Raw genomic sequence first — 53,977 nt, 5'->3', positions numbered from 1 at the left:
CGTCGCATTCGTCAAAGAGCCCGAGGGTGGGGAAGCGTTCGAGAATCTGCCGGACCGGCCGATCTCGCCGCACACGAACTTCGTCACGCCGGAGGGGCTCGCGCAGATCGAGGCCGAGGTCGCGCGTCTCGAGAAGGAGGTCGCCTCGCTGGACCCCGCCGACAAGGCGGAGGATTCCCGCATCGGGCGCGACCTGCGCTACTGGGCGGCCCGGAAGAACACCGCGCAGCTCGTGGAGCCCAAGGGCGGCGACACCGTGCAGTTCGGTTCCACCGTCACGGTGGTCCGCGAGGACGAGTCCGGCAAGGAGACCCGGCAGACCTTCCGGATCGTCGGCGAGGACGAAGCCGACCCGCACAAGGGCTCGATCTCGTACGTGGCACCGCTCGCCCGCGCCATCACGGGCAAGACGATCGGCGACGTGGTCGAGGTGAACGGCCACGAGGTCGAGGTCGTCGAGATTCGCTGAGGCGGGTCAACGGCCCTCGAACCGGGCCCGCAGCGGCAGCAGCGCCTCGGCGACGTGCTCCATGAAGGCCCGGACCCGCGCCGCGTGGCGCAGGTCCGGATGCGTCAGGATCCAGAGGTCCGCCCCGAGTTCCGGGTGCGGCCCTGACAGCCGTCGCAGCGCCGGATTGAGGTCGGCCGTGAAGCAGGGAAGCGGGCCGACGCCGAGGCCGGCCTCGACCGCCGCTTCGAGACCGATCACCGCGTTGACCCGCAGGCGGACGCGGTCGGAGGGCGCCCGCGCCTCCACGAACCGCGTGAGCGAGCCACCCGCCACCAGCGGCCCCGGACTGATCCACGCCTCGCGGGCCAGATCACCGTAGGCGCGGTCGGCGCGGCCGTAGACTCCCCAAGCCGTGAGGGCGAGGCGGCGGCCGACCAGCGTCTCGCTCGGCTCGCGGCTGATCCGGATCGCCACGTCGGCGTCCCGGCGCGAGAGGTTGAGCGTCGCCTCCGCGAGGATGAGGTCGATCCGAATCTCCGGATAGCGCTCGGCGAAGCTCGCCAGCATCGGCATCAGCAGGTCGGCGGCGAAGCCGGCCGGCGCGGTCACCCGCAGCTCGCCGGAGGGTGTCTCGCCCTGTCCCGCCACCACGCGGGCGAAGCGCGTCACGTCCGCCTCGATCCGTCCGGCCGCGTCGATCATCGCCTGCCCGGCGGCGGTCGGCACATAGCCCGTGCGCAGCCGCTCGAACAGGCGCGTGCCGAGCCGCGCCTCCAGGGCGGCGAGGCGCCGGAACGCCGTCGAGTGGTTGATCCCGAGCTCGGTCGCCGCCGCGGTCAGGCCGCCCCGATCGGCCACGGTCTTCGCGAACCGGAAGTCGTCCCAGTCGAGCGCCACGCGCGGATCCTTGCGTCTGTGCAAGATCAATCTTGCACGTCGGGGCATTCTTGCAAGGCGGCAAATGCGCGATGGAGTGGCCTTCCGCCGGCCGACGATCCGGCCGGACGTCCGACACGCAGGAGAGATCACCCGATGGCGAAGGTGCTGGTGCTGTACTACTCGACCTACGGCCATGTGGAGCAGATGGCCTACGCCGTCGCCGAGGGCGCCCGCGAGACGGGGGCCGAGGTCGTCGTGAAGCGCGTGCCGGAGCTGGTCCCGGAGGAGGTCGCCCGGCAGAACCATTTCAAGCTCGATCAGGCGGCGCCGGTCGCGACGGTCGCCGAACTCGCCGATTACGACGCGATCATCTTCGGCACGCCGACCCGCTACGGCAACATGGCCTCGCAGATGAAGCAGTTCATCGACCAGACCGGCGGTCTCTGGATGAAGGGCGCGCTGGTCGGCAAGGTCGGCTCGGTCTTCACCTCCACGGCCTCGCAGCACGGCGGCCAGGAGACGACGCTGACGAGCTTCCACACGGTGCTGTTCCACCACGGCATGGTGGTGGTCGGCCTGCCCTACAGTTTCCAGGGGCAGGCCGGCGTCGAGGCGGTGAAGGGCAACACGCCCTACGGCGCCAGCACGATCGCGGACGGCGACGGCTCCCGCCAGCCGAGCGCCGTCGAGCTGGAGGGCGCGCGGTTCCAGGGCCGCCACGTGGCGGGCATTGCCGCCAAGCTGGCCCGAGACTGAGAAGCCAAGAAAAAAGGCTCGGATTGCTCCGAGCCTGGAAGGAAAAAGGCCATTGGGGGCTGAGAAGGCCTTCGTGATCAGTAAACGGATCAGGCTGAACTCTGTTCCGCGGCCGGCGAAAAATTCTCCGTCAGCGGGGCGCGGCCGCCCGGGCGAGGCGGTCGCGGATCGCCTCGCCGAGGCCGTCCGCGGGAATGGGCGCCACCGCGATGGTCTCGGCCCCCGAGGCGTCGAGGTCGCGCAGGGCGCCGAACAGCCGGGCAGCGGCCTCCGCGGGGTCGCCCGCCGGGCTCAGGTTGAGACTGGCGCGCGCGGTCTCGTGACCGGTCGGGGGGCGGGACCCGAACAGCAGGACCGCCTCGCCGGGCTCGACCCGCACCGCGTCGAGGCGGACCCGCGCCCGCGGCGCGTAGTGCGAGGCGAGCATGCCCGGGCCCGCCGGCCGGTCGGCATCCGCGGCGCGGGCGAGGTCGCAGACCCGCGTGCCCGCATGCGCCGGGACCACCAGGGTGAGGGGGCCGGGCCAGAAGGCCTCCGCGAGGCGGCGCGCCGGCGCGTCGAAGACCCCCTCCGCCAGGGCCGCCGCCGCGTCGGGCAGGTGCGAGATCAGCGGGTTGAAGCGCGGCCGCGCCTTGGCGGCGAAGATGCCCGTCACCGCGGCGGGGTCGGTGGCGTCCGCCCCGAGCCCGTAGACGGTCTCGGTGGGGAAGGCGACGAGGCGGCCCGTCCGCAGGAGCGCGGCGGCCTCCGCGAGGCCGGCCGCGTCGGCGGGGAGCCGCCGGGTCGCGGCCGGGACCGTTGACCCGGGATCGTTCATGCGGGAAGCCGTCTCCGAGGTCATGGCGGTGCGAGCCCCGCGCGCCTATCCTCGCCCCGCCCTAGCGCCGGTGCGCGGGCGCGGTCAAACCCGCCCCGGATCGAACGCGCGGGCGGGCCGCCACACGGGAGGATCGTATGAGTTACCGCGCCCCGGTCCCCGAGATGCTCTTCACGCTGCGGCACGTGGCCGGGCTCGACGCGGTCGATCCCGACGATGCCGAGGCGATCCTGACCGAGGCCGGGCGCATCGCCGCCGGCGTGATCGCGCCGCTCAACCGGGTCGGCGACCGGCACGGCACTCCCTTCGCGGACGGGGAGGTCACCACGCCGCCCGGCTGGCGCGAGGCCTACCGCACCTTCACGGAGGGCGGCTGGAACGGGCTCTCGGCCGAGGCCGACCACGGCGGGCAGGGCCTGCCGAAGCTGATCGAGGCCGCCTGCACCGAGATGTGGAACGGCGCCAACCTCGCCTTCGGCCTCTGCCCGCTCCTGACCCAGGGCGGCATCGAGGCGCTCGCGGCCCACGGTTCGGACGACCTGAAGGCGCGCTACCTCGCGAAGCTGGTCTCGGGCGCGTGGCCCGCCACCATGAACCTGACCGAGCCGCAGGCGGGCTCTGACCTCGCCCTGCTGCGCACCCGGGCGGTGCCGGCGGGCGACGGCACCTACCGGATCACCGGCAACAAGATCTACATCACCTACGGCGAGCACGATCTGGCCGACAACATCGTCCACCTCGTCCTGGCGCGCCTGCCCGACGCGCCCGCCGGCACGCGCGGCATCTCCCTGTTCCTGGTGCCGAAGGTGCTGCCGGACGGGACCCGCAACGACCTCCGCTGCTCCGGCATCGAGCACAAGCTCGGCATCCACGCCTCGCCGACCTGCTCCATGGCGTTCGGCGACCAGGGCGGCGCCACCGGCTGGCTGATCGGCCAGGAGAACAAGGGCCTCGCCTGCATGTTCACGATGATGAACGCGGCGCGGCTCAATGTCGGCCTGCAGGGCGTCGGCGTGGCCGAGGCCGCGACCCAGCGGGCGCTCGCCTACGCGCAGGAGCGCCGCCAGGGCAAGGCCGTCGGCGCCGCCGAGACGACGAGCCCGATCGCCGCCCATCCGGACGTGCAGCGCATGCTGCTCACCATGAAGGCCTCGACGGCCGCCGCCCGCGCGATCTGCTACCTCACCGCCGCGGCCCTCGACGCGTCGAAGGGGCCGGAGGGGCAGGCCGCCCTGGACCGGGCCTCGCTGCTGACCCCGGTGGCGAAGGCCTTCGCCACCGACCTCGCCAACGAGGTGACCTCGCTCGGCGTGCAGGTCCACGGCGGCATGGGCTTCGTGGAGGAGACCGGGGCGGCGCAGCTCATGCGCGACGCCCGCATCCTCGGCATCTACGAGGGCACCAACGGCATCCAGGCCATCGACCTCACCGCCCGCAAGCTGCCGCTGAACGGCGGCGCCACGGTCCGGTCCCAGCTCGCCTGGATGCGCCGGGCGGCCGAGGGGCTGCTCAAGGCCGGCGACCCGGCATTCGGCCACATGGCCGCGCGGCTGCGGGACGGGATCGGCAGCCTCGACCGCGCGACGAGCCACCAGCTCGCCGCGCTGGCCTCCAACCGGCCGGAGACGGCGCTCGCCGGGGCGACCCCGTATCTGCGCCTGTTCGGCCTGACGCTCGGCGGCGCCTGCCTCGCCCGGAGCGCGCTCGCCGCGAGCGCCGCCCTGAAGGCCGGCGAGACGGATCCGGCCCATGCCGCCCGCATCGCCCTCGCGCGCTTCTACGCCGAGAACCTGCTGACCGCGGCCGGGGGCCTGGAGCAGACGGTCGTGGCGGGGGGCGCCTTCACGGACGACGCCGCCCTGGCGCTGGCGGTTTGAGGAGCGGACCATGGCCGAACCCGTCGCGATCGATGACCTCCAGGGCGGCGTCCGCCTGATCACCCTGAACCGCCCGGAGAAGAAGAACGCGCTCACCGGCGCCATGTACGACGCCATGCGCGAGGCCCTGGCGGAGGCCGACGCGTCGGAGCAGGTCGGGGCCGTGGTCTTCGCCGGACAGCCCGGCATGTTCAGCGCCGGCAACGACCTCGCCGACTTCATGGCGCAGTCGTCCGGGGATCGGGCCGGCGACGGGTTCAGCGCCTCGCCGGCGCTCGCCTTCATCCGCCAGCTCGCCCGCACCCGCACCCCGATGGTCGCGGCGGTCGACGGGATCGCGGTGGGCATCGGCGCGACGCTCTGCCTGCACTGCGACCTCGTCTACGCGAGCCCGGCCGCGCGCCTGCGCATGCCCTTCGTCGAGCTCGGCCTCGTGCCGGAGGCGGCGTCGAGCTACCTGCTGCCCCTGCGGGTCGGCCGGCTCCGGGCGACCGAGCTGCTGCTCCTGTCCCGGCCGCTGGAGGCCGACGAGGCGCAGGCGCTCGGCCTCGTCAACGCGGTGCTGCCCGCCGACATGCTGGTCGAGCAGGCCATCGCGCAGGCGGCGCGCCTCGCCGCCCTGCCGCGCGGGGCGCTGACGGCGTCCCGGGCGCTGATCCGGGGCGACCAGGCGCAGGTCGAGGCGGCCCTGGAGGCGGAGGCCCGGGCCTTCGACGCGCAGCTGCGCTCGCCCGAATCCCAGGAGCGGCTCGCCGCCTTCCTTTCGCGGTCGAAGCCCGCCGCCTCGGCGTGAGCCCGCCCGACCTCTCCCAGAAGATCTGCCTCGTCGCGGGCGCGTCGCGGGGCGTCGGCCGGGGGCTCGCCCGGGCGCTGGGGGAGGCGGGGGCCACGGTGATCGTCACGGCCCGCTCCAGCGAGACCGGCCCGCGCACCGAGATGCGCGACGAGGCGATCGAGGACACGGCCCGCCTGGTCGACGCGGCCGGCGGGCGCGGGCACCATTACCTGTGCGACCACCGCTCCGAGCGCGCCACCGACGCGCTGGTGCACTGGGCGCTGCGCCGGTTCGGCCGGATCGACGTCGTGGCCTGCAGCGTGTGGAGCGGCAACGAGGGCTACGACGGCGAGCGCTACCCGGACGGCGCCGGCTGGGGCACGCCGTTCTGGCGCCGCTCGGCGGAACCGTATCTCGGCTTCCTCGAGGCCGGGCCGCTGCCGGCCCTGCTGCTCGCCCGCGCGGTCGCCCCCGCCATGGTGGCGGCGCGGGCCGGGCTGCTGGCGCTCGTCTCCTTCGGCACCGAGGAGTATCTCGGCGACGTGTTCTACGATTCCGCCAAGGCCGCCACCAACCGGCTGACCCTGGCCTTCGCGCAGGAACTCGCGCCCCACGGCGTCACCGCCCTCGGCCTCTCGCCGGGCTTCGTCGCCACCGAGCGGGCCCGCGACCTCGGTCACGCGCAGCACGCCACCGAGAGCCCGCTCTATGCCGGCCGGGCGCTGGCGGCCCTCGCCGCCGACCCCGGCATCGCCGCCCGGGCGGGCACCGTGCTGCATGCCGGCGACCTCGCGCGGGTCTACGGCTTCACCGACGCCGACGGGACGCGGCCGGAGCGGTTCCGCGTCGGGCCGTGACGGGTCCCCTGCGAGCCTCTCGCCGGAACGGCGCGGCCCCGCGGCGGACGGGCCGGACGCGCGCCGGGCGCCCTCGACGGGGCTGATTCGCGATGCCCGGACGGGCGTCCTGTCGGGATCGGCGGCTCCGATTGCTGCGGGAGCGAAAAACGGCCTTAATTCGCCCGCAGGTCAGGGGACGATCCTGTGCCCGCTCCGATCTCCGGTCGGGCCGGGACCGCGCGTGTGAACGAGGGAAAATCGGCATGTCGGAAGCGAACACGGCCCCGCGCGTGCTGATGGTCTTCCCGAAGTTCTACGAAAACTCCATGTGGAACTTCAAAGAGGCGATGGAGCTGCAGGGCGCCCGCGCGCCCGCGCCGCCGCTCGGCCTCATCACGCTGGCCGCGATGCTGCCGCCGGCCTGGCAGGTGACGCTGGTCAACCGCAACTGCGAGGAGCTGACGGACGCGCAGATCCAGGCCGCCGACCTCGTGATGACCGGCGGCATGCTGCCCCAGGAGCCGGACTGCCTCGTGGTCATCGACCGCTGCGTCGCGCTCGGAACCCCGGTCTGCGTCGGCGGCCCCGCGCCGACCTCGACGCCGGAGGTCTACGACAAGGCCGATTTCCTGGTGCTGGGCGAGGCCGAGGGCATCCTCGACACCTTCGTGGCCGCCTGGGAGTCCGGCGCGCGCCGCGGCCGCTTCACGGCCGAGAAGTTCAAGGCGGACGTCACCAAGAGCCCGATCCCGCGCTTCGACCTCCTGACCTTCAGCCACTACCTCTATATCGGCGTCCAGTTCTCGCGCGGCTGCCCGTTCACCTGCGAGTTCTGCGACATCATCGAGCTCTACGGCCGCGCCCCGCGGACCAAGACCACGCCGCAGATGCTGGCCGAGCTCGACCGGCTCTACGGCCTCGGCTACCGCGGCCATGTCGACTTCGTCGACGACAACCTGATCGGCAACAAGAAGGCGATCAAGCTGTTCCTGCCGCACCTGATCCGGTGGCAGGAGGAGCACGGCTACCCGTTCAAGTTCTCCACCGAGGCCTCGCTGAACCTCGCGGACGACGACGAGCTGCTCGGGATGATGCGGGACGCGAACTTCTTCGCCCTGTTCACCGGGATCGAGACGCCCGACGAGGCGACGCTGATCCAGACCCAGAAGAAGCAGAACACCAAGCGGTCCATCGCCGACAGCGTCCACAAGCTCTACGAGCACGGCATGTTCGTCACCGCCGGCTTCATCGTCGGCTTCGACACCGAGAAGGACAGCATCAGCAAGGCGATGTCGCTGTGCATCAGCCAGACCGGCATCCCGATCGCGATGGTGGGCCTGCTCTTCGCGCTGCCGAACACGCAGCTCTCGCGCCGCCTGCGCAAGGAGGGCCGCCTCTACGAGAACTACGCGGCGACCACCGCCGACCAGGGCGACCAGTGCACGCAGGGCATCAACTTCGTGACCCTGCGCCCGCAGCGCGACGTTCTCGCCGACTACCGGCACGTCCTCCAGGAGATCTACGACCCGCCGAACTTCTTCGACCGGGTGCGGGTGGTGTCGCGGCGGGTGAAGCGGCCGAGATTCGCCGCCCAGAAGCTCAACTGGCGCCACGTCGCCCACGACCTCTACTCGCTGCTGCGGGTGTGCTGGCGGATGACCGTGCGGCGTCCGGAACTCGCCAAGCACTTCTGGAGCGTGTTCCTGGAGACCGCCCGCCGCAACCCGGCCGCGCTGGAGGCGGTGGTCACCAACATGGTGATCTACCTGCACGTCTACCCGTTCTCGCGCTACGTCATCCGCGAGATCAACGGCCGGATCGCCGACCTCGATGCCGGCCGCTGGGTGCAGCCGCCGGTCCTGGCGCCCGAGGCGGAGACCTGCAAGGCGCCGCCGGTCGGCAAGGTGGCGGCCAAGGCCGAGGTCAAGCACCTCGCGGCGGTGGCCTGAGGGATCCGCGCCGCGGTCCTCCCGTCTGCCGGAACGCGGCGGAGGCCTCGAAGGAGCCCTCCTTCGAGGCCGCTGACGCGGCACCTCAGGAGGGGGGCGGTGCGGAGGATCTGATGCCGCCGCGCTTGCAGGCTTGGCCGATCATCGCTAGCTGACGCGCCGCGAGGCCACGTCCTCCCCCCGTCGCGCGGGGCACAAGTCCGGGACGGCCCGGCCCTTTCGGGAGGGCCGCCATGGCCTGGATCTATCTCGTCACCGCGGGCGTGCTGGAGGTCGTCTGGGCCTTCGCGATGAAGCAGTCGGACGGCTTCACGCGCGTCTGGCCGACCGCCATCATGGCCGTGTCGATGGCCGGCAGCGTCGGCTTCCTGGCGCTGGCCATGCGCACCCTTCCGCTCGGGACCGCCTACACGATCTGGACCGGCATCGGCGCGGTCGGCGCCTTCCTGGTCGGCATCGCCGCGCTCGGGGAGCAGGCGAGCGCCACCCGGATCCTCGCCGCCGGCCTGATCGGCTCCGGGCTCGTCCTGATGAAGCTGTCGAGCCCCGGCTGAGCCTCAGGCGGCGCGCACCGTGTGCAGGAAGGCGTCGATCTCCCGGCGCAGCTCGGCGGCCTCCTCCGAGAGGCTCGACGCCGAGGCCAGCATCCGCGTCGCGGCCGTGCCGGTGTCGTCCGCCGCCCGCGCCACCGCGTCGATCGTCCCGGTGACCGCGCCCGTCCCGGACGCCGCCTCGGCGACGTTCCGGGCGATCTCCCGGGTGGCCGCGCCCTGCTGCTCGACGGCGGCCGCGATCGAGGTCGCCACCCCGTCGATCTCGCGGATGCGCGCCGCGATCCCGTCGATCGCGTCCACGGTCTGCCCGGTCGCGCCCTGGATCCGGCCGACCTGACCGGCAATCTCCTCGGTGGCCCGGGCGGTCTGGGCGGCGAGCTGCTTCACCTCGCTGGCGACCACCGCGAAGCCGCGCCCCGCGTCGCCGGCGCGGGCCGCCTCGATCGTGGCGTTGAGCGCCAGCAGGTTCGTCTGGCCGGCGATGTCGGTGATGAGGCGCACGACGTCGCCGATCCGGCCCGCGGCGGTGCTGAGTTCCTGCACGAGGCCGGCCGTGTCGCCGGCCTGGACCACCGCGCTCCGGGCGAGTTCGGCCGACCCGTCGACCTGGCGGCCGATCTCCTGCACCGAGGCGCCGAGCTCCTCGGCGGCCGCCGCGACCGTGCCGACATGCTGGGCGGCCTCCTGCGCGGCGCCCGCCACCGTGGCCGAGCGCTCGGCCGTGTGCGTGGCCGTGCCGCTCATCGCCTCGGCATCGGCCCGCAGGCCGAGGGCGGCGTCCGCCACCCGGGCCAGCACGCCCCCGACCGCGGCCTCGAAGGACTCGGCCATGGCGTGGACCGCGCGCCGGCGCTGCGCCTCGGCGCCCGCGCGCGCCACGGCGGTCTCCCGCTCCAGGGCACGGGTGTGGATCAGGTTGTCCTTGAACACCTGCACGGCCGCGGCCATCGCGCCGATCTCGTCGCGGCGTCCCGTATGCGGGACCGGCACGGTCTCGTCGCCCTCGGCGAGGCGGCCCATCGCGCCGGTCATGCGCTGGATCGGCCGCGCGATCCCGAACAGGGCGAACAGCATCGCGGCCGCCGCGACCGCGAGGCCGACCACGGTGGCGATCATCGCGATCAGCTTGGCGCGCGTCGCCGCCTGCACGGTCTCGGTGACGTTGCTCTCCGTCTGGGCTCGGGCCGCCGCGATCGACTCGGTCAGGCTGGCCACCGCGGCGTCGTTCTGCGCGCCCGTCGCGGGATCCAGCACGAGCGCGAGGGCGCCCGGCTGATCGCCCGCGATCATCAGCTCGACCACCTGCAGCTGGACGTTCTGGTAGGCGTTCCAGGCGTTGGTGAAGCGCTCGTAGATCGCGCGGGCCTGCGGGCTCGTCAGGCGCTCCTGATAGGCCTGCCGGAGGCCGGACAGGTCGCCGAGCGCGTCGGTCAGCGCCGTCTGGTTCTTGTCCAGGGTGGTCGCGTCGGGCGAGGCCACCGCGAGCCTGTAGAGTCGCAGCCGCGCGTCCCGCACGGCCGTCCCGATGGCCTCGGCCTGGTTCTGGGTGGGCAGGGCCTGCTGCGAGATCGCCGCGGCGTTCCGCTCGATCTCCGACAGGCTCACGACACTGGCGATGCCCTGGCCGACGGCGGCGAGGGCGAGCAGGCCGATGGCACCGGCGAGGACCGTCTTGAGGGAGAAGCGCATGGGAGGTTCCGTCCTCGCGGCCGTGCCGCGCCTTCAGGCCCCGCCATGCTCCCGCAGAGGTCTTAAAATTCTATCGGCTCTATACCAGCATTTGTTGTCAGAGCCACTTCTTCCAGCGGAAGAAGAAGTAGGGGAATACGGCGGCCACGACCATCATGATCAGCGCCATCGGGTATCCGAACGCGAAATCTAGTTCCGGTATGGACTTAAAGTTCATGCCGTAGATCGACGCGATCAGGGTCGGCGGCATGAAGACGACCGCCATGACCGAGAACAGCTTGATGATGTTGTTCTGTTCAAGGTTGACCAGCCCGAGGGTGGCGTCGAGCAGGAACTGGATCTTCGTGGACAGGAAGGTGGCGTGCTCCTCCAGGGATTGAAGATCCCGCAGGGTCGAGCGCACGTCCTCGCGCAGGTCGCGCGGGGCCTTGTTGGTCCGGTAGGTCGCCGACAGCGAGAGCAGGATCCGCTCCATGGAGACGAGGCTCTCCCGCTGCTTGGAGATGAGATCGCCGTGCCGGCCCAGCGCCCGCAGCGTGTCCTGAAGGGCGGTGTTGCGGGCGGAGGGATCCTCCTGCACCTCGAAGATCTTGCCCGACAGGCGGTCGATGCGCTCGCCCTGGAGCTGCAGCACGTCGGCGGCCCGGTCGATCACCGCCTCGATCAGCCCGGCCAGGATCGACTCGCCCGAAGGGGTCGACGCGCCGCCATTGCCCATCGAGCGCCCGGCGCGCTGCGTGTACATGCGGAAGGCCTGCGGCTCCTCGTGGCGCACGGTCACCAGCCGGTTGCCGCGCAGGATGAAGGTGATGCCGGCGAGCCCCGGCTCCTCGGCGTCGCTGACCTTCGAGAGCACCCGGCCGGTCATGTAGCGGGCGCCGTCCTCCACGTAGAGCAGCTCCGAGGGCTCGATGTCCTTCATCTCCTCGCGGGTCGGCACCTCGATGCCCGCGAACGACTCGACCTTCAGTTCCTCCTCGCGGCTCGGTCGGATCAGGTCGAGCCAGACCGTGTCCTCCGGAATCGTGTCCTGGAGATCGATGACGCGGCGCTCAAGCAGCGTGGCTCCGGCGCCGACAGCGGGCTGGTGGATGAAGATCACGAACAGGTCTCGGATGCGGATCGGTCACGGAACAGCGCGGGGCCGCAGCCCGCATCCGGCACCACGATGGCCGATGCAAGCTGTGCTGCGGATGTGGCGCTGTTTTCTGACGCTTCCGTGACATCGCGGTCCGGCGCCCGGGAGGCGGGGCGCCGGGATGTCCCGTGCCCGCTCACGATGCCGCGCGTTTAGGGGGCGGCAAGCGGGTCACGGCATTGCCCCGCCGCGCCGCGAACGGATCGCGGCGGCACAGGGCCGCGCGGGGCAACCCGGATCCATCGCGGCGGGCAGGCCCCCGGTCCCGCGGAACCCGGCGACCGCGGCCCTTGGTCCGCGACGGCGGCCGGCCCCGGTCCGGCCTCAGTTGCAGCCATCGCAGATGCTGCCTTCGATCTTCTCGGTCAGGCTGCGCTCGCGCCGCCGCTCCTCGCGGGTCGGCACTTCGCCGGCGCCGAGCGACGTGCCGGGAGGCTTGGTGACGCCGAGGCTGTTGGTGTTCGGCGCCGTGATGGTCGAGGCCGGGCCGCCGCCGGTTCCGGTCTGATCGGGCGCGCGGGTCTGCGCGGCCAGAGGGGGGGCGAGGGCGAGGCTCAGTGCGCCGAGCGCCGCCGGGCGAAGGAAACCGCGGATCATGGAAGCTCTCCCGTCACCGAGAGAACGTGAAACTTGACCGCAGGTTGCGTGGCCTAGCGCCGCCGCGCCGGCTCGCGCCGGAACACGCCGACCATCTCGACATGGCCCGAATGGCGGAACTGGTCGACCGGCGTGACGGTCTCCAGCCGGTACCCGCCGGCGACCAGCGTCGCCGCGTCCCGGGCGAAGGTTCCGGTATCGCAGGCGACGCCGATCACCAGGGGNCTGCGCGGCCAGAGGGGGGGCGAGGGCGAGGCTCAGTGCGCCGAGCGCCGCCGGGCGAAGGAAACCGCGGATCATGGAAGCTCTCCCGTCACCGAGAGAACGTGAAACTTGACCGCAGGTTGCGTGGCCTAGCGCCGCCGCGCCGGCTCGCGCCGGAACACGCCGACCATCTCGACATGGCCCGAATGGCGGAACTGGTCGACCGGCGTGACGGTCTCCAGCCGGTACCCGCCGGCGACCAGCGTCGCCGCGTCCCGGGCGAAGGTTCCGGTATCGCAGGCGACGCCGATCACCAGGGGGACGCGCGCCGCCGCGATCTGGCGGGCCTGGGCCTCCGCGCCGGCCCGGGGCGGGTCGAACACCACCGCGTCGAAGGCGTCGAGTTCGGGGGGAAGCAGGGGCCGGCGGAACAGGTCCCGGCGCTCGCTGGTGATCTTGCGCAGGCCCGCGGCGGCGCGCGCGGCCCGGTCGAGGCCCGCGAGGGCGGCGGGGTCGGATTCGACGGCGTGGACCGCCGCCGTCCGGGCGATCGCCAGGGTCAGCGGCCCGCAGCCCGCGAACAGGTCGGCGACGCGCCGGATGCGGGGCCCCAGGGCCGCCAGGGTCAGGTCGCAGAGCGTCGCCTGTCCGGCCGCGGTCGCCTGCAGGAAGCCGCCGGGGGACGGGTAGAGGCGCGCCGCCGCGGCGGTGCCGCCGGGGGAGGCGCCGGCGGAACCGTCCGCCGTGACCGAGACCGGCTCCGCCTCCATGAGGCGCTCGCCGTGCAGGGAGAGCCGGGCGAGGCCGAGTTCTCCGGCGATCCGCACCAGCGCGGCGCCGACGCCGGCGCTCACCGGTCCGTGGCCGCGCAGGTCGACGTCGAGGCCCTGGTCGGTGGCCGTCACGGCCACGTCGAGGGGCTTGCGCCCGTGGCCCAGCGGGGCGGCGAGGCGGCGCGCGACCGCGGGGGCCGGGTGCAGCGCCGGCACGGTGATCGGGCAATGGTNCCCCTGGTGATCGGCGTCGCCTGCGATACCGGAACCTTCGCCCGGGACGCGGCGACGCTGGTCGCCGGCGGGTACCGGCTGGAGACCGTCACGCCGGTCGACCAGTTCCGCCATTCGGGCCATGTCGAGATGGTCGGCGTGTTCCGGCGCGAGCCGGCGCGGCGGCGCTAGGCCACGCAACCTGCGGTCAAGTTTCACGTTCTCTCGGTGACGGGAGAGCTTCCATGATCCGCGGTTTCCTTCGCCCGGCGGCGCTCGGCGCACTGAGCCTCGCCCTCGCCCCCCCTCTGGCCGCGCAGGTCGACGTCGAGGCCCTGGTCGGTGGCCGTCACGGCCACGTCGAGGGGCTTGCGCCCGTGGCCCAGCGGGGCGGCGAGGCGGCGCGCGACCGCGGGGGCCGGGTGCAGCGCCGGCACGGTGATCGGGCAATGGTCGATCGGCACCAGCGCGTGGCTGCGCGCCGCCATCAGCCCGGCCTCGGCCCGCCCGCCGATCTCCCGCACGTGCAGGGTGAGGCGGCGGCGTCCCGCCCCGTGGGCGTCGATGGCCGGCCCGGGCGTCACGTCGAGGCGCGCCTGGGACAGGGCCTGGGCGACGAGGTCGCGCTTCCAGGCGAGTTCCGCGGGCCGCGCGAGGTGCTGGGTGCGGCAGCCGCCGCAGCGCATGTAGTACGGGCAGAACGGCTCGACCCGGTCGGGCGAGGCCTGCGCTAGGCCGAGCAGGGCGCCGCGCCGCGCCTCCCGGCGGATCTCCGCGCGTTCCCCGGGCAGCGTGTAGGGTACCAAGGTCCCGTCCTCGGCGATCCCGTCGCCGCGGGCGCCGAGCTCCCGGATCGTGACCGTCTCGCTATCCGCTGGCTCGCTCACGGCAACCTCGCACCGATCAGGAATTCGGCATTGCCGTCGCCGCCCGGCACCGGCGAGTCGATCAGGCCCAGGATCGCGGCCCCGAGCCCCTCGAGGGTCCCGCGGACGGCCGCGCAGACCTCGGCGTGGACCGCCGGGTCGCGCACGAGGCCGCCGCGGCCGACCCGGGCGCGGCCGGCCTCGAATTGCGGTTTGATCAGCGCGACGATCGCCGACCCCGGCCTCAGCAGGCCCGGGAGGGCCGGCAGCACGAGGCGCAGGCCGATGAAGCTCACGTCCACGCTCGCGAGATCGGGGGGCGGGACGAGGGCCTCCGGGCCGAGGCCGCGGATGTCGGTGCCCTCGCGGTTGGTCACGCGCGGGTCCCGGGCGAGGCGCGGATGGAGCTGGCCCCGGCCCACGTCGAGGGCGTGGACGTGGCGGGCGCCGCGGGCGAGCAGCACGTCGGTGAAGCCGCCCGTCGAGGCGCCGACGTCGAGGGCGACCCGGCCGGCCGGATCGACGCCGAACGCGTCCAGCGCGGCGGCGAGCTTGAGGCCGCCGCGGGACGCGTAGGGATGCTCGGATTCCGCCTCGACCCGGGCCCCCGGGGCGATCGGGTCCGAGGCGCGCGCGAGCGGGCGCCCGTCGACCCGCACGAGGCCGGCGCGGATCGCCGCCTGGGCCCGGGCCCGGCTCTCGAAATGGCCGTGCGCCACGAGGTACAGGTCGGCGCGCCGCGGGGACGGGTCGTCCGCGGCGGCCGCGCGGTCCGGGCTGGTCCGGTCTCGGGTCATCGGGGCTTCGTGCGGTTCCGGCAGATCTGCGGCGGAGGTTTCGGGCCGCCGCCCTGTCGAAGGCCGGCGCGCTCCCTAACTAGACCGGGCCGTAAAGGAGAGCCACCGCATGACCCGCACCCTGCCGCTTCTCGCACTGCTCGGGACCGCCGCCGCCGGCGGCGCCCTGGCACAGGAGCCTCCCAAGGAGGCGGCCAAACCGGCGGAGACCTACACGGCGCCGATTAAGAACGCGAAGGGCGACGCGATCGGCACGCTGGCGATCCGCGACGGGGCGAATGCCCTGGTCCTGCGCGTGACGATCCAGCCCGGCGGCCTGCCGCCCGGCTGGCACGGCATGCATTTCCACGCCGTGGGCGACTGCTCGGACCCGAAATTCATGAACTCCAAGGCGCACGTGAACCACGACCAGAGCAAGCACGGGCTGCTCAACGCGGAGGGGCCCGACGAGGGCGACCTGCCGAACCTCTACGCGGCGCAGGACGGCTCGGCCAACGCCGAGGTCTCGAGCGAGACGCCGCTGAACGGCGAGGGCGGCTTGAAGGACGGCGACGGCGCGGCGCTGATCATCCACGCCAACGAGGACGACCACAACACCCAGCCGATCGGCGGCGCCGGCGACCGCGTCGCCTGCGGGGTGATCAAGTAGCCGTCGCGGAAGGGGACGGCACGGCCGGCGGGATCGGCCGCGGCCGGCCCGCCTCGTCGATGGCCACGAAGGTGAAGGTGGCCTGCGTGACCCGCTCGCGGACCTGGGTGCAGAACCGCCGCGCCCAGGCCTCGACCTCGATCTTCATCGAGGTCCGGCCGACATGCGACACGCGGGTGTAGACGCACAGCACGTCGCCGACCCGGACCGGCCGGATGAAGGTCATGGATTCCAGCGCCACGGTGACCACCCGGCCCTGCGCCCGGTCGACGCCCGCGATGCCGCCGGCCTGGTCCATCTGCGAGAGCACCCAGCCGCCGAAAATGTCGCCGTTGGCGTTGGTGTCGGCCGGCATCGCGATGGTGCGCACCGTCAGGTCGCCCTTCGGCAGATCGACCTCCGCGAGCGGCGGCGCGCTTCCGACCGGTGAGAGTGCGACGTGCTGCATGCCGTCCATCCGCCCCCCGCGCGCCGTCAGGACATCAGGCCGGCGAGCTTGAGCCCCGCCGCCAGCAGAACGGCGACCGCGCTCAGGATGCATTCCAGCGGGATGGATTGCCAGAGGTCCGGCGCCGCCGCCGCGGGCTCGGCGCGTTGTGCAATATGGTTCATCGGGCTTCCTCTCGGGCGCGCCGATCTGCCGCCGACGGTCCCATTCCCGGCACGATAGAGCAAGGTCCGCGGTCGCGCACCCCGAATCGGGGCGTGAAAAAGCCCGGCGGCTCGAGGGAGCCGCCGGGCCGGTCAAGTCGGAGAACCGCTCAGTAGTAGAACCGGCGGCGCCAGTAGGGACGACGGTAGTAGGGCCGCGGGCCGTAGTAGAACCGGCGGCCGTAATACGGGCGGCGCCAGTAGGGCCGCGGGCCGTAGAAGCGACGGCGGTAATAGTACTGGGCCTTCTCGGCTACCGCCGGCGCGGCTTCGGCGGGCAGAGCCAGCCCCGGGCCGATGGGCGCGGCGGACGCGCCCTGCGGCGCCGCAGCCGCGAAGCCCAGCGCCAGCAGGGCCGCGAGCAGGAATTTCCTCAGCACGGTCTCGACTCCCTTCGTGTCATTACGTCCTGGTCGACGAACCGCACGGGACGCGACGGGCTCCGCCCGGTCCGAAACGCTGCAACGCGTGGGCGAGCGGAAGCGTTGCAGCGTAACCGCTGCGACGTTTCGGACAGGGTTGATCGAAGGTTGAGACGGCGGCGCTCAGGCGATCTTGGTGGTCATATCCTCGATCCGGGCCTCGGCGCTCTGGCGAACCAGGGCGATGCCGTGCTCGCAATCCTCGCGGCGGACATAGCCTTCGCCCGATTCGGCGATCACCTCGCCGTTGCGCGCCCGCAGGCGCCAGCGCCACTCCCCCTTGGCGTCCCGGTAGAGTTCGAACCGCATGATGCAGGCCCCCGATTCATCCTTCCCTCAGATGGGGGCGCACGGGCGCAAGGGAAGGCGCGGCCATGACGGGCCTGCGAGGGGGACACCGCCGCGCGCTCGGCCGACAGCGATTTGAATTAGAATTTTTCTTCCTCCCGTTGTACGCTTCACCCGCCGCGAGCCGAGAAGCCTGAACAATAGAGGGACCCCCGCGGCCGGTGAGGGAGGAACCATGAACGAGATCGTCCAGCCCGAGGCCTACTCGGAGGTCTTCTACGGCGCCTGCCCGCACGATTGCCCCGACACCTGCTCGATGCTGTTCGAGGTGAAGGGCGGCGAACTCCTGAGCGTGCGCGGCAACCCCGACCACCCGATGACGCGCGGCACCCTCTGCGTGAAGCTGAAGGATTACGAGAAGCGCCACTACCACCCGGACCGGCTGCTCTACCCGATGAAGCGGGTCGGCCCGAAGGGCTCGAAGCAATTCGAGCGGATCACCTGGGACGAGGCGCTCGACACCATCGTGTCGCGCTGGAAGGCGATCATCGACCAGTACGGCCCGCAGGCCATCGCCCCCTACAGCTATCTCGGCAACCAGGGCCTCGTGCACGGGCTGAACGGCGGCGACGCGTTCTTCAACCGCATGGGCGCCACCGTGACCGAGCGGACCTTCTGCGGCGAGGGCTCGTGCACCGCGTGGCTGCTCACGGTCGGCCCGACGGCCGGCCTGGACCCCGACAGCTACATCCATTCCAAGTACATCGTGATCTGGGCCTGCAACTCGGTCAGCACCAACCTGCACCACTGGGCGATCGTGAAGGACGCGCAGAAGCAGGGCGCCAAGGTCGTGGTGATCGACGCCTACGCGTCGCGCACCGCCAAGGCCGCCGACTGGCACATCGCCCCGAAGCCCGGCACCGACGGCGCGCTCGCCATGGCGCTGATCAACTCGATCATCGCGCAGGGCCTCGTCGACCAGGACTACGTCGACAACCACACGGTCGGCTTCGAGGAGCTGAAGGAGCGGGCGAGCACCCGCACCCCGGAATGGGCCGCGGAGATCACCGGCGTGCCCGCCGACGACATCCGCAAGCTCGCCTACGAGATGGCGACCGAGCAGCCGGTGGGCATCCGCATGGGCGTGGCGCTGGAGCGGCACTACGGCGGCGGCCAGACCATCCGGGCGGTGACCTGCATCCCGGCGCTCACCGGCGCGTGGCGCCACGTCGGCGGCGGCGTCACGCAGTTCGGCGTCTGGGAGCACCCGTACAAGTTCGACGTGATGTGCCGGCCCGACCTGATCCCGGAGGGCACCCGCGTCGTCTCGAACCTGCAGATCGGCCGGGCGCTCACCGGCGAGATGCAGCTCGACCCGCCGATCATGTCGATGATGTGCTGGAACTCGAACCCCGTCACGCAGGCGCCCGAGACCGACAAGATCGTCGAGGGGCTGATGCGCGAGGACCTGTTCATGGTCTCGGCCGAGCACTTCATCTCGGACACGGCCTCCTACGCCGACATCCTGCTGCCCGCCACCATGGGCGCCGAGATGGAGGACATGATCCTGTCCTGGGGGCACCTCTACCTGACCTACAACACCAAGTGCGCCGAGGCGCCGGGCGAGGCGATCCCCAACAACGAGATCTTCCGGCAGCTCGCCGCCCGGCTCGGCTTCGAGGAGGAGAACTTCAAGTGGACCGACGCCGAGTGCCTTGAGCACTACGTCGACTGGTCGTCGCCGGCCTGCGAGGGCATCGACCTCCAGTACATGCGCGAGCACGGCTTCGCCCGGCTGAAGGTCGGCACGCCCGACGACCGGGCGCCGCACCGGGACGGCAACTTCCCGACGCCGACCGGCAAGTGCATGCTGAAGGTCGAGGGCGCCACGAACTTCGTCGCCCCGCCGTTCCGGCAGATGTACGAGGGGTTCCAGCCCGGCGAGGCGCTCGACCCGCTGCCGGACTACCTGGGGCCGCGCGAGTCGCACACGAACGATCCCGAGCTGGCCAAGCGCTACCCGCTGAACATCGTCTCGCCCAAGAGCCACTACTTCCTGAACTCCTGCTACGCCAACATGGAGGACAAGCAGAAGGGCCAGGGCGAGCAGTTCGTGATGATCAGTCAGCACGACGCCGACGCGCGCGGCATCCGGGACGGCGACCGGGTGCAGGTCGGCAACGACCGCGGCGCCTTCAAGGGCGTGGCCCGCATCACCGACGACGTGAAGGCCGGGATCGTGGTGGCGACGCTGGGCTACTGGCGGCAGCTCAACGAGGGCACGGTGAACAGCATCTCGTCGGGCGCCTTCACCGACATGGGCCACGCGCCCTCGTTCTCCGACAACCTCGTCGAGGTCTCGCGGTCGAACTGAACGCCGCGCGCGCGGCGGTGGCGCGGGAGGGCCAGCGCACCGCGGTGATGTTCGGCCGCGAGCGGGTCGGTCTCACCAACGACGAGGTGTCACTCGCCGACGCGATCATCACCTTTCCAGTCTCCCCGGATTTTCCCTCGCTCAACCTCGCGCAGGCGGTTCTGCTGGTCGGCTACGGCGCGGGCGCGTGGCCTTGCCCGGCGAGGATCGCGCCGGCCCGCCGGCAGACCCGGGCCCAGTCCGCCGCGTCGAGGGCGGACCAGTCGGTCCCGAGGCCGAGCTCCGTCGCGGCCCTCGTGGCGGCCCGCGTCGCGGTCTCGGTCCAGCCCGGCGGCGGGGCGGGGATATCGGTCATGGCGATGCGGCCTCCTGCCCGGCTCTCGGTGCTCCGGCGGACGATATAGCGCGCCGGCCTCCGCCCATCAGCGCAGGCCGTGGGCGGCGAGTTCCTCCGGCACGGCCACGGCCCCGTCCTGGCGCATCAGGATCGCGTCGAGGGTGACCGGGCGGTCGTCCCAGGCATCCACCCCGACATCGCAGGAGCGCGTGGTGTCGGCGAGCCAGCCGTGGCTGTGCCCGTAGAGGTGGCGCGTCTCACGCCACAGGCCCGGCCAGGCCCGATGCGCGTAGTGCGACAGGAACAGGCGGTGCGGCCGGCCCCGCGCATCCGCAACGGAGAGGCGGGCGCTCTCCACCGGCGGCTCGGCCCAGGGCAGGCCCAGGACGCGGTTCGAATCGTGGTTGCCCCGGACGAGGCGCTTGGCGCCGTTCAGCCGCGCGAAGATCGCCGCGCAGTGCGCCCGGCTGGCATGGGCGGCGAAGTCGCCGAGGTGCCAGACGACGTCCTCCGGGCCGACCACGGCGTTCCAGCCCGCGACCAGGGCCTCGTCGTGGGCCTCGACGTTCCCGAACCGCGCCCCGCGGTGGCGGAGGATGTGCGGGTCGCCGAAGTGCGTGTCCGCGGTGAAGAAGGTCGCCATGGTTCGAGACCTGGGCCGCGGGCGCGTCGCGTCCAGACCGGGCGGCGCGAGGCGCGCGGACGCACGGCCGCTTCCGGGAGACCCCGCGGGCCGGTAAGGCTGCGGCGATGCTGGATCCCGCCATCTACGCCCACATCCTGGACGCGGCGCGCGCCTATCCGCCGCTGCGGGCGGCCCTGGTGCAGGCCGGCCCGATCCGGATCGAGCCGCCGGCGCATCCGCGCGTCGCCGACCGCCTGTTCGTCGAGGTGGTCAACCAGCAGCTCTCCACCCGGGCTGCGGCGGCGATCTGGGCCCGGATCGAGGCCGCCGCGGCGGCGGCGGGGTCGAGCCCGAGGGGCCTGTTCGAGGCCGGCGACGCGGCGCTCCTGCGGGCCTGCGGTATCTCGGGCAACAAGGTTCGGGCGCTCCAGGCGATCGTGGCGGCCGAGGCCGCGGGCCTCCTCGGTCCCGGCCTCGCCGGCCTGCCGCATCAAGAGCGGGCGGCGATCCTGTGCGGCATCCGCGGCGTCGGGCCCTGGACGGCCGACATGGTCGGCATCTTCCACTTTCACGACCCCGACATCTGGCCTGGGGGCGACGTGGCGGCGGTGGGCTGCCTGCGCCGCCTCACCGGACGGGACGATACCGCCGCTGCGGCGGCCGCCTTCGCGCCGTACCGCTCGATCCTGGCCCGCTACCTGTGGCGCATCAAGGACACGGCGCCCGTCCCGGCGGCCGAGACGGCCGGGCCGGCCAAGCCGGATCCGGCACCCCGGGCCCGGCGGCCCAGGAGCGCGGCGAAATCCGGGTGACGGAAGGCCGGGGATCGGCTATCCGTCGGCGCCTCCCGGGCCCGTAGCTCAATGGTTAGAGCCGGCCGCTCATAACGGTCCGTCCAAACCATTGATCCCCTGGGCGGGATTCAGCTTTTTTACGGTAGGGCACGGGAAACGTCCCGAATAATGGGCTTTGGCATGCCCCAAACGGAGGCGTCGTCAGGCGTTGACGACGGCAAGCCCGGCGGCCGGGTCAACTCGCATCCGGAGCCTTCCGCCGACGGGTTCTTTCGCGGACGCTGCGTGTAGGTCGAGATTGGGCGATATCGCTTGGAGCAGGCGGCCTGCCGGAACTCGCCGCATGCCTAGGAGGTCCGTCACATACGCTCCTTGATGCCGGCACTCACGAGCCACCAGTTGATCGGGTAACTGGTCAGGAAACCCGTTACCATGGCGGCCTGCATGGCGAACCAGAACTCGACCGAGTTCACCGGGGCCGACCGCCCCGCCAGGTCCGGGTAGAGCCGGAACTGCACGAGGGCCATGAGGCCGTACATGCCGACCTGCCACGAGATCAGCGACAGGGTGTCGGCCTTGATGGCCGCGATCAGCCCCTTGCCGGGCGAGAGCCCCCGCATCGGCACGATGGCGTAATACTGGAACACGATCCCGAGCGCGTAGGCGAAGACGAAGTCCAGCACCCAGACGGCGTACATCTTCTCCTCGAACAGTGCGTGCCAGCCGAACCAGACCGCCACCGCCGGCACCAGGAAGGCCAGCCACTCGGCGGCGACGTCCCCCAGCATGCAGCCGCTGCCGCAGTGGAGCGAGCCCTTGCCCACCATCGCCGGGAACGGCGTCTCGGTCATGTTCGGGGGCTTCTCGTCCCGCTCCATGGCGTTGTGGTGCGCCTCCATCGTGGCGAGCCGCCCGTAGCGGAAGTAGGCCCAGACCACGGCCAGCGTGCCGAACAGGGCGCAGACCGGCCAGACGACGTTCATCACCGCCATGTGCTGCGGATGCCGGATCACCTGCACCGACAGCAGGAGCGAGCAGGCGGCCCCCAGCACGAGGGACGCGACTGCGAGGGCATGGAGCCAGCCCGGGGCGGCGAAGGCGGCGCTCAATGGTGCACCGCCAGCATCCAGAGGGCCATGGCGACCATCATCACGTTCTCGGTCAGCGAGACGAAGCCGAGCGGCACCTTGCTCGACCCTCCGACGCAGGCGCACTTGATGTCCCGCTTGTCGACGTACACCGCCTTGAACACCGACACCGCGCCGACCGTGCCGATGAACAGGGCCACCGGGATCGAGATCCAGTTCAGGGCACCCGCCACCATCAGGACGCCGGCGATGCCCTCCAGGAACGGGTAGGCGTATGCGTAGCGGACCCAGCGCCGGCCGAGCAGGTCGTAGCCGAGGAACATCGACGAGAAGCTCTCGACGTCCTGCAGCTTCAGGAGGGCCAGCACGCACATGCTGAAGGCGATGAACCACTCGGCGGCGCGCATCGTCAGGGGCGTGCCGTACACGGCGTAGCTCGCCGCCAGCGCCATCAGCGCCGTCATCGAGAACACCGCGATGACAGGGGTGTAGGTCGTGGCGTTCGGGTCGTTGGCGGCCTTGCCGAAGTGGCGCTGCAGGTCGTCGAAGCCGCCGACGCGCTCGCCGTTGATGAAGGTCTGGGGCGTAGACTTGACCTGGTGCTCGGCCTTGAAGCGGTCCGTCTGCGCCCGGTCGGTCAGGAGGTGGTCCTCGACCGCGAAGCCTTGGCGTTCGAGGAGGTCCTTGGCCTTCAAGCCGTAGGGACAGGTGTGTTCGGGGGTGACCATCCGATAGAGGACGGCCTTGCGGGCTGATGACGACATGGGTTGCTCCTTGGATGCGGGTTCGGGCAGGCGGCGCCACTACTCGGCGGCGGCCCGATGGCATGTCGGTTCCTCGACGGCCTCCGCCCGGATTTGGTTGCCCGGAGGCAGCGTCCAGCCCTTCACGAGCGCGTAGACGGCGGGGATCACGACGAGGGTCAGCGCGGTGGAGGAGACCATCCCGCCGATCATCGGCACGGCGATGCGCTGCATCACCTCGGAGCCTGAGCCGGTGCTCCAGAGGATCGGGACGAGACCCGCCATGATGGCGACCACCGTCATCATCTTGGGCCGCACCCGCTCGACCGCGCCGACCATGATGGCGCGGCGCAGGTCCGCCCGCGTCGGGGGTCGGTCCTCTCGCGCGCACCCGGCCCGGACCTCGTCCCAGGCGTGGTCGAGGTAGACCAGCATGATGACGCCGGTCTCGGCGGCGACGCCGGCCAGCGCGATGAAGCCCACCGCCACCGCGACCGACATGTTGAAGCCCATCCACCACAGGAGCCACACCCCGCCGACCAGGGCGAAGGGCAGCGACAGCATCACGATCAGCGTCTCGGTCAGGCGCCGGAAGTTCAGGTAGAGGAGCAGGAACACGACGAGCAGCGTCAGCGGCACCACGATCCTCAGGCGCGCCTCGGCCCGTTCGAGGTATTCGTACTGCCCGCTCCACTGTAGGGTCGTGCCCTGTGGCAGCTTGACCTCGTCGGCCACCGCCTGGCGCGCCTCGGCGACGTAGCCGCCCAGATCCCGCCCGGCGATGTCGACGAAGATGTAGACCGCGAGCTGCCCGTTCTCCGTGCGGATCGAGGTCGGTCCCCGCGTAAGCTCGACCTTGGCCACCTCGCGCAGGGGCACCGTGCCGCCGGCTGGCAGCGGCACCTGCACCTCGTCGGCGATGGCGCGCGGGTCCGAGCGGAAGGCGCGCGGGTAGCGGACGTTTACGGTGTAGCGTTCGCGCCCCTCGACCGTGTTCGTCACCGCCTGGCCTCCGAGAGCCGTGGCGATGACGTCCTGCACGTCCCCGACCATGAGGCCGTAGCGCCCCAGCGCCTCGCGATCCGGCGTGATGTCGAGGAAGTAGCCCCCGATGACACGCTCGGCGTAGGCGCTCGACGTGCCCGGCACGTTGCGCAGCACGGCCTCGACCTGCCGCGCGACGCCCTCCATCTGCTTCAGGTCGGTCCCGAGGACCTTGATGCCGACCGGCGTACGGATGCCGGTCGAGAGCATGTCGATGCGGGCGCGGATCGGCTGCGTCCAGGCGTTCGAGACGCCCGGGAACTGCAGCGCAGCGTCCATCTCCGCCTTGAGGCTGGCGAGGGTGACGCCGGGCCGCCACTCCGCCTTGGGCTTCAGGGCGATGACGGTCTCGAACATCTCCATCGGCGCGGGGTCGGTCGCCGTGTTGGCGCGGCCCGCCTTGCCGTAGACCGAGGCAACCTCGGGGAAGGACTTGATGATGCGGTCCTGGGTGGCCAGCAACTCGCCGGCCTTGGTCACCGAGATCCCCGGCAGGGTCGTCGGCATGTAGAGCAGGCTGCCCTCGTCGAGGTCGGGCATGAACTCGGAGCCGAGTTGCCGGGCCGGCCAGACAGTTGCCGCCAGCACGCCCACGGCGAGCAGGATGGTCAGCACCCTAGCCCGCAGCACGCCGGCGATGAGCGGGCGGTACAGCCAGATGAGCAGGCGGTTGAGGGGGTTGCGGTGCTCGGGAATGATGCGCCCGCGCACGAACAGCACCATGAGGGCGGGAACCAGCGTCACTGACAGCAGGGCCGCCGCCGCCATGGCGAATGTCTTGGTGTAGGCGAGCGGCCCGAACAGCCGGCCCTCCTGGCTCTCCAAGGTGAAGATCGGCAGGAAGCTTACCGTGATCACGAGGAGCGAGAAGAACAGCGAGGGGCCGACCTCGCTCGCTGCCTCGACCAGGATCTCGACCCGCGGCTTGCCGGGCGGCGCCCGCTCCAGGTGCTTGTGGGCGTTCTCGATCATCACGATGGCGGCGTCGATCATGGCGCCGACCGCGATGGCGATGCCGCCCAGGCTCATGATGTTGGCGCCGATTACGAGCGCCTTCATGCCGGCGAGCGCCATCAGGATGCCGACCGGCAGCATCAGGATGGCCACCAGCGCGCTGCGCACGTGCAGGAGGAACACCACGCAGACGAGGGAGACGACGATGCTCTCCTCGACCAGCGTGTGCCGCAGGGTGTCGATGGCCGCTTCGATCAGTTGCGAGCGGTCGTATACCGGCAGGATCTCCGTGCCGGCCGGCAGGCTCTTGGCCACCTCCGCGAGCTTCGCCTTGACGCCGTCGATGACGCTGAGGGCGTTGGCGCCGAAGCGCTGCAGGACGATGCCGCCCGCCACCTCGCCCTCGCCGTTCATCTCCGTGATGCCGCGCCGCTCGTCCGGCCCGAGCTCCACGCGGGCGACGTCCCGCACCCGCAGGGGCGTGCCGCCGGAGGTCTTCAATACGATGTTCTCGATGTCGGCGACGCCCTTCAGGTAGCCCCGCCCGCGCACCATGAACTCGAACTCCGAGAGCTCGACGGTGCGGCCGCCGACGTCGGCGTTGCTCGACCGGATGGCGTCCCGGAGCTTGTTGAGCGAGATGCCCTGGGCGCGCAGCCGGTTCGGGTCGACGACCACGTTGTACTGCTTCACGAAGCCGCCGACGCCGGCGACCTCGGCCACGCCCTCGGCGCGCGAGGCCCCGAAGCGGATCACCCAATCCTGGATCGAGCGCAGCTCGGCGAGGGTCCGCTCCTTCGCCACCACGACGTACTGGTAGACCCAGCCCACGCCGGTGGCGTCGGGGCCGAGCGTCGGCGTCACGCCGGCGGGCAGGCGGCTCGCCGCCGCGTTGAGGTACTCCAGCACCCGCGAGCGGCCCCAATACGGGTCGGTGCCGTCCTCGAAGATCACGTAGACGAAGGACACGCCGAAGAACGAGAAGCCGCGGACCACCTTGGCCTTCGGCACGGTCAGCATGGCGGTGGTGAGGGGATAGGTGACTTGGTCCTCGACGACCTGGGGGGCCTGACCCGGATACTCGGTGTAGACGATGGCCTGCACGTCCGAGAGGTCGGGGATGGCGTCGAGCGGCAGCGTCCGCAACGCCAGGACGCCGGCCGCGACGGCGAACACCGTCCCGACCAGCACGAGGACGAGATTGCGGGCCGACCAGCCGATGAGGCGCGCAATCACGGCGTGCCTCCCGCAATCGCGGCCTGCCGGTCGTCCTTCGGGGCGGCCAGGGACTGGAGCGCCGCCTTCAGGTTGCTCTCCGCGTCGATCAGGAAGTTCGCCGCCGTGACGACCCTGTCCCCTACCGCGACGCCGTCGCGGATTTCGGTGTAGCCCTCGCCGTGGACGCCGATCTTCACCGGCCGCGGCTCGAAACGTCCCTCGCCACGGTCGAGGAGCACGACCTGGCGCTCGCCGGTGTCGATGACGGCATCGTCTGGCACGGCCACCACCGGCTTGGCGTCGCCGGTCGCGATCTCGACGTCGGCGTACATGTCGGGCAGGAGCGCGCCGTCCGGGTTCGGGAGCTCGATGCGCACCCGCGTCGCCCGGGTGTCGGGGTTCACCTGCGGGTAGATCACCGAGACCTTGCCGGCGAACGCCCGGCCCGGGGAAGAGCGCAGGCGCACGGTGACGGGCTGCCCCACGCGCACCGAGGCGAGGTCGCGCTCGGGCACGTCGGCCAGGACCCACATCGCCGAGATGTCGCCGATCCGGAACAGGGTGTCGCCGGCCGCGGCCTTCATGCCCTCGATGGCGGTCCGCTGCAGGACGAGGCCGTCCCGGGGCGAGGACCACGTGATGGCCATCGGCACCTTCCGGGTGCGCTCCATCTCGTCGATGACGGCCTCGGAGACGTTCAGGTTCTGGAGCCTGCGGCGCGCCCCGTCGAAGCCCGGGTTGGCGATCAGCTGGGCCGCGGCGGCGTTGATCTCGGGCGAGTAGACGTGGACCAGCGCCTGGCCCTTGCGGACGCGGTCGCCGGTCGTGACGTTCTCGACGTGGTCGACATAGGCGTCGGACCGGGTCGCTATGACGGTCACCCGCCGCTCGTCGAGGGCGACCGTGCCGGGGACGCGCACCGGTTGCGCCACCACCCGCCGGTCCACGACCTCGGTGCGCACGCCGGTGCGCTGGACCTTGCCGGGCGAGACGGTCACGACGTTCCCGGCCTCGTCCTCGCCCGAGTAGACGGGGATGTAGTCCATCCCCATCGAGTCCTTCTTCGGCACCGGCGAGGTGTCCGGGAGCCCCATCGGGTTGCGGTAGTAGAGGACCTTGCGGTCGCCCCCGGCGGGCCTGGCCATCCCGCCCTGGGCCATGCCGGGCCCGGCCATTCGATGGTCGGACATGTCGTGGCCGGCCATGTCGGCGGGCATGGCCTCACCGTCGTCGGGGTCGTCGAAGCCGACGTCCTCGCCGGCGCGCACCGCCCGGAACTCGCGCCCGTCATCGGTGGCCATCATCGACGCCGAGTAGACCGGCTTCCCGTCCGGGTCCCGGTAGTACAGGACCGGACCGGCCGCCTTCGCCGGGGCCGGTGCGGGCGCCGCCGCCGGTCCCGTGCCGGCAGGAAGCCAGCCGCCGACGCGCTCTCGCACGCCCTCGACGAGCCCGGGGAAGAACTCGGACCGGGCCCGTTCCACGAATGCCGGCACGGCGGGGGTCCCGTGCCCGGCGACGTAGCCGACGCCTCCCGCCGCGAACACGGCGAGGGTCCCGGCGAGCCATGCCGACCGGCTCATTTGACGGCCTGGAAGACGAGCCGATCCTCGACCGTGCCGGTCTCGCCCTGGACCTTGGCCCCGAGGGAGAGACGCCAGCCTCCGGCCATCGAGAGCTTGGCCTTGAAGCGGTAGATGCCGGGCTCGGTCGAGGGCACCTGCTCCAGCTTGGTGACCATCTCCTCCATGCTGTCGGGGGCCATGTCGAGGCGCTTGGCGAAGATCACGGCGTCCGGCACCGCCTTGCCCGTGCGCCTGTCCACGAGACGCACGGCGACGACGGCCTCGCCGACCTTCGCCTCCTGCTGCACGAGTTGGAAGTGGTAGTCCTTGATGTCGGCGCGGGCGGGCAGGGTCAGGGCCGACGCCGACAGCACGGCGCCGAGCAGCGCGGCCGGCACGGCGCGCGCGAAGGGGTTCTTGGTCACGGGTGATGTCTCCTGAACGCGATGAATGGTGGCGCGCGGGCGCGCGTCACCGTGCCGGCGCAAGCGCCGGCGGCATCGGGTTCAGGCTCGGGGTGGCTCGGGGTACGGCGTCCCGTGCACGCTGGCGAAGGTCGCGGGCGCCGGCCAGGCCACGCTCGCGCGGGTGGCGACGGGCACCGGGACCGGGAGCGCGGCGGGGAGCAGCGACGCCACGCTCGCCAGGCACAGGGCCATCAGCGGGCAGCCCTTGGCGCAGTCCGGCTGAGCGGCCGGGGCCTTCGGGCAGCACGGCATGTCGTCCATGCCCATGCCCGCCATATCGACCGATCCGGCGTCGTGGTGACCCATGGCGGCATGGTCCATGTCGCCGTGGCCGGCCATGGCCGTCGCGTCAGGGCCGACGTGGGACATCGACGCGTGCATGCCCGCGGTGGCCGCGGGGGCGGCCACCGGCGTCAGGGCGAGGCTGATGACCGCCAGGAGCGGCAACAGTCGCCGGAGGGCGAGCCAGAACGTCACGAATCCAGGATGCCAAATTCCGGGCCGGCGCGGAAGTCCGTCCGGTAAGCTCGGGAACGGCGGATGCGCCGTTTGGTTGCGGCGAGCCTCAGGCCGGCTCGGCCGGGTAGCCGGCCTCGGCGATGGCCCGGGCGATCCGGTCGGCCGGGCCAGTGACGCCCGACACGGTCACGAGTTTCGCGCCGAGGTCGACCTCGACGCCGGCGTTCGGCTCGACGCCCTGGACGGCGCGGGTGACGGACTTGGCGCAGCCACCGCACCCCATCTTCTCGACCTTGAAACGATGCATGACGCGCTCCTTCGGTTGACGTCACACGCAGATGGGGCTTCCCACCGTGGGAAGGTCAAGGCATCGGACCTACGGAAGCCTGATCCTCAGCAGACGCAACGCATTCGCGGTGACCAGCACGGTCGCGCCCGTGTCGGCCAGGATCGCCGGCCACAGGCCCGTGATGCCGGCGATGGTCGTCACCAGGAAAACCACCTTCAAGCCGAGCGCGATGGCAATGTTCGCCCGGATGTTGGCGAGCGTCCGGCGCGAGAGCTCGACCATACGGGCCACGTCCGCGACGCGGCCATGCAAGACCGCCGCGTCGGCCGTCTCCAGCGCCACGTCCGTGCCGCCGCCCATGGCGACGCCCACGTCGGCCGCCGCGAGCGCGGGCGCATCGTTGATGCCGTCGCCGACCTTCGCCACGACCGCGCCGGCCGCCTGGAGCTCGCGCACGATCCCCTGCTTGTCCTCCGGCAGGAGTTGCGCCCGCGCCTCGATGCCGAGGGTGCCGGCCACCGCCCGCGCCGTCGCCGCGTTGTCGCCCGTCAGCATGAGGGCTTCGACGCCAAGCCAAGCCAACCGGTCGATCCCGGCCTTGGCGTCGGGCCGCGGTTCGTCCCGCATGGCGAGAAGGCCGGCCAGGGCACCGTTCACCACCAGGGCGGCGACCGTCTTTCCCTCGACCTGGTAGGCGGAGATCCGTGCCTCCTGCTCCGGGACGAATGCCGCGCGTGCGGCGGCCTCCCGGGGCGAGCCCAGGAACACGTCGAGCCCGCCGACCTTTCCGGCGACGCCCTTGCCGCCGAGCGCGCCGACGCCGGACGCCGGGGGCATCGGCGCCCCGGCCTCCGCGGCCTTGGCAAGGACGGCCCGGGCCAGCGGGTGCGAGGAGCCGCCCTCAAGCGCGCCGGCCAGCGAGAGCACGTCCCGCTCGGACCGGCCGAAAGCCTCCACATCCGTCACGACCGGCTTGCCCTCGGTCAGGGTGCCGGTCTTGTCGAAGGCCACCTGCGTGACCGCGGCCAGCCGCTCCAGCACGGCGCCCCCCTTGATGAGGAGGCCCCGGCGGGCGCCCGCGGAAAGGCCGGCCGCGATGGCCGCCGGCGTCGAGATGACCAGCGCGCAGGGACAGCCGATCAGCAGGATGGCCAACCCCTTGTAGACCCACTCGCTCCAGGAGGCTCCGACGACGAGCGGCGGCAGCGTCGCGACCAGCGCCGCCACGGCGACCACGGCCGGCGTGTAGACCTTCGAGAACCTGTCGATCAGGCGTTCGGTCGGGGCCTTCGCCTCCTGCGCCTCCTCCACCAGCCGCACCACGCGGGCGATGGTGTTGTCCCGTGCGGTTGCGGTCACCTTCACGCGCAGGACGCCGTCGCCGTTGATGGTGCCGGCGAAGACCGCGTCACCCGCCTGCTTGCGCCTCGGTACGCTCTCTCCGGTGACCGGCGCCTCGTCGATGTCGCTCCCGCCGTCGATGACGGTGCCGTCCGCCGGAACGCGGTCGCCCGGCCGCACCATCACGACGCTGCCGACCCTGAGGCTCGCGGCGGGCACGGCTTCGGTCGTGCCGCCGCGTTCCAGAAGCGCCGTCTCCGGGACGAGGCCGGTCAGCCCGCGGATGCTCGCGCGGGCGCGGCCGGCGGCGACGCCCTCCAGCACCTCGCCGACGAGGAACAGGAAGACGACGGTCGCCGCCTCCTCGGTCGCCCCGATGACGGTCGCGCCGACGGCGGCGACCGTCATCAGCGTCTCGATGGAGAAAGGCGTCCCGTACCGGGCGGCCGAGAAGGCGCGCCGGGCGACCGGCACGAGGCCGACCGCCATGGCCGCAAGGAAGGCCCAGCGGTCGGTCGCCGGCGCGACGTGGCCAAGCGCATAGGCCACTACGAGCGCCGAGCCGCAGGCGAACGCCAACAGGGCCTTCGGCGCCCGCCACCACGGGATCTCCGCGACCTCCGCCGCCTCCCCTGCCTCCGGGTCCTCGGCGCCGTAGCCGAGCCCACGCACCGCCGCCGCGATGGCCCGGACGTCGGTCCCCGGACCATGCCGGACGGTGAGCGTCTCTTTCGCGACCGAGACCTCGACCCGCTCGATGTCGGGGAGCCGGCGCACGGCGGTCTCCACCTTCGCCGCGCAGGAGGCGCAATCCATGCCGGACACGCGCAAGCGGGTCGGCGGGGCTTCGGTCCGGTCCAGGGTCGCTGCGTCGCTCACGGCGGGTGCCTTCCATCCCATCGGACGAAACCCTAGTTCCTTCAGCGACTGTAGGAGCAAGCGCCGTGAAGCCCATCGCCATCGGGGAATTGTCGCGGCGCACCGCGGTGAAGGTCACGACGATCCGGTTCTACGAGGAGCGGGGCCTGCTCCCGAAACCGGTTCGCACCGATGCCAACCGTCGCACTTACGGGGAGGCCGACGTGCGCCGCCTGCGGTTCATCCGGCACGCGCGCGAGTTGGGCTTCGAGGTCGAGGATATCCGGACCTTGCTCGACCTGTCCGCGCATCCCGAGCGTCCCTGCGACGAGGCCGATGCAGTCGCCCGCAAGCATCTCGCCGACATCGACGACCGGCTCGCGCGGCTGAACGGCCTCCGGCAGGAGGTCCAGGCCATGCTCGACCAGTGTTCGGGCGGCCCCGTCCGGGAATGCCGCATCATCGAGGTGTTGGCCGATCATGGCGAGTGCCTGCACGACCGACACTGACGCATCCCGTCGACGCGGCGTCGTTCGATCCGGCTTCGATCCAGATCAGCCCTTGCTCCTCCAGTCGCTGGAGGTCGCAAGGTTCGACCACGCCGTTTCCCCGGCCGAATGCGCGGCAGACTAGGATTTGCGATGACGGAGCATCACGACCATTACCATGCCTACGGGGGCCACGGCCATGGCCACGGGTCCGGGCACGTCCACGCCCCCGCAAGCTTCGGCAAGGCGTTCGCCATCGGCATCGGCCTCAACACGGCCTACGTGGTTCTGGAGGCCACCTTCGGCGCGATGTCGGGCTCGCTCGCGCTCCTGGCGGACGCCGGCCACAACCTCTCGGACGTGCTCGGTTTGCTGATCGCCTGGGGCGCGTCCTGGCTCTCGAACAAGCCGCCGACACCCGGGCGCACCTACGGCTACAAGCGTGCCCCGATCCTCGCCTCGCTCGCCAACGCCGCCATCCTGCTGGTCGCGGTCGGCGCCATCGCCTGGGAGGCCATGCGCCGGCTGGCGGAGCCGGAGCCCGTCGCGACGGGCACCATCCTTTGGGTCGCTGCCGCCGGCGTGCTGGTGAATGCCGGCACTGCCTGGCTGTTCATGGCCGGCAGGAAGGGCGACCTCAACATCCGGGGCGCGTTCCTGCACATGGCGGCGGATGCGGGCGTGACGGTCGGGGTCATCGTCGCCGCGCTCCTCATCCGCTGGACCGGCTGGCTCTGGCTCGACCCCGCCATCAGCCTCGTCATCGCCGTCGTGATTCTGGTCAGCACCTGGGGTCTGTTACGGGACTCGGTGCGGCTGTCGCTCGACGCCGTGCCGCCCGGCATCGATACGGCCGAGGTCCGGTCCTGCCTGGAAGGGCTGCCCGGCGTCAGGGGCCTGCACGACCTCCACGTCTGGCCGATGAGCACGACCGAAACGGCGCTGACGGCCCACCTCGTAACCCTGGACGGGCATCCCGGGGACGCGTTCCTGATGGACGCGGCGAGGCGGCTGCGGGAGCGCTTCGGGATCGGCCACGTCACCCTGCAGGTCGAGACTGATCCGGCCAACGGTTGCGCGCTGGCGCCCGACGAGGTGGTGTGACCGCGATGCAAGCCTGGACCTACACGCTCATACCGGTCGCCGCCGCGGTCATCGGGGCGGCCGCCGCCGTGAACCTGCGGCCCGGTCCCGTGCTCGTCAGCGCGATCCAGCACTTCGCCGCCGGCGTGGTCTTCGCTGCGGCCGCCGGCGAGATCCTGCCCGACCTGAAGCATACCGGTTCCGTCTGGGCCACCGTGATCGGGGGCGCCCTGGGCGTGGCGGCCATGCTCGGCGTCCGCACGCTGGAGCGGCGCATGAAGGGACCGGTGGGGTTGATGGCCGTCACCGGCATCGACGTCCTGGTGGACGGCCTCGTGTTAGGCATCGCGTTCGCGGCCGGCGCCAGGGCGGGCATCCTCCTGACGGTGGCCCTCACCATCGAGGTGCTGTTCCTCGGGCTGACCGTCGCCAACGAGCTCGGCGAAGGCGGCGCGTCCAAGTGGAAGGTGGTCGGTTCGACCGCTGGCCTCGTGCTGCTCCTGCCGCTCGGGGCGCTGCTCGGCGGCCCGGTCGGCTCGCTGCCCGCTTCCGTCCAGGGCGGCTTCCTCGCCTTCGGTTTGATCGCGCTCCTCTACCTTGTGACGGAGGAACTGCTCGTCGAGGCACACGAGACAGAGGACCGTCCGTGGGTGACCGCGATGTTCTTCGCGGGCTTTCTCCTGCTGCTCCTGCTCGACGAGATGATCGGCTGACGTGGTGGGCCGGCACCGGTACCTGCTTCAAGCCGTCTGTGGCGACTGGCGCGCCAACAGTTTCAGAGACATGCCCAGAGGAAACCTCTGCTCACTGCTACGGTCCTGGCATTTGTCGGCGCGGCTGGCGCCAAAATCTTCGAAACAGCCGCACTCCGCAGTGTGGCGGATGGATTTTGCGGCGGTCACCGTTCCAAATATCCGAACACGGGGGATGACCGATCATGCGGGTGCTGCTCGTCGAGGACGACCGGATGATCGGCGACGGTCTTTCTCAGGGGCTCGCGACCCAGGGCTACGTCGTTGATTGGGTGCGTGAGGCCGGTATGGCCGAGGAGGCGCTGAGGGCCGGTGGCCATGCCCTAGTCCTACTGGACCTCGGGTTGCCCGGTGCGGACGGGCTCTGCCTCCTGCGCGCCGCCCGGGCATCCGGCAACGACACGCCCGTCCTCATCCTCACCGCCCGCGACGGCCTCGACAGCCGCGTCGCGGGCCTCGACCTCGGAGCGGACGACTACCTCGTCAAGCCGTTCGAAACCCGGGAACTCCTCGCCCGGATGCGTGCCGTGCTGCGGCGCCGGGCGGGACGGGCCAACGCTCGGCTCGTCGCCGCCGACACCGAGCTCGATACCGAAAGCCACGCCCTCACCCATGCCGGCGCGACAGCGGTTCTCGGTGCGCGCGAATATGCTCTGATGCACGCCCTGTTGGAGCGGCCCGGCCGCATCCTGTCGCGAGCCGAGATCGAGGAACGCATCTACGGCTGGGGTGAGGAGGTCGAGAGCAACGCCGTCGACGCGCTGATCCTGTCGATCCGCCGCAAGGTCGGCAAGAGCGTGATCCTCAACCTGCGCGGTGCCGGCTGGATGGTGGCGAAGCCGTGAGCGGGGCCTCGCTGCGCCGGACGGCGCTGGGCTGGATGACCGCGCTCCTGGCCGGCATCGGCATTGCGGCGATGATCGCGGCCTACCTTCTCGCCCGGAGCGAGGCGGCCGATTTCCTCGACGGGCAGTTGCGTCAGGTCGCCCTGAATGCCGGGCCTGGCCTTGCAGACGAACAGAGCGCCGCGCAGGCGCCGCCCGCGGCCGACGAGGATCCCGAGGACCAGATCGCCGTGACGATCTGGCAGGACGGCCGAATACTGCGCAATGATCCCGGCATGGACACGCAACGGCCCGAACGGCTCGGCTACGCCGATCCGGTCATGGGCGGCGAGACCTGGCGGACCTACACAAGGGCTGCAGGCGCCCTCACGGTGCGCGTCGCCCAGCGCGATGTGGTCCGCGTGGAATTCGCGCGAACCGCCGCCTTTGGCGCAGTGACGCCTTTGCTTCTACTCGTGCCCTTGTCCTGGCTCGTGGTCGGATGGGCCATGAACCGGGTGCTCGGCCGGCTCGACGTGCTCGTGCGCGACCTCGCAGGGCGCAGCGTCTCCGCGACGACCCCGTTGCCGATGCAGGACGTGCCGGTCGAGGTCGCTCCCCTGGTCGGCGCCATGAACGGGCTGATCGGACGCCTGCAGGCGGCGCTCGACGCGCAGAGGCGCTTCGTCGCCGATGCCGCGCACGAACTGCGCACCCCGCTCGCCGCGATGCACGCGCAGATCGACGTCCTCCCCGCGTCGGGCATACCCGGGAGCCGCGATGCGTTGGTCGCAGGCTTGCGCCGGGCGAGCCGGCTCGTCGACCAGTTGCTGCGCCTCGCCCGGCTCGACGGGCAGGAGGGCGTTGCGGAGCGCATCGACCTGGCCTCACTGCTGCTCGATTGCGTGGGGGACCATGCGGTCCTGGCGCAGGCGAACGACATCGATCTCTGCGTGGCGGTCACCGCTTCGGTGATGCTGCACGCCCCTGCAGACGAGATCCGGACGCTCGTCGTGACCCTGCTCGACAACGCCCTACGCTACACCGCGGCGGGCGGCGAGGTCGATGTGAGCCTGGGGCAAGAGGCGGGCCGGCACGTACTCGCCATGCGCGATACCGGCTGCGGACTTCCTCCGGGCTGCGAGGCGCGGCTGTTCGACCGCTTCTATCGCGCCGCGCCCCCGGACATCGAAGGCACCGGCCTCGGGCTCGCCATCGCCCGGCGTATCGCCGAGCGCCATGGCCTCGGGCTCACCGTCGAGAACCGGCGAGACGGCCGCCAAGGCGTCCTTGCCCGGATCGTGCTGCCGGCCTGACGCGCCGAGCCGCTCATTCTGTCCTCATTCTAGCAGGCTATCGCTCTCCCCAACGGCGCCCCTCCGCGGATGCGCCGTGCGATTGCCCCGTGATCGCACCGGCATGGAGAGAATCGATGACGACCAATCGTCCGAGGTGGCCCGCAGTTGTCGTCGTGGCCTCGTTTGTAGTGGCGCAGCCTGCACTGGCCTTCACCGGTCAAGAGCTTTCCCGCAAGGCCAAGATCGGCTTGCCCGCGGCGCGGTCCATCGCCCTCAAGGCGCATCCCGGGAAGATCACGGACGAGGAATTGGAACGCGAGCGCGGCGGCAGCGGTCTCCGCTACTCGTTCGACATCAGGAATGGTTCGGTGACGCAGGAGGTCGGTGTCGACGCCGCGACCGGTCGGGTTCTCGAAAACAAAGCCGAAGGCCCGAACCCCGACTGATCATGAATTCCGGCCCCGACAGAGCAGACGTCCCGTCCTTCGAGACGGATGTCATGGCACGTGAGTTCATCCGAATGAATACCGAGTCCAAGACGAGTCCAAGTAAAATCCCGGAGGTTAACCTTGGCTTCTGGGCCATCAAGATCCTCGCAACGACGCTCGGCGAGGTCGGCGGCAACGCGGTGACACTGACGCTAGGCTTCGGCTACCTGGCCGGGACCGCGATCTTCGGCAGTCTCCTCGTCTTCCTGCTCGTCGCGCAGCTTCGTTCGGACCGCTTCCGTCCGATCCTGTACTGGGCGGTTATCACCGCCACGACGCTTGCAGGAACAACGCTCGCCGACTTCTGCGACCGCTCGCTCGGCATCGGCTACCTCGGCGGTTCGCTGATCCTCCTCGCCTCGGTCCTCGCGACGCTGATCCTCTGGAAGCGGACGCTCGGTACCGTTGCCGTGGAGACCGTTCGCACCCCGAAGGCCGAAGGCTTCTACTGGGCGACCATCATGTTCTCCCAGACGCTCGGGACCGCGCTGGGCGACTGGATGGCCGACAGCACCGGCCTTGGCTACGAGGGCAGCGCCCTCCTGATCTTCGTCGCCCTCGCCGGGGTCACCGCGCTCTTCTTCTTCACCCGCGTCTCCCGGGCCGCCCTGTTCTGGGCAGCCTTCGTGCTGACGCGCCCGCTCGGGGCGACGTTGGCCAACACGCTGGATAAGCCGCCCGCCTCGGGCGGGCTCGGCATCGGTGACATCACGCTCTCGGGCATGCTCGCCCTCGCGATGGTCGTCTGCGTCCTCCTCATCCCGCAGCGGGCCGGTCGGCATCCGGCGCAAGCCGACGCGGCCTGAGCCGCCTGACGGAAGGGATACCACGGCTGATGAACGAACATCTCGAACGCGCCCTCAGCAAGGTGCCCGCGGTCACGCTCGGCTTCTGGGTCATCAAGATCCTGGCCACCACGCTCGGCGAGACCGGCGGCGACACCGTGACCATGACCCTCGACTGGGGCTACCTCGCCGGCACCGCCCTGTTCGCGGTGATCCTCGTCGCCCTGGTCGTGGCCCAGATCCTGGCGAAGCGGTTTCACCCGGCCCTCTACTGGGCGACAATCGTCGCCTCGACGACCTTCGGCACGACCATGGCCGACTTCGCCGACCGCTCGCTCGGGATCGGCTACACAGGCGGCGCGACGCTATTGCTCGCCTGCCTCGCGGCCGTGCTCGGCCTCTGGTACGCGGTCGAGGGCACGATCTCGGTGGACACGGTCTCGACCCCAAGGGTGGAGGCCTTCTACTGGGCGGCCATCACTTTTTCGCAGACGCTGGGCACAGCGCTCGGCGACTGGTTCGCCGATACAGGAGGCCTAGGCTACGAGGGCGGCGCGCTCGTGTTCGGGGCTGCGCTCGCCGTCGTCGTCCTGCTCTACTACCGGACGCAAGTCTCCCGCGTGGGCCTGTTCTGGGCCGCCTTCATCCTGACGCGCCCGCTCGGGGCCACGGTGGGCGACTTCCTCGACAAGCCGGTAGCCCAGGGCGGGCTGAACCTGAGCCGTCCGCTCGCCTCGGCCGTCATCGCGGCCTTCATCATCGCCCTGATCGTGCTGTTGCCGCAGCGGGCGGGCCGGCACCCGGGCGGCGATGCGCAGGCCTCGCGATGAGCCGCGACGCATCCCTTCCGTCGCAGCCGCCGGCCCGCCGGCCGGTATTCGCCTGGCTGGCGGCGCTGTTCGTCGCATCCGCCCTCACGCTCGGCTTCGGCTGGCTCGCGGAGGAGATGGCGGAGGGCGATACGATGGCCTTCGACCGGCACGTGCTGCTCATGTTCCGCCAGCCGGGCGACCCGTCCCACCTCCTCGGGCCGGCCTGGCTGCCCGAAACCGTGCGTGACCTGACGAGCCTCGGCAGCACCGTGATCCTGGGGTTGGTCCTGCTACTCGTCGTGGGCTACCTCGCCATGGCGCGTCGGAAAAGGGCGTTCCTCCTCGTCCTCGTTGCCGTTACCGGCGGCCAAGCCCTGTCCACCATCCTGAAGCTTATCTTCGACCGTCCGCGACCGACGCTGGTCCCGAACGCGCCGGAAGTGTTCACCACCAGCTTCCCGAGCGGCCATGCCATGCTCTCCGCGGTGACATACCTGACGCTCGCCGCGCTCCTGGCACGCATCGAGCCGCGCCGGATGATCCGGCATTACTTCATGGCGGCTGGTGTCCTCGTGAGCTTGCTGGTCGGCATGAGCCGGTTAGCGTTAGGCGTGCATTGGCCGACCGACGTGCTGGCAGGATGGTGCGTTGGAGCTGCCTGGGCGACGCTCTGCGCCGCGGCGGCTGACTGGTTGGCGCGGCGCGGCAAAATCGAGATGGGCGTCTCGCTGGACGATCAAAGCCACGGTGACCAGGAACGATAAGCGGATGGGCCACACCAAGGCCCAGCCCACGTCGGCCCGAACCCTCCTAGTCGAAACGCTGCGGCACCGCGGCTGAAAGCACGCCGTCGGAGGCGCTTGTGAACCGAGCCCCCAGGCACAGGCTCGACATTTCTCTGACCGCACGCACGCGTTTCCCTCCAGAGGGACGGCGCCGCCCGGTCGACCGATGAACATCGAACCTTGAGGCCGAGATAGCCGCTGCTCACCCGAAAAACCGAACGAAGGCACACCAACGACCCACCAACAACTTCTGCCTATTGGCATAACCGGCCTCGCCGCCTCGCCAATAGGCGCGTCGGTTTCAACACCGGCAATTGCGGCCGGCTCGGACGGGCGACCGTCAGTCGTCGTCGTGATGGTGACGTTGGCGATGCTCGCCGAAGTCAAATCGACCTTCGTCGCGACGCGGGTGGTGGTGCCGGACGACGTCGTCGTCGTGGTCCCCGTGGCGGTAGACGTCGACGTGGTCGTGCGGCCGCCTGTAGCCATAGCCGCCCTCGTAGTATTGGGCCGACGCCGCCGCCGGGGCGAGGAGGCCCGCGGCCGTCGCCAGGATGACAAGGCGCATCTTCATGTCCGGTCGCTCTCGGTGAATGTCCAGCAAGGCTGCCGCGAACGCCTTGAACCGCGGCTGAAGGTGACGTTCAGCACCACGTCGGTCGGTAAGGCGACCGGTTCGTCCGGCGTCTTCCCCCGAGACTTGTGGCAGGACGCCGGACTCGCGCATAAGGACCGTGATGGTTTCGGTGGGACGCCAGAGGGCCTTCGGGGCATGGACGGGGTGGTGGGCGACCGCCGCCCGCGCGCTCGCCCTCGTCCTGGCGCTGGCGGTCTCCGCCCCGACGGCAGGCCTCGCCGAGGATCTCGCGTATCATCAAGGCCATGCCGGCCATGACCGTACCGAACTGGCGATGGCGTCGGACCTGGCGCAGGCATCGGCCCAGAAAGGCGACCCCGGCGTAGCCTGCCACGTCCATTGCGGCTGCCACGTCGCCATGCCGCTGGACGCCGTGGGGGCCGCCCCTCCCGTGTCACTCTCGCGACCGTGCTACGGGCAGGCCAGCACGGCCCTCCCGTCGATCTTCCCCGACCGCCTGCCGCGCCCGCCACGCGCCTGAGGTGACGCCGCGAAGGCGCGCGTCCTGAACCCCTGGCCTAGCCCCGGGGACCGTACCCTCACGTCAACGCAACGGGACCGCCCCGGAAGCCGCCACGGCGCCGGCGTCCCGACGAGTAGGCATCATGCGCATTCTCCTGACCGCGGCCCTCGTGGCCGCCGGCGTCCTCGTGGGCGCCGCCGTTCCCGCCGTGTCCGGCTTCGTCCGCGGCCTCCTCGCCTCGGCCGGGCTGCCGCCGACCGCCCTGACCTTCGCCGCCGGCCCCGGAATCGCGTCGCCCGGCGAGACCCGCCACGACGAGGGAGACGGACACGACCACGGCAACGCGGCCCCCGCCAAGTCCGCCGCCCCCAAGGCCGCTGAACCCAAGCCTGGCGATGGGCACGCCCACGGCGAGCATGCCCATTCAGAGGCCGAGGGCGAGGACGGTCACGTCAAGATCACCGCCGAGCAGATCGACGGCCAGGACATCAAGGTGGCCAAGGCCGAGGGCGGCCTGCTGTCGAGGCACATCCTCGTGCCCGGCACGATCACGACGGACGCCGACCGGATCGCCCGCGTCCCGGTCCGCGTCGTCGGCACCGTGTCCGAGATGCGCAAGCGCCTGGGCGACGACGTCAAGAAGGGCGAGGTCGTCGCCGTCCTCGACAGCCGCGAGGTCGCCGATGCCAAGAGCGATTTCCTGACCGCTATGGTTCAGTCAGACTTGCAGAAGGTGAACTTCGAGCGCCAGCAGCGCCTGCTCGCCTCCGCCGCCGCGTCCCAGGCGGCGTTCGACAACGCCAAGGCCACCTTCCAGGAGAACCAACTCCGCGTCGACCTCGCCCGGCAGAAGCTCTCGGCGCTCGGCCTGAATGCCGCCGAGGTCGCCGCCGCGCAGAAGCGCGACGAGGCGACGCCCAACGCCTCCACGCTCCGCCAGTACGAGTTGCGGGCACCCATCTCCGGCCGCATCGTCGAGCGCAAGGTCGACGTGGGCACCGCCGTCGGCAAGGAGGGCGACCCGGCCGACGTCTACACCGTGGCAGACCTTTCGACCGTCTGGATCGAACTCGCGGTGCCGACGTCGGACCTCGACGAGGTCCGGGAAGGGGCGCGGGTCACCGTCAACCGCGGCGGCCGCAGCGAGCAGGGCAAGGTGGTCTTCGTCAGCCCGCTCCTGAACGCCGAGACCCGATCCGCCCGGGTGGTGGTCTCGCTGCCGAACAAGGACCTCGCCTGGCGCCCGGGGACCTACGTCACGGCCGAGGTCGAGACAGAGACCGACCGGGTGCCCGTCCGGGTCGCCAAGGCGTCGCTCCAGACCGTCGAGGGCAAGCGCGTCGTCTTTGTGCGCACCGACGAGGGCTTCGAGAAGCGCGAGGTCGAGCTCGGGCGCTTCGACGACGACGCCTTCGAGGTCGTCTCCGGCCTCAAGGCCGGCGAGGACATCGCGGTCGCCAACACCTTCCTCCTCAAGGCCGAGCTCGGGAAGAGCGAAGCCGATCACGACCACTGAGGGGGCCGGACATGATTTCGAAGATCCTCGATTTCTCGGTCCACCAGCGCTGGCTGGTGCTGCTCTTGTCGCTGCTCGCGGCCGCCTTCGGCGGCTACGCGGTGACGAAGCTGCCCATCGACGCCGTCCCGGACATCACCAACAACCAGGTGCAGATCAACACGACCGCGCCATCCCTGTCGCCCGTCGACATTGAGAAGCAGGTCACCTACCCGGTCGAGACCGCGCTCGCCGGCATCAAGGGGCTGGAATACACCCGCTCGCTCTCGCGCAACGGATTCTCGCAGGTCACCGCCGTCTTCGCGGAGAAGCTCGACATCTACTTCGCCCGCCAGCAGGTGGCCGAGCGCCTCGCCCAGGTGAAGCGGGACCTGCCGCCGGGCGCTGAGCCCGCCATGGGGCCGATCTCGACCGGGCTCGGCGAGATCTACATGTGGTCAATCCACTACGCGAAGCTGGGCGAGCGAAAGGTCTCGGCTGAGGGCAAGCCCGGCTGGCAACCCGACGGCAGCTACCTGACGCCCGAGGGCCAGAGCCTGAGGACCGAGCTGGAGCAGACCGCCTACCTACGGACCGTGCAGGACTGGATCATCCGACCGCAGGTCAGGACCGTGCCCGGCGTGGCCGGGGTCGACGGCATCGGCGGGTTCGAGAAGCAGTACCACGTCCAACCGGACCCGAATAAGCTCGCCTCCCTGGACCTGTCCTTCGCCGACGTCGCCCGCGCGCTGGAGACCAACAACGCCAACCAGGGCGCCCGCTACCTGGAGGACAACGGCGAGGGCTACGTCGTCCGCGCCGCCGGGCGCCTGGAGGACATGGATGATATCGGCAACGTCGTCGTCGCCACCCGCGGCGGTGTGCCGGTGCGGATCAAGGACATCGCCGAGGTCCGCATCGGGCGCGACCTGCGCACCGGCTCCGGCAGCGAGGACGGCCGGGAGGTCGTCGTCGGCACCGCGCTGATGCTGATCGGAGAGAACAGCCGCACGGTGGCGGCCGCCGTCGACGCGCGCATGGACCAGATCCGGAAGTCGCTGCCGCCCGGGGTCGAGGTCCAGACCGTCCTCGACCGGACCCGCCTCGTCGAGGCGACCGTCAAGACGGTGGCCAAGAACCTGTCCGAAGGCGCGGCCCTCGTCATCGTCATCCTGTTCCTGCTGCTCGGCAACATCCGCGCGGCAATCATCACGGCGCTGGTCATCCCGGTCGCCATGCTGATGACCATGACCGGGATGGTCGAGGCGAGGATATCGGCGAACCTGATGAGCCTGGGCGCCCTCGATTTCGGGCTCATCGTCGACGGGGCGGTGATCATCACCGAGAACGCGCTGCGCCACCTCGCCGAGCGGCAGCACGAACTCGGGCGGACCCTCGACACCGAGGAGCGCCTCCGGACCGTCCGGGCATCGGCGGAGGAGATGATCAAGCCTTCGCTGTACGGGCAGGCGATCATCGTCCTGGTCTACGTGCCGCTCCTGACCTTCACCGGGGTCGAAGGCAAGATGTTCGAGCCGATGGCGCTGACCGTCATCATCGCGCTGGTCTCGGCCTTCGTGCTGTCGCTCACCTTCGTGCCGGCGCTCATCGCCATCGTCATCACCGGCAAGGTGACGGAGAAGGACAACCTCATCATCCGGGCGCTCAAGGCGGCCTACCGGCCGGTGCTCGGCGCCGCGGTGCGGGGTCCGTTCGCCTTCATCGGGGCGGCCCTGCTGCTGCTCGTCGGGGCGGGGCTCCTGTTCACCCGGCTCGGGACGGAGTTCATCCCGCAACTCGATGAGAAGAGCATCGCGCTCAACGCCACCCGCATTCCCTCGACCTCGCTGAGCCAGTCGCAGGCGATGCAGTTGAACGTCGAGAAAGCGGTCTCGAAGTTCCCCCAGGTGGCGTACGTCTTCTCGAAGACCGGCACGGCCGAGGTCGCCTCCGACCCGATGCCGCCGAACTCCTCCGACACCTTCGTGATGCTCAAGCCGCAGGAGGAGTGGCCCGACCCGAGCCTGTCGAAGGCCGACCTGCAGGAAGAGATCGAGAAGGCGGTGGGGGCGCTCGCGGGCAACGTCTACGAGTTCTCGCAGCCGATCCAGCTCCGCTTCAACGAGCTCCTGGCCGGCACCCGCGGCGACCTCGCCGTGAAGGTGTTCGGCGAGGAGTTCGAGCCGATGCTGAAGGCGGCCAACGCGGTCGCGGCGGCTCTGAAAGGCATCGACGGCGCCGAGGACGTGAAGGTCGAGCAGACGGCGGGACTCCCTTTCCTGGAGATCAAGATCAACAAGTCGGAGGCCGCCCGTTACGGCCTCAGCACCGGGGCCATCCAGGAGGTCATCGGCGCGGCCATCGGCGGCAAGGACGCGGGTGTCGTCTTCGAGGGCGACCGGCGTTTCCCCATCGTGGTTCGCCTCACCGACAAGGTGCGCGAGGACCGGGAGGCCCTGGAAAATATCCCGGTGCCCCTGCCGCCGGGGCCGAACGGCCGGGCGAGCTCGGTCCTGCTCAAGCAGGTTGCGAGCTTCTCGGTGACCGAGGGGCCGAACCAGATCTCGCGGGAGAACGGCAAGCGCCGGGTCGTCGTCACCGCCAACGTCCGTGGCCGCGATATCGGCTCGCTCGTCGCGGAGGCGCAAGAGAAGGTCGGGAGCCAGGTGCAGTTGCCGCCGGGGTACTACGTGACCTGGGGCGGCCAATTCGAAAACCTCGCCTCGGCCAAGCAGCGGCTCATGGTGGTGGTGCCGGTCTGCTTCTTCCTGATCTTCCTGCTGCTCTACTCGGCCTTGGGCTCGCCGCGGGACGCGCTCCTGGTGTTCAGCGCGGTGCCGCTGGCGCTCACCGGCGGCATCGTGGCCCTATGGTTGCGCGGTATGCCGGTGTCGGTGCCGGCGGCGGTCGGCTTCATCGCGCTGTCGGGCGTGGCGGTCCTCAATGGGCTGGTGATGCTGACCTTCATCAAGCAACTCGTGGCAGAGGGCCGCCCGAAGCGGGAGGCGATCCTGGAGGGGGCCATGACCCGGCTGCGGCCCGTGGCGATGACGGCCCTGGTCGCCTCGCTCGGCTTCGTGCCGATGGCCATCGCCACCGAGACCGGCGCCGAGATCCAGCGCCCGCTCGCCACCGTGGTCATCGGCGGCCTGATCAGCGCGACCCTGCTGACGCTGGTCGTGCTACCCGCCCTGTACGCGCGTTTCGGCAAGGTGGCGCCTGCGAAGGCGACCGTACGGCGGCCGGAAGCCGCCCCCCCGCATCTCAATGCCGCGGAGTAGGCGATGAGGCGCGCTTACCTCCTGGCGGCTGGGTTGGTCGCCCTCGCCTTGTCATACGGGATTGCCGCGGCGGGGCCAGGCGAGGCGCCGTTCGGCTTGGCTTGGGGACCGGTCGACGAGGTGCCACGCCCGCTCAGGGTCGACCGCGAGGCGAACCTCACGGCGCTCTACTATCCGCGTGGCCAAGGGCCGGCCACCGGTCCGGCGACGGCCGAGGTCGTCCTCGTGGTCTGCCGGGACGAGGGTCTTCAGCAGGTGGTCTGGGTCGGGGTCCCTCTCGACGGCGCGGCGCTCAAGGCGGCGCGGCGGACGATCCACGACGAGGGCGTGCGCCGCTACGGTGAGCCGGGCCCGGGACCCCTTCCGGATTCCGAACTTTGGCCAGACGGCCGCGCGCTCCTCGCGAGCCGCGAGGTCACTGACGGACGACGCGAACTCGTCATGACCGCCGTCGGTCCCGGCTACGCGGCCTGCTCGCGAACGCACCGCGCGGCCACAGGCCACCCGGCCGGCGCCCACGTGGCCGACCTTCTCGGCGATGCCGACCGCTGACGCCCGGACACGAGATCCCGCAACGACGCGGGACCGCATCGTGGGACAGGGACATTCGTACGCCGACGGCCGTCGACACGCCCGTTTCGAAGCCTCTCCGGGGGTTCGGTGCGCCTCCGACCCCAACGCCTCGACGCTGGCTTCCACGGGAAGCGGGCACGCTGTCGACGACGGCGCCGCAAGCCGGGGCGCGACGCGGGACGGCTGCGCGCCGATGAGGGGCCGTCACGGCATCGGGCACACCACCGTCCGGTACGAGGGCGAGACGCCCACGTCCGAGCCTGCACTTTTCCCGCTGTAGAGGCGTCGATGGTCGGCAAGAAGCTCGCCCGGGAGCAACTCGACTGGACACCGCGCAAGCGTCGTCGGCGGCGTGTCCGTCCGCAGATACGCAAGGCCGCCGCACGCTCTCTCGACAAGTCGATGGCGCTGGTCCTGGTCATGTTGGCCTTGCTGATCGCGGCCGCGCGTTACCTGTGAGACTCGTCGGCCCTTAAGCATGGGTCTTCAGGCGCATTCGCCCCGGGGGACGGCTGCGAGAGCTTGGCCGTTCCGTGGTTGTCGACCGGTCTCAGGTCGACATCGAGCCGCCGGCCCTGATCGGCGCGCCCAAACCTTGAGAAAAACTCCCATGAAGAAGACCCTGGCGGTCGCCGCCGTTTTGGCCGTCTTCGGCGCTGGCGGCGCCGCGACCTCCGCTTCGGCCGCGCCCGGCCTGCCCGGCGCGATGAGCGCCCCGCCGGGCATGGTCTCCGTCAGCATGGGCCAGATGCACGGCAACCATCACCACCAGATGATGCGCCATCACCGTGACGGTCATATGATTTGGCACATGCACCGCCACCATCGCATGTAAGCCGGCGCGGCGCGGTCGAGACCATCGACCGGCCCGTTAACGTTGGATGTCCTTCGCGCTTGCCGGCCCGCAACCCGCGTGTTGGGATCGACGGGCTCTTTCACATCGTCGGTAGCCTCACCGCAAACGACCTCCCCTTGCGGGAGGGCAAACCCGAGTGGCTGTTTCGTGCTGTCGAGCCCGAGAACCTCCTCCCGCGCACGGGAGGGTAAAACTCCAAGTCTGACCGTTCAAGCATCCAGGTTTCTTCCTCCCGCCTGCGGGAGGGCATATTCAAGGCACGGCCCCGCCATGACGGGGCAGGAGTCCCCGATGTAAATTCGGGTTCACTTAGGAACGGGAGGGACGCCGCGTTCGTCCTTGTTGGGGCCTCCCGACCGCCCGAAGGCGTGCCGGGCCTCCCCCAATGCAGTGTTCCCAAGGCTTTCGATGACCCGTCCGATACACACCCTCGCAATCACGCTCCTGCTGGCCTCGACGGCGCTCTCTCCGGCCCTGGCCCGCGAGGCTGCCCCGGGCGTCTCAAGCCCCGTGAAGGCGGCCGCCCCGTCCGCCACCCAGATCCTGGCGCGCATGCAGGTCGCCCAGGAAACCAACGCTACGCCTCCCGCGGCTTCCCAGCCCTCAGGTACCAAGACCGAAGGCGTGCGCCAGTCCTCGCAGACCCAGGTGACGAGCCGGCAGCCCCTTGGGGCCTTTCCGACCAACGAGGTCAGCCGCCAGCCGGTGATTGACCTCGGCGCCGGCGAGGACGGGATGAGGAAGAACGTCGCCGCCCTGCAGCAGACCCTGACCGAGTTGCAGCAACTCCAACTCCAGACCAAGCAGGCCCACTGGAACGCGTCGGGCACCCTGTACTACCCGCTGCACCTCCTGCTGCAGGAGCACTACGAGGGACTGTCGAAGTACGCCGACACCATCGCCGAGCGCCTCCTCGCCGTCGGCGTCTCGGCCGACGGGCGCGCCAACACCATCGTGAAGACCTCGGGCGTTCCAGAGATCCCCGGCGGCTTCCTCGACGATGCCCAGATCCTCGTCTGGTTCACCAACGCCTACAAGCGCGTCGGCGAGGAGGTGCACGCCGCCATCAAGGCGACCGAGGACGTCGACCCGACCACCTCGAACCTGCTGCAGGAGGTCGAGCACGGCATCGCCAAGTACCAGTGGCAGATGCGCGCCCAGCTCCAGCGGACGCATACCGACCCGAACACCGGGTGGGACCTCAACGACAACAAGCCGGTCGACCTGCAGGGCCAGCAGGCTCCCGCCCAGGCACCCGCCAAGCCGTAACGCGGACCGCCCCCGTGCCGCGAGGCGCGGGGCCTCCCTTGACCTGCACCTAGTTTACATTAATTCTAAACAAGCGATGCATTCGCGGGATCGAGCGGCGTCCCGGCCGCCCCTCACGCCCGGACAGCGGGCCATGCTGATCCGGCTCGACCGGGAGGGGCCGCTCGTCTCGCCCCAGCCGTGGGAGATGCGCACGGTCCGGTCCCTGCGGGAGCGCGGGCTGATCCGCCCGCGGTTGTCGAGCCGTGATCCCGAGGGGCTCTGGTTCATCAGCGCAAAGGGCAGGCGAGCGGTGGCCCCGGTGCGTCAAGCCATCGGCGACCGTCATCCCCAGGCAGCACCACCGGCATAGGCAGGACCTCGACCATGACGGGACCCGACGATACGACGCGGCCGGCGACGCGATACGACGGCGGCACCATCGCGCTGCATTGGTTGACTGCCGCACTCGTGCTCGTCCTGTGGCTGGTGGGGACCTTCCTCGAAGACCTCGTCCCCAAGGGCGCGCTGCGCTCCGGCCTCTGGTCGGCCCACTTCGACTTCGGCTTCGTCCTCACCGGGCTCGTCGTTGCCTTCCTCCTCTGGCGACGGGCCGGGGGCCGAGACCTGCCGGTGGAGGAGCCCGGGCCCCTCCATCGCCTGGCGAAGGCGACCCACGCCGCGCTCTACGTCCTGCTGCTGGTCGTCGTCGGCCTCGGCATCGCCAACGCCTTCGTCCGCGGCGTCTCGCTCGGCCCGATCAGCCTGCCGCAGGTCGGGGACCCGGAATGGCGCCGGTCGCTGACGCACTGGCACGGGTTCGCCGCCAACATCCTGATGGCGGTCGCCTTGTTCCACGCCGCGGCCGCGCTCGTGCACCACTACCTCTGGCACGACGCCGTCCTGCAGCGCATGCTGCCTCGGAGAACCTGACCACCATGCGACCCGTCCACCAGGAGAGGCACCTCATCGACCGCATCGGCTGGCTGCGAGCCGCCGTCCTCGGCGCCAACGACGGCCTCGTCTCCACCGCGAGCCTGATCGTGGGCGTGGCGGCCTCGGCCGCCAACACCGGCGAGATCCTCGTCGCGGGCAGCGCGGGCCTCGTGGCGGGCGCGATGTCGATGGCGGCCGGCGAGTACGTCTCGGTCAGTTCCCAGGCCGACACCGAGCAGGCCGACCTCGCCCGCGAGCGGCGCGAACTCGCCGACGACCCGGCCGCCGAACGGGAGGAGCTGGCGCGGATCTACGTCGACAGGGGCCTCGACCACGCGCTCGCCCTGCGGGTGGCCGACCAGCTCATGGCCAAGGACGCGCTGGGCGCCCATGCCCGGGACGAGCTCGGCATCTCGGAGGTCACGACGGCCCGCCCGGTCCAGGCGGCCCTGACCTCTGCGGCGACCTTCTCGGCCGGCGCGGCGTTGCCCCTGGCGACGGCGGCGCTCTCGCCCGGCAACGTCGCGGTCTATACGGTGTCGGGGGCTTCGCTGGTGTTCCTGGCGGTGCTCGGCGCGCTCGGCGCCACGGCGGGCGGCGCCCCCATCGCGCGGGCCACGGCGCGCGTGACGTTCTGGGGCGTGCTGGCCATGGCCGTCACGGCCGGCATCGGGAGCTTGGTCGGCAAGGCTGTCTGACTGCCGCTGCGGCAACAGTGCCGGCAAGGCAAGTGCTCAGATGTCGATCCGCGCGCCGATCTCGACGGCCCGTTCGGCCGGGATGCGGAAGTAGCGGGACGCGTCCGTCGCAGCCAGCGCCATCGCGATGTACAGCCGGTCCTGCCAGACCGGCATGCCCGTCACCGGCGAGGCCACCAGCACCCTCCGCGTCAGGAAGTAGGACAGGCCGCCGGCGTCGAGCCCGGCGCCGGCGAGGGCCTGGGGCAGGTCAGGCAATTCCGTGAAGCCGTAACGCACCGTCACGCCGACGAAGGCGTCGGACAGTCGCTCGACGGTGACGCGTCCGGCCTCGAACACCCTGGGCACCTCTTCGGTCACCACGGTCAGGATGAGGTTGCGTTCGTGCAGCACGTGGTTGTGCTTCACGTTGTGCATCAGCGCCCCGGGCGCGTCCTGCGGCGACCCGGTGAGGAACACGGCCGTTCCCGGAGCGCGCAGGACCGAGCCGGTCTCGGCCATGCGCGTGAAGTCGGCCAGCGGAACGCGGTGCTCGTGGATGTGCGCGGCGATCAGCGCCGAACCCCTCCTCCAGGTCCACATCGCCGTGACGAGCGCGGCGCCTGTGGTCAGGGGCACCCAGCCGCCGTGGAGGATCTTGAGGGCGTTGGCGGACAGGAACACCAGCTCGACGAGCAGGAAGGGCGCGAGGACGAGGGCCGCGACTGCCGGCGGCCAGCGCCAGAACCGCCACGCCACGACGAAGACGAGGCACGCCGTGATCACCATGTCACCGGTGACGGCGATGCCGTACGCGGCGGCCAGCGCGCTGGACGACTTGAACAGCACCGCCAGGAACACGACCGCGATCAGCAGCCACCAGTTGACCCGTGGGATGTAGATCTGGCCTTTCTCGGTCTCTGACGTGCGCAGGACGCGCATCCGCGGCAGGAGGCCGAGTTGCATGGCCTGCTGCGTGATCGAGAACGTGCCGGTGATGACCGCCTGGCTGGCGATGACCGTCGCCACGGTCGCGAGCAGCACCATCGGCAGGAGGGCCCAGGACGGGTAGAGCAGGAAGAAGGGGTTCTCGATCCGCTCAGGATGGGCGAGCAGCATCGCGCCCTGCCCGAGGTAGTTCAGCGCCAGGGCCGGCAGGACGAGGCCGAACCACGCCGCCCGGATCGGCTGGCGGCCGAAGTGGCCCATGTCCGCGTACAGCGCCTCCGCCCCGGTCACGGACAGGAACACGGCGCCGAGCGCAAGAAGGCCGGCGGTGCCGTGGCTCAGGAGGAAGGCGATGCCGTGCGTCGGGTTGAAGGCGGCCACGATGCTCGGGTCGTCGAGCAGGTGGCTGAGGCCGCCGAGCGCCATGACGGTGAACCAGAACGCGGTCAGGGGACCGAAGAACAACGCCACCCGCGCCGTGCCGTGGCTCTGGACCGCGAACAGCCCGACCAGGATGGCGAGGCTCAAGGGCAGGACGTAGGGGTCGAGGGCGGGCGTCACGAGCTTCAGCCCCTCGATGGCGGACAGCACGGAGATGGCCGGCGTGATGATGGCGTCGCCGTAGAACAGGCTGATGCCGATCATGCCGAGGACGATTACGAAGCCGCCGGACCGGCCGAGTGCCCTCTGGGCGAGCGCCACAAGGGATGGCGTCCCGCCCTCGCCGTCGTTGTCGGCGCGCATGACGATGAGCACGTACTTCAGCGTCACGATGAGGATGAGTGCCCAGAGGATCAGGGAGACCACGCCGAACACCATCTCGCGCGTGGGTGCATGTCCGCCGCCCGCGGCGGCATGCAGCGACTCTTTCAGCGCGTAGAGCGGGCTGGTGCCGATGTCGCCGTAGACCACGCCCACGGAACCGAGTGCCAGCGCCCAGAAGCCGGTCTGGGACCCGTGTCCCGTCTCGGGGGGAGCCGGTCTGCCGTGCGCGGTGGGTTCGGTCGTGGCGCCAGCGGACATCGATGGTCTCCCCAACCCGGGCCTGGGCAGGCCCGGCACTCAACGGCCCGGCGCCGGGAACGTTCGCGGATGGTGTTGGAGAATTGCCGGTCTCTCCCACGTGGATTGGAACTTCGGGCTGTTCGCGGTCCTTGAAAGTTAACATCAAACCGGGAGGAGATCCCATGAAGACGCTCGTCATGGCGGCCATCGCGAGCTTCGCGCTCGCGGTGCCGGCGTTCGCCGCCCCGTGCAACACCGGTGCGACGAAGGCCAAGGACCCGACGCCCGGGCACGTGAACCCGAAGAGCTCTGACGTCGACAAGTCGAGCCAGAACCTGGCCGGCGGCCAGCAGCCCGCCTCACCGGGCACCGTCGGTGCCATGAACGCCGCCGGTGCCAGTCAGAAGCTCGGGGAGAAGCCTGGCTCGGAAGCCAACATCAACCAGGGCGCCGGCGTGGGCACGTCCAGCAAGAATCTCGCTGGCGGCCAACAGCCGGCCTCGCCTGGCACGGTCGGAGCCATGAACAACGCCGGGGCCAACCAGAAGCTCGGAGATCAAGCCGCCAAGGACGACGGTTGCTGAGGCATCCCCGAGCCGTTCGTCGAGGGCCCGCCCGGAACCGCCGCGGCGGGCCCTTTCGTGTCCGGCGACCACCGCCGATGGCTGCCTTACTGGAAATGTTGCGGGCATGGCCCCGAAGTGGCTCGCACCTTCCCGGATCAAACCTGCCGTTCCGCATTCGACCCGCTCCCGACGACCGAGAGGCGACCCGTGCTCAAGGCCACATTCGATACGCCGATGCGCTGCGCCCTCCTGGCGGCGTCGGTCCTGCTGTTGTTCTCGGCGGGCGGCCAGGCCGATGCGAAGACCCTGCGCGCCAAGCTCAAGCCTTACTGCACGTCGGACTACCTCCGGCTCTGCGAGCCCTCCGACACCAGCCGGGCGAGCATCGTCTCCTGTTTCAAGCGCAACGTCTCGTCCATCTCAACGCGCTGCAGGAAGGCCATCGAAAGGAACACGGCGTTCGATCCGGACAGGATCGAGCGGCGGCGTAACTGATCGAGGGGGCGGTCGCCGCTCGTATCCATGATCGCGTCGCGGACCGCCGGCCGTCCGGCGCCCGGCCTCCGGAGCCCATTCATGTCCAAATACCGGATCTACGAGCCCGGCGAGCGCCAGGCGGCACTGGAGCGTCGGCGGCTGCGCAAGATGGCGCGCACCGCCCACGGCTATGTCCGCGGAAATACGCGACAGTTCTACGAGTGGCTCGGGGAGATGCCCAAGCTCCACCTACCCGAGACGCCGCCGATCTGGATCTGCGGTGACTGCCATATCGAGAACCTCGGCGCGCTCGCCGGATCGAACGGGCATGTCGCGGTCCAGATCCGGGACTTCGATCAGTCTGTGGTCGGGCATCCGGGTCACGACATCATCCGGCTATGCCTGTCGCTGGCCTCGGCCGCGCGCTCCTCCGACCTCTGCGGAACCGTGACCGCGCGCATGGTCGAGGAGGTCGTACGCAACTACGCCCTGGCGCTCGCCCGGGGACGCCGCGACGAGGTCCCGAAGGCACCGGACCTGGTCGAGGCGACGCAGCGCTGCGCGTTCGACCGCAGCTGGAAGCACCTTGCCAGGGACCGCCTGAAACACAGGACACCCTCGATTGATCCCGGCAAAAAATTCTGGCCGCTGGCGCCTGAGGAGCGAGCGGCAATCGTCGCGCTGTTCGCCCAGCCCGCAATGCGCGACCTCGTGCTCAAGCTTCACCATCGCGGCGCCGAGGCGCGGATCGAGGTTGTCGACGCAGCCTACTGGGTGAAGGGCTGCAGCTCGCTCGAACTGCTGCGCTATGCCGTCATAATCGGGATCTGGGACGGCGGCGCAGCACCGCGCTACGCGCTGTTCGACATCAAGGAGGCCGAGGCTCCGATAGCTCCGGCGGCACGGCCCGAAGCGATGCCCAATGACCCGGCCGAGCGGGTCGTCGCGGGTGCGCGGGCACTCTCGCCGATCCTGGGGGAGCGCATGGGTACCGGGAGGATCATGGATAAGCCGGTCTTCGTGCGCGAGTTGCTGCCGCAGGACCTGAAGATCGAGGTCGATCAGTTCGCCTCCAAGTCCGCGCTCGCCGTGGCAGGCTATCTCGCCTACGTGGTCGGAGACAGCCACGGCCGGTTGATGAGCGTGGAAGCGCGTGACGACTGGCGGCGGGCGGTGCGCCAGCGCGGTGCCGCCGAGATCGACGCACCGGATTGGCTCTGGCACGCCGTCGTCGCGATGTCAGGACGTCACGAGGCGGCCTACCTCGAACATTGCTGCGCACATGACCTGATCTACCGGCATTGAGCCTGCTGCGCGACGGGGCAGACTTGCGCGCCGCACGAGCAAAAAGAGGGAGGCGGGATCCCGCCCCGGCAAAGGCGCGGCATGCGCTCATGCCAGCAAGGCGAAGGCGTTCGTCGGGCTGATCAAGCCGGCTGAGGAGCCCAGCCCCAGAGTGACAGTCCGGTCCACGCGTCGAGCTTGGTCTGAGCACGTTCGCCCTTGACCAGCATGATCGGCATGGCTTCGCCGAGGATGCCAACCACGCAGACGCGCGGCAAGCCAGCCCAGGGATCGACGAACATCGCTCACCCCTTCCGACCAGAAGCGTCCGGGGACCGGTCGCTCGCCGGGCCGCTTCCGTAGAGGCTGGTCTCCCCGCCGATAGCCGCGTCGAGTTCCGCGCCGCACAGCACGATCACGAAGGAGAGCCACAGCCAGAGCAGGAAAGCCACGACCGTGCTGAGCGATCCGTAGGTCACGGCGAGGCTGGCGAACCGGCCCGTGAACCACGAGAACAAGCCACAGGTCAGCAGCAGCAGGAGCGCGGCGACGGTGCCGCCGACGGTCACGAACGGCCAGCCCTCCCGCCCGTTCAAGGGGGCGAGCCGGTACAGCGTAGCCAGAGCCAGCGCGAGCACCATGAACAGGACCGGCCAGCGCAAGGGCGATAGGGTGGCGTAGACGCCTTCCCGCGGCAGCACGTGCGGCACGAGGACGGCCAACATCATCGCGCAGACCAGCACGACCAGGGTCCCCAGCGTGCAGAGCAGGGTGACGACGGTGAAGCGTATCCAGCTGCGGCGCTCCTGCACGTCGAAGATCAGGTTGAGAGCCTTGAACAGCGCACGCATCCCGCTGTTCGCGCTCCACAAGGTA

56 protein-coding genes and 5 pseudogenes (2 of these 61 running past the window's edge) are annotated in these 53,977 nt (G+C 70.8%); 34 read left to right on the top strand and 27 right to left on the bottom strand.

The window, feature by feature from the left end; translation table 11 throughout:
• On the top strand, window positions 1-469 hold the 3' portion of the coding sequence (gene greA, locus MOTC310_RS32190; RefSeq protein WP_331304715.1) for a transcription elongation factor GreA. 5 nt of this gene lie to the left of the window's left edge; the window shows 469 of its 474 coding nt (coding positions 6-474); its start codon lies off the left edge, out of view; it ends in the stop codon at window positions 467-469.
• A 6-nt stretch (window positions 470-475) separates the two neighbouring features.
• Here the strand turns inward: greA and MOTC310_RS32185 are convergent, their stop codons facing one another.
• Window positions 476-1,348, bottom strand: coding sequence for a LysR family transcriptional regulator (locus MOTC310_RS32185; RefSeq protein ID WP_331304714.1), 873 nt, complete (start codon window positions 1,346-1,348; stop codon window positions 476-478).
• A gap of 135 nt (window positions 1,349-1,483) precedes the next feature.
• On the opposite strand from MOTC310_RS32185, the gene wrbA reads away from it, so the two are divergent.
• Window positions 1,484-2,086: an NAD(P)H:quinone oxidoreductase gene (wrbA, locus tag MOTC310_RS32180; RefSeq protein ID WP_012320764.1), complete on the top strand. Its 603-nt coding sequence runs from the start codon at window positions 1,484-1,486 to the stop codon at window positions 2,084-2,086.
• A gap of 130 nt (window positions 2,087-2,216) precedes the next feature.
• Here wrbA and MOTC310_RS32175 read toward each other — a convergent pair whose 3' ends face one another.
• The gene (locus MOTC310_RS32175; RefSeq protein ID WP_331304713.1) at window positions 2,217-2,903 is read right to left on the bottom strand and encodes an L-threonylcarbamoyladenylate synthase; all 687 of its coding nucleotides are present in this window, start codon (window positions 2,901-2,903) and stop codon (window positions 2,217-2,219) included.
• A gap of 137 nt (window positions 2,904-3,040) precedes the next feature.
• Here MOTC310_RS32175 and MOTC310_RS32170 point away from each other — a divergent pair, with 137 nt between their 5' ends.
• From MOTC310_RS32170 to MOTC310_RS32150, 5 genes are all read left to right on the top strand, one after another.
• A complete protein-coding gene (locus MOTC310_RS32170; protein WP_331304712.1) occupies window positions 3,041-4,780 on the top strand; it encodes an acyl-CoA dehydrogenase family protein in 1,740 nt (579 codons plus the stop codon).
• Between the two features lie 10 nt (window positions 4,781-4,790).
• Complete coding sequence (locus MOTC310_RS32165) at window positions 4,791-5,573, top strand: enoyl-CoA hydratase-related protein (RefSeq protein ID WP_331304711.1); 783 nt, start codon at window positions 4,791-4,793, stop codon at window positions 5,571-5,573.
• Window positions 5,570-6,412 carry an SDR family NAD(P)-dependent oxidoreductase gene (locus MOTC310_RS32160; RefSeq protein ID WP_331304710.1) on the top strand — a complete coding sequence of 281 codons (843 nt, stop codon included), beginning with the start codon at window positions 5,570-5,572 and terminating at the stop codon, window positions 6,410-6,412. Before MOTC310_RS32165 ends, MOTC310_RS32160 begins: the two co-directional genes overlap by 4 nt.
• Before the next feature lie 245 nt (window positions 6,413-6,657).
• The gene (locus MOTC310_RS32155) at window positions 6,658-8,343 is read left to right on the top strand and encodes a B12-binding domain-containing radical SAM protein (protein ID WP_331304709.1); all 1,686 of its coding nucleotides are present in this window, start codon (window positions 6,658-6,660) and stop codon (window positions 8,341-8,343) included.
• A gap of 233 nt (window positions 8,344-8,576) precedes the next feature.
• Complete coding sequence (locus MOTC310_RS32150) at window positions 8,577-8,897, top strand: DMT family transporter (RefSeq protein WP_331304708.1); 321 nt, start codon at window positions 8,577-8,579, stop codon at window positions 8,895-8,897.
• Between the two features lie 3 nt (window positions 8,898-8,900).
• On the opposite strand, the gene MOTC310_RS32145 is transcribed toward MOTC310_RS32150, so the two are convergent.
• The 5 genes and pseudogenes from MOTC310_RS32145 to MOTC310_RS32125 all read right to left on the bottom strand — a co-directional run.
• Entirely contained in the window at window positions 8,901-10,586 is a 1,686-nt protein-coding gene (locus MOTC310_RS32145) for a methyl-accepting chemotaxis protein (RefSeq protein ID WP_331304707.1), read from the bottom strand.
• A gap of 97 nt (window positions 10,587-10,683) precedes the next feature.
• On the bottom strand, window positions 10,684-11,688 hold the full coding sequence (locus MOTC310_RS32140) for a magnesium transporter CorA family protein (RefSeq protein ID WP_012320756.1): 1,005 nt from the start codon (window positions 11,686-11,688) through the stop codon (window positions 10,684-10,686).
• A 360-nt stretch (window positions 11,689-12,048) separates the two neighbouring features.
• Entirely contained in the window at window positions 12,049-12,321 is a 273-nt protein-coding gene (locus MOTC310_RS32135) for a hypothetical protein (RefSeq protein ID WP_331294693.1), read from the bottom strand.
• 53 nt (window positions 12,322-12,374) lie between these two features.
• Window positions 12,375-12,551, bottom strand: a pseudogene (locus tag MOTC310_RS32130) (RNA methyltransferase); the annotation flags it as partial.
• A 123-nt stretch (window positions 12,552-12,674) separates the two neighbouring features.
• Window positions 12,675-13,529, bottom strand: a pseudogene (locus tag MOTC310_RS32125) (class I SAM-dependent RNA methyltransferase); the annotation flags it as partial.
• Between MOTC310_RS32125 and MOTC310_RS32120 the strand changes: the two are divergent.
• Window positions 13,527-13,703 (top strand): annotated as a pseudogene (locus tag MOTC310_RS32120) (RNA methyltransferase); the annotation flags it as partial. The pseudogenes MOTC310_RS32125 and MOTC310_RS32120 overlap by 3 nt on opposite strands.
• 119 nt (window positions 13,704-13,822) lie before the next feature.
• On the opposite strand, the pseudogene MOTC310_RS32115 reads toward MOTC310_RS32120, so the two are convergent.
• Together MOTC310_RS32115 and MOTC310_RS32110 are read right to left on the bottom strand one after the other, a co-directional pair.
• Window positions 13,823-14,398 (bottom strand): annotated as a pseudogene (locus tag MOTC310_RS32115) (class I SAM-dependent RNA methyltransferase); the annotation flags it as partial.
• Window positions 14,395-15,174, bottom strand: coding sequence for a TlyA family RNA methyltransferase (locus tag MOTC310_RS32110; protein ID WP_331304706.1), 780 nt, complete (start codon window positions 15,172-15,174; stop codon window positions 14,395-14,397). The pseudogene MOTC310_RS32115 and the gene MOTC310_RS32110, both read right to left, overlap by 4 nt.
• Window positions 15,175-15,283: 109 nt before the next feature.
• On the opposite strand from MOTC310_RS32110, the gene MOTC310_RS32105 reads away from it, so the two are divergent.
• Complete coding sequence (locus MOTC310_RS32105; protein WP_331304705.1) at window positions 15,284-15,823, top strand: superoxide dismutase family protein; 540 nt, start codon at window positions 15,284-15,286, stop codon at window positions 15,821-15,823.
• Here MOTC310_RS32105 and MOTC310_RS32100 read toward each other — a convergent pair.
• The 4 genes from MOTC310_RS32100 to MOTC310_RS32085 all read right to left on the bottom strand — a co-directional run bounded on the left by MOTC310_RS32100 (window position 15,816) and on the right by MOTC310_RS32085 (window position 17,205).
• Window positions 15,816-16,271: an acyl-CoA thioesterase gene (locus tag MOTC310_RS32100; protein ID WP_331293996.1), complete on the bottom strand. Its 456-nt coding sequence runs from the start codon at window positions 16,269-16,271 to the stop codon at window positions 15,816-15,818. The two genes, MOTC310_RS32105 and MOTC310_RS32100, sit on opposite strands and share 8 nt — an antisense overlap.
• Window positions 16,272-16,297: 26 nt before the next feature.
• Window positions 16,298-16,435, bottom strand: coding sequence for a hypothetical protein (locus MOTC310_RS32095; RefSeq protein ID WP_331304704.1), 138 nt, complete (start codon window positions 16,433-16,435; stop codon window positions 16,298-16,300).
• A 149-nt stretch (window positions 16,436-16,584) separates the two neighbouring features.
• Window positions 16,585-16,854, bottom strand: coding sequence for a hypothetical protein (locus MOTC310_RS32090; RefSeq protein WP_331293994.1), 270 nt, complete (start codon window positions 16,852-16,854; stop codon window positions 16,585-16,587).
• Window positions 16,855-17,019: 165 nt separating this feature from the next.
• Window positions 17,020-17,205, bottom strand: a complete 186-nt coding sequence (locus MOTC310_RS32085) for a YegP family protein (RefSeq protein WP_012320748.1) — start codon at window positions 17,203-17,205, stop codon at window positions 17,020-17,022.
• A gap of 214 nt (window positions 17,206-17,419) precedes the next feature.
• On the opposite strand from MOTC310_RS32085, the gene MOTC310_RS32080 reads away from it, so the two are divergent.
• Both MOTC310_RS32080 and MOTC310_RS32075 read left to right on the top strand, forming a co-directional pair.
• Window positions 17,420-19,558 (top strand): molybdopterin-containing oxidoreductase family protein, encoded by a 2,139-nt coding sequence (locus tag MOTC310_RS32080; protein ID WP_331304703.1) that lies wholly within the window; start codon window positions 17,420-17,422, stop codon window positions 19,556-19,558.
• A gap of 5 nt (window positions 19,559-19,563) precedes the next feature.
• Window positions 19,564-19,779 (top strand): annotated as a pseudogene (locus MOTC310_RS32075) (TrmH family RNA methyltransferase); the annotation flags it as partial.
• On the opposite strand, the gene MOTC310_RS32070 reads toward MOTC310_RS32075, so the two are convergent.
• Complete coding sequence (locus tag MOTC310_RS32070; RefSeq protein WP_331304751.1) at window positions 19,731-19,913, bottom strand: hypothetical protein; 183 nt, start codon at window positions 19,911-19,913, stop codon at window positions 19,731-19,733. The pseudogene MOTC310_RS32075 and the gene MOTC310_RS32070 sit on opposite strands and share 49 nt — an antisense overlap.
• 67 nt (window positions 19,914-19,980) lie before the next feature.
• Window positions 19,981-20,538, bottom strand: coding sequence for a metallophosphoesterase (locus tag MOTC310_RS32065; RefSeq protein WP_331304702.1), 558 nt, complete (start codon window positions 20,536-20,538; stop codon window positions 19,981-19,983).
• A gap of 107 nt (window positions 20,539-20,645) precedes the next feature.
• Between MOTC310_RS32065 and MOTC310_RS32060 the strand changes: the two genes are divergently transcribed.
• Entirely contained in the window at window positions 20,646-21,332 is a 687-nt protein-coding gene (locus tag MOTC310_RS32060; RefSeq protein WP_331304701.1) for a DNA glycosylase family protein, read from the top strand.
• A gap of 341 nt (window positions 21,333-21,673) precedes the next feature.
• On the opposite strand, the gene MOTC310_RS32055 is transcribed toward MOTC310_RS32060, so the two are convergent.
• From MOTC310_RS32055 to MOTC310_RS32020, 8 genes are all read right to left on the bottom strand, one after another.
• The gene (locus MOTC310_RS32055) at window positions 21,674-22,423 is read right to left on the bottom strand and encodes a DUF4396 domain-containing protein (RefSeq protein ID WP_331304700.1); all 750 of its coding nucleotides are present in this window, start codon (window positions 22,421-22,423) and stop codon (window positions 21,674-21,676) included.
• Window positions 22,420-23,166: a glutaredoxin family protein gene (locus MOTC310_RS32050; protein ID WP_331304699.1), complete on the bottom strand. Its 747-nt coding sequence runs from the start codon at window positions 23,164-23,166 to the stop codon at window positions 22,420-22,422. The genes MOTC310_RS32055 and MOTC310_RS32050 overlap by 4 nt, the downstream gene beginning before the upstream one ends.
• A gap of 39 nt (window positions 23,167-23,205) precedes the next feature.
• Window positions 23,206-26,379, bottom strand: a complete 3,174-nt coding sequence (locus MOTC310_RS32045) for an efflux RND transporter permease subunit (RefSeq protein WP_331304698.1) — start codon at window positions 26,377-26,379, stop codon at window positions 23,206-23,208.
• Window positions 26,376-27,944, bottom strand: a complete 1,569-nt coding sequence (locus MOTC310_RS32040) for an efflux RND transporter periplasmic adaptor subunit (RefSeq protein ID WP_331304697.1) — start codon at window positions 27,942-27,944, stop codon at window positions 26,376-26,378. Before MOTC310_RS32040 ends, MOTC310_RS32045 begins: the two co-directional genes overlap by 4 nt.
• On the bottom strand, window positions 27,941-28,351 hold the full coding sequence (locus MOTC310_RS32035) for a FixH family protein (RefSeq protein WP_331304696.1): 411 nt from the start codon (window positions 28,349-28,351) through the stop codon (window positions 27,941-27,943). Before MOTC310_RS32035 ends, MOTC310_RS32040 begins: the two co-directional genes overlap by 4 nt.
• Window positions 28,352-28,432: 81 nt before the next feature.
• Window positions 28,433-28,870 carry a hypothetical protein gene (locus tag MOTC310_RS32030; RefSeq protein WP_331304695.1) on the bottom strand — a complete coding sequence of 146 codons (438 nt, stop codon included), beginning with the start codon at window positions 28,868-28,870 and terminating at the stop codon, window positions 28,433-28,435.
• A gap of 88 nt (window positions 28,871-28,958) precedes the next feature.
• A complete protein-coding gene (locus MOTC310_RS32025) occupies window positions 28,959-29,159 on the bottom strand; it encodes a heavy-metal-associated domain-containing protein (protein WP_331304694.1) in 201 nt (66 codons plus the stop codon).
• Window positions 29,160-29,228: 69 nt separating this feature from the next.
• Complete coding sequence (locus MOTC310_RS32020) at window positions 29,229-31,361, bottom strand: heavy metal translocating P-type ATPase (RefSeq protein WP_331304693.1); 2,133 nt, start codon at window positions 31,359-31,361, stop codon at window positions 29,229-29,231.
• A 65-nt stretch (window positions 31,362-31,426) separates the two neighbouring features.
• Between MOTC310_RS32020 and MOTC310_RS32015 the strand changes: the two genes are divergently transcribed.
• From MOTC310_RS32015 to MOTC310_RS31975, 9 genes are all read left to right on the top strand, one after another.
• Window positions 31,427-31,849, top strand: a complete 423-nt coding sequence (locus MOTC310_RS32015) for a MerR family transcriptional regulator (RefSeq protein WP_331304692.1) — start codon at window positions 31,427-31,429, stop codon at window positions 31,847-31,849.
• 132 nt (window positions 31,850-31,981) lie between these two features.
• Window positions 31,982-32,932: a cation diffusion facilitator family transporter gene (locus MOTC310_RS32010; RefSeq protein ID WP_331304691.1), complete on the top strand. Its 951-nt coding sequence runs from the start codon at window positions 31,982-31,984 to the stop codon at window positions 32,930-32,932.
• 5 nt (window positions 32,933-32,937) lie between these two features.
• Window positions 32,938-33,624, top strand: a complete 687-nt coding sequence (locus MOTC310_RS32005; RefSeq protein WP_331304745.1) for a ZIP family metal transporter — start codon at window positions 32,938-32,940, stop codon at window positions 33,622-33,624.
• Window positions 33,625-33,848: 224 nt separating this feature from the next.
• Window positions 33,849-34,508 (top strand): response regulator transcription factor, encoded by a 660-nt coding sequence (locus MOTC310_RS32000; protein ID WP_331304690.1) that lies wholly within the window; start codon window positions 33,849-33,851, stop codon window positions 34,506-34,508.
• 35 nt (window positions 34,509-34,543) lie between these two features.
• Window positions 34,544-35,803 carry an ATP-binding protein gene (locus tag MOTC310_RS31995; protein ID WP_331304689.1) on the top strand — a complete coding sequence of 420 codons (1,260 nt, stop codon included), beginning with the start codon at window positions 34,544-34,546 and terminating at the stop codon, window positions 35,801-35,803.
• Between the two features lie 116 nt (window positions 35,804-35,919).
• Window positions 35,920-36,231 (top strand): PepSY domain-containing protein, encoded by a 312-nt coding sequence (locus tag MOTC310_RS31990; RefSeq protein ID WP_331304688.1) that lies wholly within the window; start codon window positions 35,920-35,922, stop codon window positions 36,229-36,231.
• Between the two features lie 53 nt (window positions 36,232-36,284).
• Entirely contained in the window at window positions 36,285-37,079 is a 795-nt protein-coding gene (locus MOTC310_RS31985) for a COG4705 family protein (RefSeq protein WP_473753955.1), read from the top strand.
• 29 nt (window positions 37,080-37,108) lie between these two features.
• Window positions 37,109-37,888 carry a COG4705 family protein gene (locus tag MOTC310_RS31980; protein ID WP_331304687.1) on the top strand — a complete coding sequence of 260 codons (780 nt, stop codon included), beginning with the start codon at window positions 37,109-37,111 and terminating at the stop codon, window positions 37,886-37,888.
• Window positions 37,885-38,634 (top strand): phosphatase PAP2 family protein, encoded by a 750-nt coding sequence (locus MOTC310_RS31975; protein WP_331304686.1) that lies wholly within the window; start codon window positions 37,885-37,887, stop codon window positions 38,632-38,634. Before MOTC310_RS31980 ends, MOTC310_RS31975 begins: the two co-directional genes overlap by 4 nt.
• A 361-nt stretch (window positions 38,635-38,995) precedes the next feature.
• Here MOTC310_RS31975 and MOTC310_RS31970 read toward each other — a convergent pair whose 3' ends face one another.
• Window positions 38,996-39,229 carry a hypothetical protein gene (locus tag MOTC310_RS31970; protein WP_331304685.1) on the bottom strand — a complete coding sequence of 78 codons (234 nt, stop codon included), beginning with the start codon at window positions 39,227-39,229 and terminating at the stop codon, window positions 38,996-38,998.
• Window positions 39,230-39,392: 163 nt separating this feature from the next.
• Between MOTC310_RS31970 and MOTC310_RS31965 the strand changes: the two genes are divergently transcribed.
• The 10 genes from MOTC310_RS31965 (at window position 39,393) to MOTC310_RS31920 (ending at window position 48,842) form a co-directional block, all read left to right on the top strand.
• Window positions 39,393-39,773: a hypothetical protein gene (locus MOTC310_RS31965; protein WP_331304684.1), complete on the top strand. Its 381-nt coding sequence runs from the start codon at window positions 39,393-39,395 to the stop codon at window positions 39,771-39,773.
• Between the two features lie 124 nt (window positions 39,774-39,897).
• On the top strand, window positions 39,898-41,271 hold the full coding sequence (locus tag MOTC310_RS31960) for an efflux RND transporter periplasmic adaptor subunit (protein WP_331304683.1): 1,374 nt from the start codon (window positions 39,898-39,900) through the stop codon (window positions 41,269-41,271).
• 11 nt (window positions 41,272-41,282) lie between these two features.
• A complete protein-coding gene (locus MOTC310_RS31955) occupies window positions 41,283-44,531 on the top strand; it encodes an efflux RND transporter permease subunit (protein WP_331304682.1) in 3,249 nt (1,082 codons plus the stop codon).
• 3 nt (window positions 44,532-44,534) lie between these two features.
• Window positions 44,535-45,083, top strand: coding sequence for a threonyl-trna synthetase (locus MOTC310_RS31950; protein ID WP_331304681.1), 549 nt, complete (start codon window positions 44,535-44,537; stop codon window positions 45,081-45,083).
• Window positions 45,084-45,392: 309 nt separating this feature from the next.
• Window positions 45,393-45,563: a hypothetical protein gene (locus MOTC310_RS31945; RefSeq protein WP_331304680.1), complete on the top strand. Its 171-nt coding sequence runs from the start codon at window positions 45,393-45,395 to the stop codon at window positions 45,561-45,563.
• Between the two features lie 151 nt (window positions 45,564-45,714).
• Window positions 45,715-45,939 carry a hypothetical protein gene (locus tag MOTC310_RS31940; protein WP_331304679.1) on the top strand — a complete coding sequence of 75 codons (225 nt, stop codon included), beginning with the start codon at window positions 45,715-45,717 and terminating at the stop codon, window positions 45,937-45,939.
• A gap of 429 nt (window positions 45,940-46,368) precedes the next feature.
• The gene (locus tag MOTC310_RS31935) at window positions 46,369-47,229 is read left to right on the top strand and encodes a Dps family protein (protein ID WP_331304678.1); all 861 of its coding nucleotides are present in this window, start codon (window positions 46,369-46,371) and stop codon (window positions 47,227-47,229) included.
• Window positions 47,230-47,362: 133 nt separating this feature from the next.
• Complete coding sequence (locus tag MOTC310_RS31930; protein WP_331304677.1) at window positions 47,363-47,581, top strand: hypothetical protein; 219 nt, start codon at window positions 47,363-47,365, stop codon at window positions 47,579-47,581.
• A 14-nt stretch (window positions 47,582-47,595) separates the two neighbouring features.
• Window positions 47,596-48,141 (top strand): cytochrome b, encoded by a 546-nt coding sequence (locus MOTC310_RS31925; RefSeq protein ID WP_331304676.1) that lies wholly within the window; start codon window positions 47,596-47,598, stop codon window positions 48,139-48,141.
• Window positions 48,142-48,146: 5 nt separating this feature from the next.
• A complete protein-coding gene (locus MOTC310_RS31920) occupies window positions 48,147-48,842 on the top strand; it encodes a VIT1/CCC1 transporter family protein (RefSeq protein ID WP_331304675.1) in 696 nt (231 codons plus the stop codon).
• 36 nt (window positions 48,843-48,878) lie between these two features.
• Here the strand turns inward: MOTC310_RS31920 and MOTC310_RS31915 are convergent, their stop codons facing one another.
• Window positions 48,879-50,792: a potassium transporter Kup gene (locus MOTC310_RS31915; protein ID WP_331304674.1), complete on the bottom strand. Its 1,914-nt coding sequence runs from the start codon at window positions 50,790-50,792 to the stop codon at window positions 48,879-48,881.
• A 164-nt stretch (window positions 50,793-50,956) separates the two neighbouring features.
• On the opposite strand from MOTC310_RS31915, the gene MOTC310_RS31910 reads away from it, so the two are divergent.
• The 3 genes from MOTC310_RS31910 to MOTC310_RS31900 all read left to right on the top strand — a co-directional run bounded on the left by MOTC310_RS31910 (window position 50,957) and on the right by MOTC310_RS31900 (window position 53,122).
• Window positions 50,957-51,358 carry an exopolysaccharide production protein YjbE gene (locus MOTC310_RS31910; protein WP_331304673.1) on the top strand — a complete coding sequence of 134 codons (402 nt, stop codon included), beginning with the start codon at window positions 50,957-50,959 and terminating at the stop codon, window positions 51,356-51,358.
• Window positions 51,359-51,547: 189 nt separating this feature from the next.
• Window positions 51,548-51,835, top strand: coding sequence for a hypothetical protein (locus tag MOTC310_RS31905; protein WP_331304672.1), 288 nt, complete (start codon window positions 51,548-51,550; stop codon window positions 51,833-51,835).
• Window positions 51,836-51,916: 81 nt separating this feature from the next.
• Complete coding sequence (locus MOTC310_RS31900) at window positions 51,917-53,122, top strand: DUF2252 family protein (protein ID WP_331304671.1); 1,206 nt, start codon at window positions 51,917-51,919, stop codon at window positions 53,120-53,122.
• 122 nt (window positions 53,123-53,244) lie between these two features.
• On the opposite strand, the gene MOTC310_RS31895 is transcribed toward MOTC310_RS31900, so the two are convergent.
• Together MOTC310_RS31895 and MOTC310_RS31890 are read right to left on the bottom strand one after the other, a co-directional pair.
• Window positions 53,245-53,403 (bottom strand): hypothetical protein, encoded by a 159-nt coding sequence (locus MOTC310_RS31895; protein WP_331304670.1) that lies wholly within the window; start codon window positions 53,401-53,403, stop codon window positions 53,245-53,247.
• Between the two features lie 3 nt (window positions 53,404-53,406).
• Window positions 53,407-53,977, bottom strand: the 3' portion of a protein-coding gene (locus MOTC310_RS31890; RefSeq protein ID WP_331304669.1) for a YihY/virulence factor BrkB family protein. It continues 317 nt past the right edge of the window; 571 of the gene's 888 nt are visible here — the last part of the coding sequence; its start codon lies beyond the right edge, outside the window; the stop codon is at window positions 53,407-53,409.

Source organism: Methylobacterium oryzae (genome assembly GCF_036441375.1).
Lineage (GTDB): Bacteria > Pseudomonadota > Alphaproteobacteria > Rhizobiales > Beijerinckiaceae > Methylobacterium > Methylobacterium oryzae_A.
The sequence above is the reverse complement of the archived record's forward strand: the minus strand, read 5'-3'. Positions and strand labels throughout refer to the sequence as shown.

Excerpts from the sequence above, each read along its gene's own strand:
- wrbA (WP_012320764.1), top strand. The coding sequence starts at position 1,484 with ATGGCGAAGGTGCTGGTGCTGTACTACTCGACCTACGGCCATGTGGAG.
- MOTC310_RS32175 (WP_331304713.1), bottom strand. The coding sequence starts at position 2,903 with ATGAACGATCCCGGGTCAACGGTCCCGGCCGCGACCCGGCGGCTCCCC.
- MOTC310_RS32170 (WP_331304712.1), top strand. The coding sequence starts at position 3,041 with ATGAGTTACCGCGCCCCGGTCCCCGAGATGCTCTTCACGCTGCGGCAC.
- MOTC310_RS32165 (WP_331304711.1), top strand. The coding sequence starts at position 4,791 with ATGGCCGAACCCGTCGCGATCGATGACCTCCAGGGCGGCGTCCGCCTG.
- MOTC310_RS32155 (WP_331304709.1), top strand. The coding sequence starts at position 6,658 with ATGTCGGAAGCGAACACGGCCCCGCGCGTGCTGATGGTCTTCCCGAAG.
- MOTC310_RS32150 (WP_331304708.1), top strand. The coding sequence starts at position 8,577 with ATGGCCTGGATCTATCTCGTCACCGCGGGCGTGCTGGAGGTCGTCTGG.
- MOTC310_RS32145 (WP_331304707.1), bottom strand. The coding sequence starts at position 10,586 with ATGCGCTTCTCCCTCAAGACGGTCCTCGCCGGTGCCATCGGCCTGCTC.
- MOTC310_RS32135 (WP_331294693.1), bottom strand. The coding sequence starts at position 12,321 with ATGATCCGCGGTTTCCTTCGCCCGGCGGCGCTCGGCGCACTGAGCCTC.
- MOTC310_RS32110 (WP_331304706.1), bottom strand. The coding sequence starts at position 15,174 with ATGACCCGAGACCGGACCAGCCCGGACCGCGCGGCCGCCGCGGACGAC.
- MOTC310_RS32105 (WP_331304705.1), top strand. The coding sequence starts at position 15,284 with ATGACCCGCACCCTGCCGCTTCTCGCACTGCTCGGGACCGCCGCCGCC.
- MOTC310_RS32100 (WP_331293996.1), bottom strand. The coding sequence starts at position 16,271 with ATGCAGCACGTCGCACTCTCACCGGTCGGAAGCGCGCCGCCGCTCGCG.
- MOTC310_RS32095 (WP_331304704.1), bottom strand. The coding sequence starts at position 16,435 with ATGAACCATATTGCACAACGCGCCGAGCCCGCGGCGGCGGCGCCGGAC.
- MOTC310_RS32085 (WP_012320748.1), bottom strand. The coding sequence starts at position 17,205 with ATGCGGTTCGAACTCTACCGGGACGCCAAGGGGGAGTGGCGCTGGCGC.
- MOTC310_RS32080 (WP_331304703.1), top strand. The coding sequence starts at position 17,420 with ATGAACGAGATCGTCCAGCCCGAGGCCTACTCGGAGGTCTTCTACGGC.
- MOTC310_RS32070 (WP_331304751.1), bottom strand. The coding sequence starts at position 19,913 with ATGACCGATATCCCCGCCCCGCCGCCGGGCTGGACCGAGACCGCGACG.
- MOTC310_RS32065 (WP_331304702.1), bottom strand. The coding sequence starts at position 20,538 with ATGGCGACCTTCTTCACCGCGGACACGCACTTCGGCGACCCGCACATC.
- MOTC310_RS32060 (WP_331304701.1), top strand. The coding sequence starts at position 20,646 with ATGCTGGATCCCGCCATCTACGCCCACATCCTGGACGCGGCGCGCGCC.
- MOTC310_RS32050 (WP_331304699.1), bottom strand. The coding sequence starts at position 23,166 with ATGTCGTCATCAGCCCGCAAGGCCGTCCTCTATCGGATGGTCACCCCC.
- MOTC310_RS32040 (WP_331304697.1), bottom strand. The coding sequence starts at position 27,944 with ATGAGCCGGTCGGCATGGCTCGCCGGGACCCTCGCCGTGTTCGCGGCG.
- MOTC310_RS32025 (WP_331304694.1), bottom strand. The coding sequence starts at position 29,159 with ATGCATCGTTTCAAGGTCGAGAAGATGGGGTGCGGTGGCTGCGCCAAG.
- MOTC310_RS32010 (WP_331304691.1), top strand. The coding sequence starts at position 31,982 with ATGACGGAGCATCACGACCATTACCATGCCTACGGGGGCCACGGCCAT.
- MOTC310_RS32005 (WP_331304745.1), top strand. The coding sequence starts at position 32,938 with ATGCAAGCCTGGACCTACACGCTCATACCGGTCGCCGCCGCGGTCATC.
- MOTC310_RS32000 (WP_331304690.1), top strand. The coding sequence starts at position 33,849 with ATGCGGGTGCTGCTCGTCGAGGACGACCGGATGATCGGCGACGGTCTT.
- MOTC310_RS31995 (WP_331304689.1), top strand. The coding sequence starts at position 34,544 with ATGACCGCGCTCCTGGCCGGCATCGGCATTGCGGCGATGATCGCGGCC.
- MOTC310_RS31990 (WP_331304688.1), top strand. The coding sequence starts at position 35,920 with ATGACGACCAATCGTCCGAGGTGGCCCGCAGTTGTCGTCGTGGCCTCG.
- MOTC310_RS31985 (WP_473753955.1), top strand. The coding sequence starts at position 36,285 with ATGGCACGTGAGTTCATCCGAATGAATACCGAGTCCAAGACGAGTCCA.
- MOTC310_RS31980 (WP_331304687.1), top strand. The coding sequence starts at position 37,109 with ATGAACGAACATCTCGAACGCGCCCTCAGCAAGGTGCCCGCGGTCACG.
- MOTC310_RS31975 (WP_331304686.1), top strand. The coding sequence starts at position 37,885 with ATGAGCCGCGACGCATCCCTTCCGTCGCAGCCGCCGGCCCGCCGGCCG.
- MOTC310_RS31970 (WP_331304685.1), bottom strand. The coding sequence starts at position 39,229 with ATGAAGATGCGCCTTGTCATCCTGGCGACGGCCGCGGGCCTCCTCGCC.
- MOTC310_RS31965 (WP_331304684.1), top strand. The coding sequence starts at position 39,393 with ATGGTTTCGGTGGGACGCCAGAGGGCCTTCGGGGCATGGACGGGGTGG.
- MOTC310_RS31960 (WP_331304683.1), top strand. The coding sequence starts at position 39,898 with ATGCGCATTCTCCTGACCGCGGCCCTCGTGGCCGCCGGCGTCCTCGTG.
- MOTC310_RS31955 (WP_331304682.1), top strand. The coding sequence starts at position 41,283 with ATGATTTCGAAGATCCTCGATTTCTCGGTCCACCAGCGCTGGCTGGTG.
- MOTC310_RS31950 (WP_331304681.1), top strand. The coding sequence starts at position 44,535 with ATGAGGCGCGCTTACCTCCTGGCGGCTGGGTTGGTCGCCCTCGCCTTG.
- MOTC310_RS31945 (WP_331304680.1), top strand. The coding sequence starts at position 45,393 with ATGGTCGGCAAGAAGCTCGCCCGGGAGCAACTCGACTGGACACCGCGC.
- MOTC310_RS31940 (WP_331304679.1), top strand. The coding sequence starts at position 45,715 with ATGAAGAAGACCCTGGCGGTCGCCGCCGTTTTGGCCGTCTTCGGCGCT.
- MOTC310_RS31935 (WP_331304678.1), top strand. The coding sequence starts at position 46,369 with ATGACCCGTCCGATACACACCCTCGCAATCACGCTCCTGCTGGCCTCG.
- MOTC310_RS31930 (WP_331304677.1), top strand. The coding sequence starts at position 47,363 with ATGCTGATCCGGCTCGACCGGGAGGGGCCGCTCGTCTCGCCCCAGCCG.
- MOTC310_RS31925 (WP_331304676.1), top strand. The coding sequence starts at position 47,596 with ATGACGGGACCCGACGATACGACGCGGCCGGCGACGCGATACGACGGC.
- MOTC310_RS31920 (WP_331304675.1), top strand. The coding sequence starts at position 48,147 with ATGCGACCCGTCCACCAGGAGAGGCACCTCATCGACCGCATCGGCTGG.
- MOTC310_RS31915 (WP_331304674.1), bottom strand. The coding sequence starts at position 50,792 with ATGTCCGCTGGCGCCACGACCGAACCCACCGCGCACGGCAGACCGGCT.
- MOTC310_RS31910 (WP_331304673.1), top strand. The coding sequence starts at position 50,957 with ATGAAGACGCTCGTCATGGCGGCCATCGCGAGCTTCGCGCTCGCGGTG.
- MOTC310_RS31900 (WP_331304671.1), top strand. The coding sequence starts at position 51,917 with ATGTCCAAATACCGGATCTACGAGCCCGGCGAGCGCCAGGCGGCACTG.
- MOTC310_RS31895 (WP_331304670.1), bottom strand. The coding sequence starts at position 53,403 with ATGTTCGTCGATCCCTGGGCTGGCTTGCCGCGCGTCTGCGTGGTTGGC.